Annotated in this window: 61 protein-coding genes (2 of these 61 cut by a window edge); 33 read left to right on the top strand and 28 right to left on the bottom strand. The window is 41.1% G+C overall.

The window, feature by feature from the left end:
* The 3 genes in view from porD to IQ13_RS19145 are tightly spaced (each overlapping or abutting the next) and all read left to right on the top strand, a layout consistent with a single transcriptional unit that may run on beyond the window.
* Positions 1-153, top strand: partial view of a type IX secretion system protein PorD gene (gene porD, locus IQ13_RS19155; protein ID WP_144888280.1) — the final stretch only. 771 nt of this gene lie to the left of the window's left edge; 153 of the gene's 924 nt are visible here — the last part of the coding sequence; the start codon falls outside the window, past its left edge; its stop codon occupies positions 151-153.
* Entirely contained in the window at positions 150-566 is a 417-nt protein-coding gene (locus IQ13_RS19150; protein ID WP_144888278.1) for a DUF4296 domain-containing protein, read from the top strand. The genes porD and IQ13_RS19150 overlap by 4 nt, the downstream gene beginning before the upstream one ends.
* Positions 520-1,269, top strand: coding sequence for a hypothetical protein (locus tag IQ13_RS19145; RefSeq protein WP_144888276.1), 750 nt, complete (start codon positions 520-522; stop codon positions 1,267-1,269). Before IQ13_RS19150 ends, IQ13_RS19145 begins: the two co-directional genes overlap by 47 nt.
* Here IQ13_RS19145 and IQ13_RS19140 read toward each other — a convergent pair.
* The 4 genes from IQ13_RS19140 to IQ13_RS19125 all read right to left on the bottom strand — a co-directional run bounded on the left by IQ13_RS19140 (position 1,266) and on the right by IQ13_RS19125 (position 3,895).
* A complete protein-coding gene (locus tag IQ13_RS19140) occupies positions 1,266-1,916 on the bottom strand; it encodes a response regulator transcription factor (protein WP_144888274.1) in 651 nt (216 codons plus the stop codon). The two genes, IQ13_RS19145 and IQ13_RS19140, sit on opposite strands and share 4 nt — an antisense overlap.
* Before the next feature lie 34 nt (positions 1,917-1,950).
* Positions 1,951-2,775, bottom strand: a complete 825-nt coding sequence (locus IQ13_RS19135; RefSeq protein ID WP_144888272.1) for a sensor histidine kinase — start codon at positions 2,773-2,775, stop codon at positions 1,951-1,953.
* A gap of 13 nt (positions 2,776-2,788) precedes the next feature.
* Positions 2,789-3,238, bottom strand: coding sequence for a hypothetical protein (locus IQ13_RS19130; RefSeq protein WP_144888270.1), 450 nt, complete (start codon positions 3,236-3,238; stop codon positions 2,789-2,791).
* Positions 3,239-3,529: 291 nt separating this feature from the next.
* Positions 3,530-3,895: a hypothetical protein gene (locus IQ13_RS19125; protein ID WP_144888267.1), complete on the bottom strand. Its 366-nt coding sequence runs from the start codon at positions 3,893-3,895 to the stop codon at positions 3,530-3,532.
* A gap of 523 nt (positions 3,896-4,418) precedes the next feature.
* Here IQ13_RS19125 and IQ13_RS19120 point away from each other — a divergent pair.
* The 4 genes from IQ13_RS19120 to IQ13_RS19105 all read left to right on the top strand — a co-directional run bounded on the left by IQ13_RS19120 (position 4,419) and on the right by IQ13_RS19105 (position 8,140).
* On the top strand, positions 4,419-5,078 hold the full coding sequence (locus tag IQ13_RS19120; protein ID WP_144888265.1) for a response regulator transcription factor: 660 nt from the start codon (positions 4,419-4,421) through the stop codon (positions 5,076-5,078).
* A 107-nt stretch (positions 5,079-5,185) separates the two neighbouring features.
* Positions 5,186-5,878 (top strand): response regulator transcription factor, encoded by a 693-nt coding sequence (locus IQ13_RS19115; protein ID WP_242009589.1) that lies wholly within the window; start codon positions 5,186-5,188, stop codon positions 5,876-5,878.
* 81 nt (positions 5,879-5,959) lie between these two features.
* On the top strand, positions 5,960-6,796 hold the full coding sequence (locus tag IQ13_RS19110; protein WP_158637443.1) for an aminotransferase class IV: 837 nt from the start codon (positions 5,960-5,962) through the stop codon (positions 6,794-6,796).
* Positions 6,797-6,826: 30 nt separating this feature from the next.
* The gene (locus IQ13_RS19105; RefSeq protein WP_144888261.1) at positions 6,827-8,140 is read left to right on the top strand and encodes a cryptochrome/photolyase family protein; all 1,314 of its coding nucleotides are present in this window, start codon (positions 6,827-6,829) and stop codon (positions 8,138-8,140) included.
* On the opposite strand, the gene IQ13_RS19100 is transcribed toward IQ13_RS19105, so the two are convergent.
* Both IQ13_RS19100 and mqnB read right to left on the bottom strand, forming a co-directional pair.
* Positions 8,137-8,946 carry a 1,4-dihydroxy-6-naphtoate synthase gene (locus IQ13_RS19100; protein WP_144888259.1) on the bottom strand — a complete coding sequence of 270 codons (810 nt, stop codon included), beginning with the start codon at positions 8,944-8,946 and terminating at the stop codon, positions 8,137-8,139. The two genes, IQ13_RS19105 and IQ13_RS19100, sit on opposite strands and share 4 nt — an antisense overlap.
* A 13-nt stretch (positions 8,947-8,959) precedes the next feature.
* Positions 8,960-9,616, bottom strand: a complete 657-nt coding sequence (mqnB, locus tag IQ13_RS19095) for a futalosine hydrolase (RefSeq protein WP_144888257.1) — start codon at positions 9,614-9,616, stop codon at positions 8,960-8,962.
* A gap of 94 nt (positions 9,617-9,710) precedes the next feature.
* On the opposite strand from mqnB, the gene IQ13_RS19090 reads away from it, so the two are divergent.
* The 4 genes from IQ13_RS19090 (at position 9,711) to fabD (ending at position 12,345) form a co-directional block, all read left to right on the top strand.
* Positions 9,711-10,121: a 6-pyruvoyl trahydropterin synthase family protein gene (locus IQ13_RS19090; protein ID WP_144888255.1), complete on the top strand. Its 411-nt coding sequence runs from the start codon at positions 9,711-9,713 to the stop codon at positions 10,119-10,121.
* Positions 10,122-10,214: 93 nt separating this feature from the next.
* Positions 10,215-10,628 carry a 6-pyruvoyl trahydropterin synthase family protein gene (locus tag IQ13_RS19085; RefSeq protein ID WP_144888253.1) on the top strand — a complete coding sequence of 138 codons (414 nt, stop codon included), beginning with the start codon at positions 10,215-10,217 and terminating at the stop codon, positions 10,626-10,628.
* Between the two features lie 46 nt (positions 10,629-10,674).
* On the top strand, positions 10,675-11,271 hold the full coding sequence (folE, locus tag IQ13_RS19080) for a GTP cyclohydrolase I FolE (protein WP_144888251.1): 597 nt from the start codon (positions 10,675-10,677) through the stop codon (positions 11,269-11,271).
* Positions 11,272-11,454: 183 nt separating this feature from the next.
* Positions 11,455-12,345, top strand: coding sequence for an ACP S-malonyltransferase (gene fabD / locus IQ13_RS19075; RefSeq protein ID WP_144888249.1), 891 nt, complete (start codon positions 11,455-11,457; stop codon positions 12,343-12,345).
* Between the two features lie 67 nt (positions 12,346-12,412).
* Here the strand turns inward: fabD and IQ13_RS19070 are convergent, their stop codons facing one another.
* The 4 genes from IQ13_RS19070 to IQ13_RS19055 all read right to left on the bottom strand — a co-directional run bounded on the left by IQ13_RS19070 (position 12,413) and on the right by IQ13_RS19055 (position 17,009).
* Entirely contained in the window at positions 12,413-12,862 is a 450-nt protein-coding gene (locus IQ13_RS19070) for a GNAT family N-acetyltransferase (RefSeq protein WP_144888246.1), read from the bottom strand.
* 44 nt (positions 12,863-12,906) lie between these two features.
* Positions 12,907-13,875 carry a YitT family protein gene (locus tag IQ13_RS19065; protein WP_144888244.1) on the bottom strand — a complete coding sequence of 323 codons (969 nt, stop codon included), beginning with the start codon at positions 13,873-13,875 and terminating at the stop codon, positions 12,907-12,909.
* Positions 13,876-14,007: 132 nt separating this feature from the next.
* The gene (locus IQ13_RS19060) at positions 14,008-15,807 is read right to left on the bottom strand and encodes a serine hydrolase (RefSeq protein WP_144888242.1); all 1,800 of its coding nucleotides are present in this window, start codon (positions 15,805-15,807) and stop codon (positions 14,008-14,010) included.
* Between the two features lie 74 nt (positions 15,808-15,881).
* Positions 15,882-17,009 (bottom strand): trans-sulfuration enzyme family protein, encoded by a 1,128-nt coding sequence (locus IQ13_RS19055; RefSeq protein WP_144888240.1) that lies wholly within the window; start codon positions 17,007-17,009, stop codon positions 15,882-15,884.
* A gap of 158 nt (positions 17,010-17,167) precedes the next feature.
* On the opposite strand from IQ13_RS19055, the gene IQ13_RS19050 reads away from it, so the two are divergent.
* Positions 17,168-17,662 (top strand): DinB family protein, encoded by a 495-nt coding sequence (locus IQ13_RS19050; protein WP_144888238.1) that lies wholly within the window; start codon positions 17,168-17,170, stop codon positions 17,660-17,662.
* 23 nt (positions 17,663-17,685) lie between these two features.
* Here IQ13_RS19050 and IQ13_RS19045 read toward each other — a convergent pair whose 3' ends face one another.
* The 3 genes from IQ13_RS19045 to IQ13_RS21655 form a co-directional block, all read right to left on the bottom strand.
* Positions 17,686-18,207, bottom strand: coding sequence for a GrpB family protein (locus IQ13_RS19045; RefSeq protein WP_144888236.1), 522 nt, complete (start codon positions 18,205-18,207; stop codon positions 17,686-17,688).
* A gap of 27 nt (positions 18,208-18,234) precedes the next feature.
* Complete coding sequence (locus IQ13_RS21425; RefSeq protein WP_158637442.1) at positions 18,235-18,402, bottom strand: hypothetical protein; 168 nt, start codon at positions 18,400-18,402, stop codon at positions 18,235-18,237.
* A gap of 174 nt (positions 18,403-18,576) precedes the next feature.
* Positions 18,577-18,702, bottom strand: a complete 126-nt coding sequence (locus tag IQ13_RS21655; protein ID WP_262711297.1) for a hypothetical protein — start codon at positions 18,700-18,702, stop codon at positions 18,577-18,579.
* A 97-nt stretch (positions 18,703-18,799) separates the two neighbouring features.
* Here IQ13_RS21655 and IQ13_RS19040 point away from each other — a divergent pair, with 97 nt between their 5' ends.
* On the top strand, positions 18,800-20,788 hold the full coding sequence (locus tag IQ13_RS19040) for a Kelch repeat-containing protein (RefSeq protein WP_144888234.1): 1,989 nt from the start codon (positions 18,800-18,802) through the stop codon (positions 20,786-20,788).
* An 88-nt stretch (positions 20,789-20,876) separates the two neighbouring features.
* Here IQ13_RS19040 and IQ13_RS19035 read toward each other — a convergent pair whose 3' ends face one another.
* Entirely contained in the window at positions 20,877-21,878 is a 1,002-nt protein-coding gene (locus tag IQ13_RS19035) for a beta-ketoacyl-ACP synthase III (RefSeq protein WP_144888232.1), read from the bottom strand.
* 179 nt (positions 21,879-22,057) lie between these two features.
* Between IQ13_RS19035 and ruvA the strand changes: the two genes are divergently transcribed.
* Both ruvA and sov read left to right on the top strand, forming a co-directional pair.
* Positions 22,058-22,642, top strand: coding sequence for a Holliday junction branch migration protein RuvA (gene ruvA / locus IQ13_RS19030; RefSeq protein ID WP_144888230.1), 585 nt, complete (start codon positions 22,058-22,060; stop codon positions 22,640-22,642).
* Between the two features lie 36 nt (positions 22,643-22,678).
* Positions 22,679-29,965: a T9SS outer membrane translocon Sov/SprA gene (gene sov / locus IQ13_RS19025; RefSeq protein ID WP_144888228.1), complete on the top strand. Its 7,287-nt coding sequence runs from the start codon at positions 22,679-22,681 to the stop codon at positions 29,963-29,965.
* 104 nt (positions 29,966-30,069) lie between these two features.
* Here sov and IQ13_RS19020 read toward each other — a convergent pair whose 3' ends face one another.
* On the bottom strand, positions 30,070-30,351 hold the full coding sequence (locus tag IQ13_RS19020) for a GNAT family N-acetyltransferase (RefSeq protein WP_242009588.1): 282 nt from the start codon (positions 30,349-30,351) through the stop codon (positions 30,070-30,072).
* 148 nt (positions 30,352-30,499) lie between these two features.
* Here IQ13_RS19020 and IQ13_RS19015 point away from each other — a divergent pair, with 148 nt between their 5' ends.
* From IQ13_RS19015 to IQ13_RS19005, 3 genes are all read left to right on the top strand, one after another.
* The gene (locus tag IQ13_RS19015; RefSeq protein ID WP_144888226.1) at positions 30,500-31,318 is read left to right on the top strand and encodes an enoyl-ACP reductase FabI; all 819 of its coding nucleotides are present in this window, start codon (positions 30,500-30,502) and stop codon (positions 31,316-31,318) included.
* Between the two features lie 96 nt (positions 31,319-31,414).
* Entirely contained in the window at positions 31,415-31,678 is a 264-nt protein-coding gene (locus IQ13_RS19010) for an SWEET family sugar transporter (RefSeq protein WP_144888224.1), read from the top strand.
* Positions 31,679-31,680: 2 nt separating this feature from the next.
* The gene (locus IQ13_RS19005; protein ID WP_144888222.1) at positions 31,681-32,070 is read left to right on the top strand and encodes a VOC family protein; all 390 of its coding nucleotides are present in this window, start codon (positions 31,681-31,683) and stop codon (positions 32,068-32,070) included.
* A gap of 164 nt (positions 32,071-32,234) precedes the next feature.
* On the opposite strand, the gene IQ13_RS19000 is transcribed toward IQ13_RS19005, so the two are convergent.
* On the bottom strand, positions 32,235-32,456 hold the full coding sequence (locus IQ13_RS19000; RefSeq protein ID WP_129130154.1) for a DUF2795 domain-containing protein: 222 nt from the start codon (positions 32,454-32,456) through the stop codon (positions 32,235-32,237).
* Positions 32,457-32,611: 155 nt separating this feature from the next.
* Here IQ13_RS19000 and IQ13_RS18995 point away from each other — a divergent pair, with 155 nt between their 5' ends.
* Positions 32,612-33,277 carry an ABC transporter ATP-binding protein gene (locus IQ13_RS18995; protein ID WP_144888220.1) on the top strand — a complete coding sequence of 222 codons (666 nt, stop codon included), beginning with the start codon at positions 32,612-32,614 and terminating at the stop codon, positions 33,275-33,277.
* Positions 33,278-33,379: 102 nt separating this feature from the next.
* On the opposite strand, the gene IQ13_RS18990 is transcribed toward IQ13_RS18995, so the two are convergent.
* From IQ13_RS18990 to mgtE, 4 genes are all read right to left on the bottom strand, one after another.
* The gene (locus IQ13_RS18990) at positions 33,380-33,940 is read right to left on the bottom strand and encodes a cob(I)yrinic acid a,c-diamide adenosyltransferase (RefSeq protein WP_144888218.1); all 561 of its coding nucleotides are present in this window, start codon (positions 33,938-33,940) and stop codon (positions 33,380-33,382) included.
* Positions 33,941-34,040: 100 nt separating this feature from the next.
* A complete protein-coding gene (locus tag IQ13_RS18985) occupies positions 34,041-34,742 on the bottom strand; it encodes an ABC transporter ATP-binding protein (protein WP_144888216.1) in 702 nt (233 codons plus the stop codon).
* Between the two features lie 13 nt (positions 34,743-34,755).
* Positions 34,756-35,046 (bottom strand): Asp-tRNA(Asn)/Glu-tRNA(Gln) amidotransferase subunit GatC, encoded by a 291-nt coding sequence (gatC, locus tag IQ13_RS18980; RefSeq protein WP_144888214.1) that lies wholly within the window; start codon positions 35,044-35,046, stop codon positions 34,756-34,758.
* 67 nt (positions 35,047-35,113) lie between these two features.
* Positions 35,114-36,508, bottom strand: a complete 1,395-nt coding sequence (mgtE, locus tag IQ13_RS18975) for a magnesium transporter (RefSeq protein ID WP_144888212.1) — start codon at positions 36,506-36,508, stop codon at positions 35,114-35,116.
* Between the two features lie 128 nt (positions 36,509-36,636).
* Between mgtE and IQ13_RS18970 the strand changes: the two genes are divergently transcribed.
* A complete protein-coding gene (locus IQ13_RS18970) occupies positions 36,637-37,020 on the top strand; it encodes an SET domain-containing protein (protein WP_144888210.1) in 384 nt (127 codons plus the stop codon).
* A gap of 164 nt (positions 37,021-37,184) precedes the next feature.
* Positions 37,185-38,474 carry a T9SS type A sorting domain-containing protein gene (locus tag IQ13_RS18965; protein WP_144888207.1) on the top strand — a complete coding sequence of 430 codons (1,290 nt, stop codon included), beginning with the start codon at positions 37,185-37,187 and terminating at the stop codon, positions 38,472-38,474.
* Positions 38,475-38,549: 75 nt separating this feature from the next.
* Here IQ13_RS18965 and IQ13_RS18960 read toward each other — a convergent pair whose 3' ends face one another.
* On the bottom strand, positions 38,550-40,448 hold the full coding sequence (locus IQ13_RS18960) for a gamma-glutamyltransferase family protein (RefSeq protein ID WP_144888205.1): 1,899 nt from the start codon (positions 40,446-40,448) through the stop codon (positions 38,550-38,552).
* 164 nt (positions 40,449-40,612) lie between these two features.
* Here IQ13_RS18960 and IQ13_RS18955 point away from each other — a divergent pair, with 164 nt between their 5' ends.
* Positions 40,613-41,260, top strand: coding sequence for an MCP four helix bundle domain-containing protein (locus tag IQ13_RS18955; protein ID WP_144888203.1), 648 nt, complete (start codon positions 40,613-40,615; stop codon positions 41,258-41,260).
* On the opposite strand, the gene IQ13_RS18950 is transcribed toward IQ13_RS18955, so the two are convergent.
* A complete protein-coding gene (locus IQ13_RS18950; protein ID WP_199758313.1) occupies positions 41,261-41,740 on the bottom strand; it encodes a nucleoside deaminase in 480 nt (159 codons plus the stop codon).
* 99 nt (positions 41,741-41,839) lie between these two features.
* Complete coding sequence (locus IQ13_RS18945) at positions 41,840-44,110, bottom strand: aconitate hydratase (RefSeq protein ID WP_144888201.1); 2,271 nt, start codon at positions 44,108-44,110, stop codon at positions 41,840-41,842.
* Positions 44,111-44,330: 220 nt separating this feature from the next.
* On the opposite strand from IQ13_RS18945, the gene IQ13_RS18940 reads away from it, so the two are divergent.
* From IQ13_RS18940 to IQ13_RS18930, 3 genes are all read left to right on the top strand, one after another.
* Positions 44,331-44,549: a PspC family transcriptional regulator gene (locus tag IQ13_RS18940; protein WP_144888199.1), complete on the top strand. Its 219-nt coding sequence runs from the start codon at positions 44,331-44,333 to the stop codon at positions 44,547-44,549.
* Positions 44,550-44,616: 67 nt separating this feature from the next.
* On the top strand, positions 44,617-45,606 hold the full coding sequence (locus IQ13_RS18935) for a helix-turn-helix domain-containing protein (RefSeq protein WP_144888197.1): 990 nt from the start codon (positions 44,617-44,619) through the stop codon (positions 45,604-45,606).
* A 15-nt stretch (positions 45,607-45,621) separates the two neighbouring features.
* Complete coding sequence (locus tag IQ13_RS18930; RefSeq protein WP_144888196.1) at positions 45,622-46,608, top strand: AraC family transcriptional regulator; 987 nt, start codon at positions 45,622-45,624, stop codon at positions 46,606-46,608.
* Between the two features lie 266 nt (positions 46,609-46,874).
* Here the strand turns inward: IQ13_RS18930 and kdsA are convergent, their stop codons facing one another.
* Positions 46,875-47,696, bottom strand: a complete 822-nt coding sequence (gene kdsA, locus IQ13_RS18925) for a 3-deoxy-8-phosphooctulonate synthase (protein ID WP_144888195.1) — start codon at positions 47,694-47,696, stop codon at positions 46,875-46,877.
* A 222-nt stretch (positions 47,697-47,918) separates the two neighbouring features.
* Between kdsA and IQ13_RS18920 the strand changes: the two genes are divergently transcribed.
* The 6 genes from IQ13_RS18920 (at position 47,919) to IQ13_RS18895 (ending at position 53,227) form a co-directional block, all read left to right on the top strand.
* Entirely contained in the window at positions 47,919-48,857 is a 939-nt protein-coding gene (locus IQ13_RS18920; RefSeq protein ID WP_144888194.1) for an NAD-dependent epimerase/dehydratase family protein, read from the top strand.
* A gap of 143 nt (positions 48,858-49,000) precedes the next feature.
* A complete protein-coding gene (locus IQ13_RS18915) occupies positions 49,001-49,375 on the top strand; it encodes a hypothetical protein (protein ID WP_144888193.1) in 375 nt (124 codons plus the stop codon).
* 1 nt (position 49,376) lies between these two features.
* The gene (locus IQ13_RS18910) at positions 49,377-50,630 is read left to right on the top strand and encodes a TlpA disulfide reductase family protein (RefSeq protein ID WP_242009587.1); all 1,254 of its coding nucleotides are present in this window, start codon (positions 49,377-49,379) and stop codon (positions 50,628-50,630) included.
* 86 nt (positions 50,631-50,716) lie between these two features.
* The gene (locus IQ13_RS18905; RefSeq protein ID WP_144888192.1) at positions 50,717-51,949 is read left to right on the top strand and encodes an isocitrate dehydrogenase (NADP(+)); all 1,233 of its coding nucleotides are present in this window, start codon (positions 50,717-50,719) and stop codon (positions 51,947-51,949) included.
* A 124-nt stretch (positions 51,950-52,073) separates the two neighbouring features.
* A complete protein-coding gene (locus tag IQ13_RS18900; RefSeq protein WP_144888191.1) occupies positions 52,074-52,529 on the top strand; it encodes a hypothetical protein in 456 nt (151 codons plus the stop codon).
* Positions 52,530-52,705: 176 nt separating this feature from the next.
* Entirely contained in the window at positions 52,706-53,227 is a 522-nt protein-coding gene (locus IQ13_RS18895) for a transposase (protein ID WP_144888190.1), read from the top strand.
* Between the two features lie 66 nt (positions 53,228-53,293).
* On the opposite strand, the gene IQ13_RS18890 is transcribed toward IQ13_RS18895, so the two are convergent.
* The 3 genes from IQ13_RS18890 to IQ13_RS18880 form a co-directional block, all read right to left on the bottom strand.
* Entirely contained in the window at positions 53,294-53,821 is a 528-nt protein-coding gene (locus IQ13_RS18890; protein WP_144888189.1) for a hypothetical protein, read from the bottom strand.
* Between the two features lie 224 nt (positions 53,822-54,045).
* Entirely contained in the window at positions 54,046-54,318 is a 273-nt protein-coding gene (locus IQ13_RS18885) for an acylphosphatase (protein WP_144888188.1), read from the bottom strand.
* Positions 54,318-54,722 (bottom strand): RrF2 family transcriptional regulator, encoded by a 405-nt coding sequence (locus IQ13_RS18880; RefSeq protein ID WP_144888187.1) that lies wholly within the window; start codon positions 54,720-54,722, stop codon positions 54,318-54,320. Before IQ13_RS18880 ends, IQ13_RS18885 begins: the two co-directional genes overlap by 1 nt.
* A gap of 81 nt (positions 54,723-54,803) precedes the next feature.
* Between IQ13_RS18880 and IQ13_RS18875 the strand changes: the two genes are divergently transcribed.
* The gene (locus IQ13_RS18875) at positions 54,804-55,310 is read left to right on the top strand and encodes an outer membrane beta-barrel protein (RefSeq protein WP_144888186.1); all 507 of its coding nucleotides are present in this window, start codon (positions 54,804-54,806) and stop codon (positions 55,308-55,310) included.
* Between the two features lie 108 nt (positions 55,311-55,418).
* Positions 55,419-55,940: a hypothetical protein gene (locus IQ13_RS18870; protein ID WP_144888185.1), complete on the top strand. Its 522-nt coding sequence runs from the start codon at positions 55,419-55,421 to the stop codon at positions 55,938-55,940.
* Here IQ13_RS18870 and IQ13_RS18865 read toward each other — a convergent pair.
* Positions 55,937-56,183, bottom strand: partial view of a response regulator gene (locus IQ13_RS18865; protein WP_144888184.1) — the 3' end only. The gene runs 398 nt beyond the window's last position; 247 of the gene's 645 nt are visible here — the last part of the coding sequence; the start codon falls outside the window, past its right edge; its stop codon occupies positions 55,937-55,939. The two genes, IQ13_RS18870 and IQ13_RS18865, sit on opposite strands and share 4 nt — an antisense overlap.

Raw genomic sequence — 56,183 nt, 5'->3', positions numbered from 1 at the left:
CTGATGGTTGTTCAGTTTTTTATGTTGGGTAAAGCAGACGAGTTAATAAATCTTTTTCGTAAGGCATCACAACAAGACAAAACAAGAGTAGTTGAAATTCTAAGCCGGCTTGATATTGCAAATTCAAACAAGTATAAACAGGAGTTGAAATGAAAATGAAGTATGGCATTGTTTTTACATTCTTCGTTCTCTTGTATGCTTGTTCGGGCAAGGGAAAAGTTCCTGAAAATGTTATTGCGCAAGAAAAGTTTCAGGCAGTATTGAAAGATGTAATAATTGCCGATGCCTTAAGTACCGAACGCTCTTTTAAAGACACTGCTTTGAAAATTCCGGATGCCAACGCAGCTTACTTCTTAAAGGTTTTTGAGATGCATGGGATAACTAAAAATCAGTTCATGGTTAGTTACAATTATTACTTAACCCGGCCCGATGTGTTGAAAATTATCACCGATTCCGTATCTGCACAGCTTTCACGAAAAAGTGAGCGTCTTTCAGCCGACACAACTAAACCCAAACCTAATGGTTATAACATCAAGAAAACTGGAGCTGGAGCTGGGAATAAATAGTACAATTGCTAACTATTTCGCAAATGAAAGGAAGGTTCCTGAGAACAATCTTTTTTGGAATAATAAACGCATTTATATTTCTTCTGGTTTTGGATTCCTTACTATTCCCATGATCTTCGACTTGGTTCATAAATGTGGAGTACCATTGGATATCTTGCTTAACGATGGACATGTTTCTTTAATGGAACAAGGTTTTCATCAATTGAAGTTGTATGAAAACGAGGAGATTTCTTTTGAAGAATTTCTTAACGGGTGTAAAAACTTATTGCAGGATAAAATAAAACAGCCTAAGCTGGCCGCAGACCTGTTTGCTTTGTTTTCTGGTAAACCATCTTCTTACTTTACTTTCGAAACAACGCACAAAGCTTTAGCCCGATCGGATAGTTTTTTATTTACCTTGGTTGATCTTGATCTATCTGATGAATGGATAACTCAATTCCTTCCTTATTGGTATTCGCTTGCCCGGCCAATTTTGTTGCTGGATGATTTTAAAGATCTCGTAGAAGATCGTTCCTCTGGCGAGGAAAATACAATCATTGAGTTAGGTGATAACGTCGCTGCTATTGAAGCTGCCTATAATATGGGTATCGCTGATCTTGAATTGCTTGCAACAATTAATCCACAACTGGCAGCGTTTATGCGCCGCTTTCTTAATGACGCACTGCGGTATGATTATATCAGAGCGGAGTTAATGAAGTCTTAATCGATCAGGGAATTTTTCATTGCAAAAAATACAAGTCCTACAGAGTTCTTTACGCCAAATCTTTCCATTAGACGATCTTTGATTGCTTCAACAGTGCGGGCACTTATTTCCATTTCTTTTGCAATTTCCTGTGCAGTATACTCCATACATAAAAGACGAATAACCTGTTTCTCTTTGTCAGAAATTTGAATTTCGCTGTTCAGCGTAGGTATTGATTTAACCTTGTTGTGTGATTTTTTTAGCAGGATACGATTTACAAAGTTATTGAGATAATATCCCTTTGTATAAACCTCGAGGATAGCTTTTTTTATCTCAGATGGGTCAGAGCTTTTTAAAAGATAACCGTTTGCTCCATTCTCCATCAAGTGCGTTACAAAACGCTCATCTTCGTACATGGTTAATACTAAAACATGTATGTTGGGATATAGCTTGTTTACTGCTTTAGTAGTTTCAATACCATCCTTGCCAGGCATCCGTAAATCCATGAGAATTACATCTGGTTCAGCTTCAGCTAAGCCAGCAAGTAACTCGTCGCCATTTTCGGCTTCAAGTACAAATTTTAAGTTAGTATAAGAACGAAGTGAAAGGATTACACCTTTCCTGAAAATTTGGTGATCGTCGGCAATAGCTACTTTTATCTGGCTCATATTATCAATGATTGTAAAGTTACTATTTTACTAATTACAACATTGCTTCAATTGGAATCTCTATAGTAACCTTATAGTATGTATTTGAAGGATCTTTTTCGAAGAGGATTTTTGAGTTAAGAATTTTTACCCTGCTGAAAATGTTTTTTAAGCCCATTCCCTGCGGCGTATCTCTCAACTTTTCGTATTCTGTTTGCGTAAGCCCCTCTCCATCGTGATGAATACGAATATAAATATACTGATCCGTTTTGTTTTGAGTTAAATGGATAAAACTGCAATGGCTATGCTTTATGGTATTGTTGACCAGTTCTTGTAATACACGGAAAATCGAAAGCTCATAATCAAGCTTTAAACGACGTTTGTAATCGTGAAAGCGTGCACTGGCGCTGATAGAACCACTGCCATTAATTTTCTGAAACATATCGTTTACTGCACTTTCCAGTCCAAAGTTTTTCAATGTTGGGGGAATAAGGCTATGCGACATGTTACGGATCAGCTGAATAGTATCGTCAATAATCTGCTTGGCATTGTAGATACTTTGCAATTGTGTTGCCTGATCCTGATGAATAAGATTTTCGTTCAAGTAGAGGCGAACTGTGGCTAGTAAAGGTCCTGCATCATCATGAAGATCAGCTGCAATACGTTGGCGTTCCTCTTCCTGGCTTTCAATGGAAGCCTGAAGCATCATCTGTTGTTGTTCTTCCTGCATCTTTTTCATTCGCAGCTGAAAGTAAATAACCTTCCGCTGATGAATAACAATGAAAACAATAAGACCAACAGCCAACAAAAGCATGCCGAATGTACCGAAGTACACAACATAGGTTACGTTAGTGGAATTTGTGGCTTGTAAAAAAAACATGGGTTATAAGCAGTTATGCGGTAATGGGTTTTGAGGTTGAAGTTTTGTAAAATGGATCTTTGTATTGCTTCCAAACAGCAAAGCCAATGATCACATTATACAGTATTGTAAGAATGCCATGTATATTATTATAATCAGCTTCATTCGTTACATCCTGTAGCCAAAATTTTGCGAATATATATATGAAGAATGTACCAGCTGAGTGCAAGAATACTCCGGTAACGTACCAAAACTCAGGTAAATCATAAATAAAGAAAGCTTCAGGCTTTTTTATTTGTTCATAAAAGAAGATGATAGAAAGCGCAATCAAAAGTACATTCTGAAATGAGGATGGTATTTTATCGTAATAATCTCCATCAGCATAGAATACTAGATAAATGGTCAATGCAATGAGATAAGTAGAAAGTCCAAAAATTGATGCCTTTCGTAGCAGTGATGTAGATGCGATACTGCGATAAATCATGCAAATAAGTACAATCTTCAGATATGAAAACACTATCCCGTTTAGAACGTACACATTGTAATATCTATAGTAGAAGTAATTATTAATGATTTCATTGGTTAATTTTAGAACAAAGAACAGTAGAATGAATTTCTTAAAAGAAGTGGTTTTATTTCTTTTATTTAGGAAGAAAGCCAAGATTGGGATAAGCAGTGTTAATCCCCGTAAATCGGTTATAGATAAAAAAGTTCCTATATCTGATGGTTTAAATCAAATATAGGAACTTCCTATAAGTAGTCAAAAAATTACTTACTACTTGCCTGAACCCCAGCCACTATTGTCGATAGCACCATCATCACCAACCAGTGCTTCTTCCATAGTCATCTCTCCAGTTGCAGAAACTACAGCATATTGGTAAATTGGTTGCTTGTTCGCATCAACGGCTACAATAATAGCTTGACGAACGCCCGCTGCATTATAACCGGGTACAATTGCGATACCTTCGCAGCCTGGTTGTGATAAAGCTTTCAGGAATAAATCCTTTCCGAGGATGTTCACAAATGCTTGTTCTGGATGCTTGTCAAAAAAACGTTTTGCCATTTCTTCGCCAGCCTCTAAGCCAATGTGTCTTCCAATTTTAGACACTTCTTGGGTTTTTTGAAGTAATTCTTGTTGCATAGTTGTAGGTTTAGAAGTTAAGTTTGAACTACTAATTTTTAGAAAATCTTGGCTATGCGCAACAGTTGGGCAATGTGAATAACTTTTGGATTTATTTTATTCTGTTGAAAAACAAACGTTTATGCCTTAGTTTTACTAAAATAAGTAATTTAGCTAAGGCAAATCTACGTATTAAAATGCGTAATTTTACTATTGGTAAAATCGGAAATCAACGAATTGTTTTCGGGAAAAAGTCGCAAGTAGGACTACGTTGTGTAAAAAATGTGAATAAGCGAAAACACTTAGTGGCTGTGTCTGAGTGATTGGAGAACGTTTGATTGTATTTAGTCTGTTGAAGAACTCTGCACTAGATAAAAGTAACAAATAAACCCAGTTTAAACAAGCAGTGAGACTCGTTTCCTCAGTTAATGTATCGTGTCTGGCAACGTAACACGCAAGTAATTAATGCATTTTGATGGTTAAATACTTTGAAGTGTGCGTTAAGTAGTTTATTTTGCATTAACCTCTAAAACCCAAATATCCCATGTCTGTAGATACTAGCATTAAATTCGCTATTGCCGATGATCACAAAATCTTTCGTGATGGTATTAAAATGGCACTCGGCGGCAGACCTCACCTTAAGTTAATATGGGAAGCAGAAGATGGAAAAGATCTGATGCATAAACTCACAATCAAAAAGCCCGATATTCTTTTAATGGACATTCGTATGCCCGAGTTGGATGGCATAAATGCCTTACCTATGATCCGTAAAGAATATGAAGGTGTAAAGATTGTGGTGCTGAGTATGTACGACGACCAGCAGATGGTGAGCAAGATGATGGAAATGGGGGCCAATGCTTACCTTACCAAAACCACCGACCCCAACGAGATTTACGATGCCATCCTTACTTGCATGAACGAGGATTTTTACTTCAATGAACTGGTTAACCAGGCAGTGTTGCTGAAGCTCAATTACAAGAAAACTGTCAAACAGTTTTACCCCAATACAACCAAATTCTCCGAAAAAGAGCTGCAGATCCTAAAACTTCTGGCAGAAGATAAAACAACAGAAGAAATTTCTAAAACTGTGTTTTTAAGCCCCCGGACTATTGAAACGATCAGGCAGAACATGAAGAATAAGGTTGGGGCAAAGACAATTGCAGGGTTAATTGTGTTTGGAATGCGTAACAGGCTCATCGAATAAGACCGTAAAATCCACAAGTTTAAAGTCAGGTACTACTACCAGTAAAAATGACGCAAAAAAGCGCCATCTTGCATACTGAATAAGTACTACGACAAACAACATATCCTATGTACACAATGAAAACCGTAAAACCAACTGACTCCACTACCGACATTATCAAAGTAGCTATTACTGATGACCATGTTTTGTACCGTGCAGGTGTAAAAACCGCTCTTGGTATGAAAAAGGATATCCAGGTAGTATTTGAAGCAGATAACGGTATGCATTTGCTGAATATGCTCAAATCCATCCAGCCGGATGTTATCCTGCTTGATGTGCAGATGCCCATCATGGATGGTATAGCCACTCTTCCCGAAGTTAAAAAGCTTTATCCCGATATTAAGATCATTATGCTCACCATGCATGATGAACATACAATGATCACCCGTTTGATGGAGTTGGGAGCTAATTCCTATCTTACCAAAAATTCAGACAGCGAAGTGATTTATGAAGCAATTAAAACCTGTCACGAACAGGAATATTTCTTCAATACGCTTACTAATAAGGCTTTGATCGACGGTTTGAAGATGAAGCGCCAGGGTGATTCGGTGATGGGCCACGATGTGAAGCTGAACGAAAAAGAAATCACCATTCTCCGTTTAATGTGCGAAGAAAAGAGCACCAAGGAAATTGCTGATATTGTTGATTTAAGTCCACGTACCGTAGAGGCAATTCGTGATAAACTCAAATCGAAAATAGGCGCAAGATCTACAGCTGGTCTTATCTTATACGCTGTAAAGCATAATATTATCGAAGGATAAAAACGAATAAACCAAAACCAACCGCATAGGCGATACTGCAAAGTGTCGCCTCTTTTTTTATATTCGCCTGTAATGGTTACAATGTACAATTTAGATGGGAAGCTGCATGCAGCGGATGAACGAACGATTCATCCGGATAACAGAGCATTTCGCTACGGAGAGGGTTTGTTTGAAACCATCAGATTGCACAAAGGAATTATGCCTTTGTTCGATTTACATTGGGAAAGGCTTACACGTTCGTTACCTGCATTATATTTTGAGTTACCCGTTCATTTTACAAAGGAGTATCTCAAAAATGAGTTATTGCAATTGGCAAAGCGAAACCAGGCACTTGATGCAGCAAGAATGCGGGTGATGATTTTTAAAGGGGAAGGCGGCATTTGGGAAAAACCAACTGCAAACTTTCGTTACCTGTTGCAATGCTGGCCGCTTGAACAAAATGAGTTCAGCATGAATGAAAACGGGCTGGATATTGGCCTGTTCCCAGACGGACGAAAAGCCTGCGATGCATTTTCAAACTTCAAAACCAATAATTATTTTTTGTATGCCCTGGCAGCCCAATACGCCAAAACAAAAAAATGGAATGAATGCATTGTGCTGAACCAATTCAACCGTATCTGTGATACAACTATTGCTAACATTTTCTTTGTAAAAAATAAAACGATTTACACGCCTGCACTTGCCGAAGGTTGTGTGGCCGGAGTTATGCGGACGTATTTGCTGCATGCTTTGACCGTAAACGGATTAACGGTTGAGGAAACCGCCTGTACTCCTGAACAACTGCTCGATGCCGACGAACTGTTTTTAACCAATGCCATGAGCGGATTACGCTGGGTGAAGCGTTTCAATGAAAAGCAGTACTTGCCTGAGCTGGCACCGCAAGTTTTTCAACAGATTATTAAGCCGCTTTTTCCCTGAACTTTCTGAACGCCTCTGCGTTATACAGGCATGGCCAAACAAACTGTACATATCTGCTGGTTCCGTAGAGATCTGCGCTTGCATGATAATGCCGCATTGTATCATGCTTTAAAAGAAGGCATTCCGGTTGTGCCGGTATTTATTTTTGATCGATCGATCTTAGATAAACTGGAAGATAAGCAGGACAGACGGGTAGAGTTTATTCATCTTGCGATTACAGCTATGCAACAACAGCTGCAGCAGTTGGGCGGCAGCATGGAAGTTTATTATGGTTTTCCTGTTGAAGTATTTCAGCAGCTTGCCAACAAGTACACTATCAAAAAGGTATTTACCAATCACGATTACGAACCCTATGCAAAAGAGCGTGATGCGGTTATACAGCAACAATTAAACGAAGCCGGTATTTCATTTCATACGTATAAAGACCAGGTGATTTTTGAAAAGGATGAAGTGGAGAAAGATGATGGTAAGCCTTACACCGTTTTTACTCCTTACAGCAGAAAGTGGAAAGCAAAGCTGAATGATTTTTATTTGAAGAGTTACCCGGTAGAGAAGTATAATCAAAATTTTTATCAGCAATCAGCACAACCCATTCCATCGTTAAATGAAATGGGCTTTACCGCAACAGGTTTACCTTTTTCTTCTTCTGCAACAAGAAAAGAAATTATTAAACAATATAAAGAACAACGGGATTTTCCTGCCATCGAAGGTACCAGTCGTTTAAGTGTACATCTTCGATTTGGCACCATCAGTATTCGTGAGCTGGCAAAGAAGGCACTTGGTTTAAGCGAAGGTTATTTGAACGAACTCATCTGGCGTGATTTCTACCATATGATTCTTTGGCATTTTCCGCATGTAGGAGAGGGAAAGTCTTTCAAGAAAGAATATGATTTTATTGAATGGCGGCATGATGAAAACGATTTTCAAAAATGGTGCGATGGACAAACCGGTTATCCGATTGTTGATGCAGGCATGCGTGAGCTAAATGCAACAGGCTTTATGCATAACCGTGTGCGGATGATTGTTGCTTCTTTTCTCACTAAACATTTACTCATCGATTGGCGTTGGGGCGAAGCTTATTTTGCAAAGAAGTTATTGGATTTTGATTTGGCTGCCAATAACGGCGGCTGGCAATGGGCGGCAGGAAGCGGTTGTGATGCCGCACCTTATTTCCGCATTTTCAATCCTTATCTGCAAACACAAAAATTCGATCCGAAACTGGAATATGTGCGCAAGTGGGTACCGGAGTTTGAAGGCTTTAACTATGTACAACCCATCGTACAGCATGAGTTTGCACGCAAGCGTTGTTTGGAAGTGTATGCAAAGACTTTGAAAAAAGATTAAGCTGATGCAATGCGGATGAACTGCTCAACAGCTTTCAATCCATCAGCACCTAAATCAACTGAATAATTGTTTACATACAAGTCGATGTGTTGGCGCATCACCTCTTCACTCATCTCCTGCGAATGTTGCTTTACATACTCTGTTACTAATGGATAATTTGCAAATGCATACTCCACACTTTTGCGAATGAGTGCATCTACTTTTTGTGCAACTGCAGTATCTACTCGTTGGTGTGCAACAATACCGCCCAGCGGAATTGGAAAGCCGGTTGTTTGTTCCCAGTATTCACCCAAATCAATCAGCTTTGTTAAACCTCTTTGCTGATAGGTAAAACGGTTTTCGTGAATGATTACACCCGCATCAACTTTGCCACATAATACTGCATCTTCAATTTCGTGAAACACCATAAACTGTTTTTGCTTTGCAGTGGGGAAAGCCTGCGAAAATAAAAAGTGAGCAGTGGTGTTTATGCCTGGTATGGCAATGCTAGAAGTATTTACAAATTCCTGAAGATCTTCATACTTCGTATTTCGTACTTCCTGCTTCGTAATTAATAATGGTCCAACACCTTTACCTAACGCACCGCCACTGCGAAGCAATGTATAATTGTTTAATAGTTTTGGATAAACCCCGTAACTGATCTTCGATACATCGAGCTTGCCCTGCAAAGCCCATTCGTTGAGTGTTTGTACATCTTCCAGATGTACATCAAAGGAGAGTCCTTCGGTATCAATTTTATGATTCACCAACGCATCAAAAATAAACGTGTCGTTGGGGCAGGGCGAAAATCCAAGTGTAAGTTTCATCGCTAAAATTTCTTTACAGGCTTTCAACAAAACGGATTAGTTCTTTATTCAATGCTTCTACCGATTCTTTCAGCATCCATTTCTTTTTATTGCGTTCGCCTACGTAATTTGATAAACTTCTGATCTGCACAAACGGAATATTTTCTTTCATGCAAACCAGGTGCAGTGCAGCACCCTCCATGTTTTCAATGCCGGCTTTGTATTTTGTTTGATAGAGCTCGGCTGTCTTTTTTGTGGCCGTAATCTGGTTAACCGTAATACTGTTTACCAACGGCAAACGTGTCCGCTCCATGAGTACTGTAAACGGGTTAATCAGTTTCTTTTGCTTAAATGGAAATTGATTGGCCGGCAGCAACTTCAGATCAAACACATCTTTATACCCGTCTTTTTCCATCACGCCCAAATCGGCCATGATTTCCTGTTTTACGGCAACAACCAACCCTAATTTCAATTTGGGTGAAAATGCTCCGGCAATACCGGCCATTATCACCACATCGGGCTTTTTTACCTGCAAATGCTTCATGAGGCTGTAGGTAGTGTTAACCGAACCAACCCCTGTAACGAGGAAATCGATCTGTAAATCAATGTAATCGAGCTTACTTGTATTGTGCAGATGCTGGATAAACGGCTTTATTTCCAGTACGGTAGCCGAAACAACTAAACAGTTCATACTGTAAAGTTCGGGGAAGTTTCTTTAAAACCTAAGGAGTAGAAAAATGCCGCATTCTTGTTACCTTTGCGGCCCAACATTTTGAGGTATAGACATGGTGTATTTAACCAGACTTGAACATTTTAACGCAGCTCACAAGCTTTATAACCCAAACTGGACCCCCGAAAAGAACGAGGCCATGTTTGGCAAATGTGCTAATGAAAACTGGCATGGACATAACTACGACCTGTTTGTTACCATTAAAGGACATGTAAATGAAGACACCGGTTTTTTATTTGATGTAAAAAAGCTGAGTGAAATAATTAAGGAACATATTCTTGAAAAGCTCGATCACAAAAACCTCAATATTGATGTAGATTTTATGCGGGGCAAAATGTGTTCTACTGAAAACCTGGCCAAAGCAATCTGGCAACAACTGGCTCCGCATTTACCCGAAGAAGTAAAGCTGCACTGCATTAAGCTGTACGAAACACCACGCATTTACGTAGAATATTTCGGCGAATAAACTTTTTACTGCGTACCTTGTTATAGTTCTTATACACCTGCGAGGTACTTTTCTGTAAAGCACATGGCAGGATAAAATCGGCTTTCTTCCGTCATGCAAAAAAAAGTATCCGTTTTCCGGCACGAACATTTTAATGCTGCTCATCGTTTATACAACCCGGCCTGGACCGACGATCAAAACGATGCTGTATTTGGTAAGTGTAACAATCCTTCTTTTCATGGTCATAATTACGAACTTGTTGTAAAAGTTACGGGTGTACCCGATCCGGCAACGGGCTATGTAATGGATTTGAAAAAGCTGAGCGATCTTATTCATCGTGAAGTGCACGATCGTTTCGATCATAAAAATCTGAATCTGGATACAGAAGAGTTTAAAACGGTAAACCCAACTGCAGAAAACATTGCGGTGGTAATTTATGATTTACTCCGTCCGCATATTGATGCAGATAAAGAGATTCAGATTCGCTTGTACGAAACTCCACGCAATTTTGTTGAGTACCCGGCATAGGCAACCGGGCATTGAACACCACTTATAAGAATAATAAAACTAAGACATGGCTTATAAAAAAACAGAGCAGTACGAAGAAAAAATCACCTCCGGACTAATTGAAAATTACAGAAGTGCAATTGACTTGCTAGGCGAAGATTCCAGCAGGGAAGGCTTATTAAAAACGCCAGAGCGTGTAGCAAAAGCCATGCAGTATCTTACACAGGGATACCATATGGATGCTAAAGCTATATTGGAGAGTGCGAAGTTTCATGAGGAGGTGAGTGAAATGGTGATTGTAAAGGATATTGAGTTGTACAGTATGTGCGAGCATCATATGTTACCGTTTTTTGGTAAAGCACATATTGCCTACATACCCAATGGATGGATTACCGGTTTAAGTAAACTTGCCCGTGTGGTAGATGTGTACAGCCGCAGAATGCAGGTGCAGGAGCGCTTAACTACGCAAATACTGGAGGCCATTAAAGAATCGTTGAACCCGATGGGTGTGGCGGTAGTAGTTGAAGCCCAGCATTTGTGTATGATGATGCGTGGGGTACAAAAACAAAACTCGGTAACTACTACATCTGCCTTTTCAGGCGAATTTCAAAAAGAAGCAACCCGCAGTGAGTTTTTGAAACTTATTTCCGGGAAATTCAATTAATAGCCCGCTATTGATTATGACTGAAGTCTGTTGCCGTAATTGCAACAGACTTCTTTATTTTTGCCCACTAAATTTTCATTACATGAAATGAGCCATGATAAAATATTCATTTTCTTACCAAGCAGGAATGAAAATTTTATTGTGGCGAATAACATGTGGCCAAAATCAAATAAAAATTTACACATGAAACATGCGTTTGTATTTCCGGGTCAGGGTTCACAGTTCAGCGGAATGGGAAAGAATTTGTACGATTCAAATGCTTCGGCCCAACGTTTATTTGAACAGGCGAACGAAATTCTGGGCTTCCGTATTTCAGATATTATGTTCACCGGTTCAGATGAAGATCTGAAACAAACCAACGTAACACAGCCTGCAGTCTTCTTACATTCTGTGGTAGCGTATAAAACCATCGAAAATGCAAAGCCCGATATGGTGGCCGGTCATTCACTCGGTGAGTTTAGTGCATTGGTGGCAAACGGTGTATTGAGTTTTGAAGATGCATTGCAACTGGTAAGTGTGCGTGCAAAGGCAATGCAAAAGGCCTGCGAAATGAATCCTTCAACTATGGCGGCAGTATTGGCTTTAGCCGATGAAAAAGTGGAAGAAGTATGTAAGCAGGTGTATGAAGAGACGGGTGAGGTTGTTGTTGCTGCAAACTATAACTGTCCCGGTCAGTTGGTGATCAGTGGTTCGTTGAAAGGAATTGATATTGCTTGCGAGCGCATGAAAGCTGCCGGTGCAAAACGTGCCTTGGTATTGCCGGTTGGTGGTGCTTTTCACAGCCCGTTGATGGAGCCTGCAAAAGAAGAATTGAAAGCAAAGATTGAAAGCACCAATTTTTATGCACCACAATGTGCGGTGTACCAGAACGTGGCTGCAAAAGCGGTATTGGATAAAGATGAGATTAAACAAAATTTAATCGATCAGTTAACCGGTGCTGTACGCTGGACACAAAGTGTGCAGGCGATGATTGCAGATGGCGCAAGCAAGTTTACAGAAGTTGGTCCGGGTAAAGTGTTGCAGGGGCTTGTGCAAAAGATCAACAAAGAAATGCAGGTGGAAGGAGTGAACTAAGTACGAATGACGAAGTCAGCAGTACGATAAAAAACAGCCGCAAATTATTGCGGCTGTTTTTTTATCGCTATACGCTGATGCTGCAGTTAACCCACTCCGGATCAAACGAAGCATTATATTTTTTATAGAAATTGATAGCCGGTTCATTCCATTCCAATACCTGCCATACTATGCCATTGAAGTTTCTTTCTTTCGCCTCAACAATCAATTGATCGAATAATAATTTGCCAATGCCTCTTCCTCTTGCCTGTTCAGTTACAAGAATATCTTCTAAATACATGCGTTGCCCTTTCCATGTAGAATAGCGAACGTAATACAACGCAAAACCCTGTACGAGTCCATTTTCTTCTGCCACAAATGCCCACCAGACAGGATTTGCACCAAAGCCACTTTCAATAAAATGATCGAGTGTAACGGTTACTTCCTGCGGTGCTTTTTCGTACAAAGCCAATTCTTTTACCAGTTCAAGTAATCGTTCACAATCTTCTTTCAAAGCTCTACGTATAGTAATTGCCATCTTGTAATAATTATATTGGGAAAACTAAGTTTAAATAATTTGATTTAGTGCTTCAACGGTCGTTTTTTGATCATACCGCCCTTGGTATCACGCACACTGCTCATTACTACAAACGAATGCGGATCTATTTTTTCAATTTCAGTCTTCAGTTTATTCAGCTCAAGTCTTGTAACTACTGTATAGATAATATCCACATCTTTCGACTCGCCTGTTTTACCAAATCCACGCTTCCCATTGTATACAGTAAATCCACGACCAATACTGTTGATGAGCATTTGTCGTATTTCCTCGCTGTGCGATGAAATGATCGTAACACCAATATACTCTTCCAAACCTTCTACAATAAAGTCGAGTGTTTTTGATGCAGCCAGGTAAGTGATCAACGAATACATTGCAATTTCAATTGACAGAAAATAGGCTGCAGTACTAAAAATACAGATGTTGATGAGGATGATAATATCGCCCATTGTTGTGCCGAGCTTGCGGCTTAAATAAATCGCCAATACTTCTGTACCATCAATTACAGCACCACCTCTTACCGAAAGACCAATACCTGCACCCAGGAAAAAACCACCAAACAGTGCGACCAGCAAATTATCATTGGTAATATTCGGAAACTCTACAGTTGCAACTACCAAAGCAAGACCACAGATCGCCAAGGCCGTTTTAATGGCAAAAGTCCGGTTTACAACTTTTAACGCTAGAAGAATAAACGGAATATTTACCAAGGGCAACAATATATATAATGGCACTTTTGTAAGTGCAGAAATTAACAGCGAAATGCCGGTAGCGCCACCGTCAATAAAATGATTGGTTAACAGAAAGCCTTTAAAACCAAATGCAGCAGAAAAGATGCCGGTAATAATCAGCGCCACATCTTTTAGCTGACTGAAAAAAGTAATCTTCAGTTCACGCCAGCCAATTGCCAGTTGATAGTTGGTAACTTCTTTATTGTGCTTAACCCGGTGACGTAAAACTGTATTGATGATTATTTTTTTCAGCATCGACTGCATAGGCAAAAATATTTAAATCAGAAATGTCGCTAAAATAAATCATCTGCACGGGTTCAGCAAACCATAAATGTTGTAAGTATGTAAATAAAAAAGCCGCTTGTACTCAAGCGGCTTTTTTATGACTGCATTGGTTTATTGTTTTCGCTTGGCTTTAAATGTTCCGTTGGGTTGTACAAAGTTCAATGCGGAGATGTTTCCATTTTCATCTTTATCGAACTTTACACTAAAGCCGGGTAGTATTTTAAAATTAAACAGATCTGGTTTTACAGCAAGCAATTCATAGTCCGGTTGACCTGGAACTAAAACCATCAGTGTGTTATCGTCTTTGATATAAACTTTTACAATTGTAGGTCCGGGTAATTCGTATTCGCCAACATATTTTTCAAGATCAGCTTTTGATACGTCAATTGTTACCGCCTGTTTTTTAAACACAATATCTTTTACACTTGCTTCTAACGGTAAAGAGAGTGATTCAATTTCGCCTTTAATGTTGATTGCAAACTGTCCTTTCAGTGCATCATTTTCATCAGCATCCATTCCTTCTTCAACAGGAACAAAACTGAAATAATTGAAATGATAATGTTTCGCTTTAAATGTGAGCGCATTGTACTGTGCCGACAGTCCATCTTTGGTTTGTTCAATAACAATACTGCCATAGCCATCTGCAGTATAGGTGCCGGTATAATCAGTTAATGCATGCGATGGTTTAGTCCCCAACTTACGCATGGAGCTGTCTGCTTTTTGTTTTTCTTTGGCAGCAGCCATGTTTTTTTCATAAGCAGAGCGTTGTATACGTTGCCAGTCTTTTGCTTTTAAGTTCAGTAACCGATCGGCAATCGTATTGCGGATTATGGAAGGAATAGCTGAGCCGTTTTGATTAACTGAAACAAAAATGCCGATACTGTCTGTTGGAAAAAAAGAAGTGCTTGTACTAAACCCATCAATATTACCACCATGTTCAACACGGTAATGGCCACGATAATTTGCAAGAAACCAACCTAAACCATAGTTGCTGAAGAATACATCGGGTTGTTCTTTTGTAGGTAGGCCACCGCTAATGATCATTTGCGAACTGATGGCCTGGTTAAAATACAAAGCAGGAATAACTTCTTTGCCGTTGAACTTACCGCCGTTGATCCACATCATCACCCAGTTTGCCATATCCTTTGCATTGGAGTTGATGGAACCTGCAGGGCCTATTGCATCAATATTGGCAAATTTCATCTTTACTACTTTGCCATCTTTTTCGTTATAGCCAAATGAATAATCAGGCGCTTTTACATGATCATTCATCGAAGTGTTGGAAGTGGTCATTCCTAATGGAGTAAAGAACTGTTCCTTCACCAACGTTTCCCATGGTTTACCACTTAGTTTTTCAGCCAGCACACCTTGTGCTAAAAACATAAAGTTGTTGTATTGCCAAAGGCGTCGGAGCGGTGCAGTTTTTTCGAAGAAGCGGATGTTGTAAAGTAAACTGTCTCTTCTTGTTGGTGCGCCATACCACGCAAGGTCGTGACGGGGTAAGCCGGTGCGGTGGCTCATCATATCTCTTGCAGTAACATTGTTGGTTAACTCATCATCAATAAAACGCAATTCAGGTAAGTATTGATTAACCGGTTTATCCAGATCGAGTTTGCCTTCTTTCATTGGAAAGGAGAGAAGTGCCGCCGTAAATGCTTTGGTACAACTGCCAATGGCAAACAAGGTGTTTTCTGTTGCAGGCACTTTGTTTTCGTAGTCTTTATAGCCAAACCCTTTTGCAAGTATCACTTTATTTTTTTCAACAATGGCAACAGATACACCGGCAGCTTTCCATTCGTTTAAAACACGGGTAATAAAGGTATCAAGCCCGTCTAAACGCTTATCTGTTTTTTGGGTAAAGCCCGCCTCTATGCTGATGGATGCAGCAACCAGCAGTAAAAATTTTCTCATGATGATGTTGTTTATGGTATTCTGAATGATAACGTACCTATCTGTCGCAAGAACATTACTCCTGTTACAAAGCGTTATATTTTTTCCAACGCTTGTGCAAAATCTGCAATCAAATCTTTGATGTCTTCAATACCAACTGAAATACGCAACAGGTTGTCTGCCGTTGGAGAAGCATCTCCTTCAATTGATTTACGGTGTTCAATTAAACTTTCTACTCCACCTAAACTTGTTGCATGTGTAAACAGTTTTAATTCGCCTGCAAGTTGTAATGCAGCAGCACGATCGCCTTTTACTAAAATGGAAAGCATACCGCCATAACCATTCTGCATTTGTTTAGCGGCAACGCTATGTTGCGGATGTGATGGAAGCCCAGGATATAAGACACGTTCAATTTTTGGATGCGTTTCAAGATAGCTTGCGAGTTGCATTGCATTGTTTGAATGAATGGGCATGCGTGCAACAAAGGTTGTAAGACTTCGGCACAACAACCAGCAATCGTAAGGCGATGGAACGGCGCCACCTAATTTCTGAAAGGCACGGATGCGTTCGTAGCGTTCATTGGTTTCTTTAAAAATCAAGGCGCCTCCCAGAATATCGCTGTGGCCGCCTAAATATTTTGTAGTTGAGTGGAGTGTAATATCAACGCCAAGATCGGTTGGCTTTGTATAAAACGGCGTAGCCCATGTATTATCTGCAACGGTAAAGCAGTTGTGTTTTTTTGCAATGCGGACAATGGCTTCAATGTCGGTTATTTTCAATGATGGGTTGGATGGTGTTTCCATCCAGATGAGTACAGTATTGGGTTGAATGGCGTTTTCAACTCCTGCATGATCCGTCATATCAACCAAAGTATAGCTGATGCCGAAAGCACCAAACATCTGATCAAGGATAGAGCGGATGGAAAAATAAGTATCATCGGGAATAATAATGTGGTCGCCGCTTTTCAAACTTTGAAACACATTGGTTGCTGCTGCAAGGCCCGATGCAAAACTTACACAGGCTGCACCGTTTTCCATCTTTGCTAGTTTGTTTTCGAGTGCGTGACGGTTAGGGTTATCGTAACGTGAGTAAAAATATCCGCCGGGATAGCTGATGCCATCTTCGCCACGTTCGAAAGTGGTTGATAAAATAATCGGCGACATTACTGCTCCGCTGCCATCTTCAATATTGTCTTCGTGTATAATGCGTGTAGAAAATTCCATTGCTTGCTTTTTGCTATGAGTGTTTAAAAGTACGCATTAATAAAACTTGCAGCCGACCGTTCTTAAAGATTTGACAGGGTTGCTAACCTTTTAACGGTTGGTAACCTTTGTTGCAATTTTGTTTTGAATAATTCATTAATTTCAAATCAAACATTTTTATGAAAGAACTGCTGCAGGCATATGCCACTTATAATCGCTGGGCATACGAACAAATTACCAATACTATTCTCGAAATGGATGAACATCTGCATCAGCAGATTGTAAAAAGCAGCTTTCCGAATTTGTATGCGACAGTTTTGCATTTGTGGGATGCCGAAAGCATCTGGTGGCAACGCATGGAAGGTCATCAGCAGTTGGTGATACCAAGCAAGCAGTTTAATCCTGCAATGAAAGAAGCAATCAACGGATTACTGCAGCAGGCAGGAGAGTGGGAGCGTTTTCTGCAACGTAGTACCGATGAAGACCTGCATCGTGAATTTGCTTACACCAACTTAAAAGGCGAGCCGTTTACTTCTGCCGTATGGACAGTTGTGCATCATCTGTTCAATCACGGCACCTACCATCGTGGACAATTGGTAACGATGATGCGGGAGTTAGGCGTCGAAACAATTCCTGCAACAGATTTTGTACATTGGTACCGGACACGTGTCTGACGCTTGATGGCGGATCTTACAAATTACTCGTTTGCTTTCGCAAGAATGCTTTCGATAAATGCTTTTTCTTCTTTCAGTTGCGCATAAAGCTTGCGATCATGGTTTGCTTCTTCTGCTAATTGTTGTTTCAATTGTTGGTACTCGTTGCTTGCCTGTTTATTGGAGCGCAAATAGTTTCTGAACAGCAGATGCCGTTTCAGTTCTTCACTTTCTGCAGGACAAACATAGAGGTGATGAGCAATTCGATCCAGTACATTGTGCAGAGTAAGTGTTCCTGTTCGTTTAAATACTTCCCTGTCTGCGATGCCTTGATCGCCGTTATGATAATAACCGATTTGTGCTAACTTTTCTTTGATGCTTTCAAAATCTTTTCTGTTTGCCAGTATAATATCAATGTCGATAATTGGCTTTGCTGCAAGACCCGGAACTGCCGTACTGCCTACATGTTCAAATGAAACAGCAATACCTGTTAACGCATCAGCAAGTATTGTTTTGATGCATTGAAAATTAAGAGTCCAGCTTGTAGTGTATTCTTGAATGAGCATAGAGTAGTTTGTATGATGTCATGGTTCTTATACTTCAAAATGCCGTAATTGATGATTGGCATGCTTATAAGTAAACATACCTATCTGCTCTTTGGTCAGTGGTCCGAAAAAAGAGTGTACAAAATTGTTGTTGTTGAAGCCTTCGAGTTGCTCAATTTTACGTGTCCATTCATTTTTTGTGTAGCAAAATCTCATTTTTTACCAGAGTTTTAATAGCGGCCTGATAGGTAGTTTTTTTCCAAAGCCACTATCGTTTTTAAATGCTTTTTTCAGCAAGATCAGCCTGATAAGCCGGACAATAAACTCAGGCTTAACCTTTATTTTGCCGAAAATATAACATTGCACAGTGTCTCAGTATTTTGGAAACAATCAAATTGCCCATTGTGGATTGTTTTCAGAAGTTGAAGAATTGATATGGCTGATCAATTCTTCTCTCATTGTGGCATCAAAAACTGTTTTAATTTTGCTTTTATTCGTTTGTTTCAGTTTTTCCATGTGAAACTAAACTAAAAATTAATCTTTAAGTGTCGATTTTGTTTGGTTGAAAGAATGTGCACTTGTTCTCCTGCACTTAAAATTGTATGTTTATCCGATGAAGGGGTGGTTCAGTTTCTCAAGTATTTTTGTTGGATTGAATTTGTTTTTGCAGCTTGGCTGTAAACAGGAATATTCCTGCGAAAACTGCAAAGGAGAAAATCGACCTCCGATTGCTAAAGCTGGTGCTGATAAAACAATCAAATTGCCAATGGATAGTACTTTACTAGATGGCAGCGCTTCAACTGACCCTGATGGAAGAATAACAGAATGGTTATGGAGAAAAATAACAGGACCATCTTCTTACATGATAAAAGATACAGTTAAAAATATAACTTCCATCAATAAATTAGTACCCGGCGTATACAGTTTTGAATTGAAAGTAACGGATAATGAAGGTCTTTTTGCAAAAGACACAATTAAGATTGTTGTAGACAGTGCAACAGTGCCGAACAGGCCTCCTGTTGCAAGAGCAGGGCAAGATCAAACTATAACATTGCCGGTGAACAAGGCAATGCTTGATGGAAGCGCTTCAACTGACCCTGACAATAATATTATTGGATTCGCCTGGAGAAAAATTGCAGGGCCCTCTAATTCAGTTTTTTCAGATCCGGTTGCGGTAAAAGCTGAAGCATTAGATCTTACAAATGGCGTTTACATTTTTGAGTTAACAGTTACAGATGCAGGTGGATTGTCTTCAACCGATACAATGCAGCTAACAGTGAATATCTCACCCAATAAATCGCCCGTAGCTGAGGCAGGAAATGATTTATCCATTACTTATGATCTGCAAAACTGCAGAATGGAACCATCAAGCATTACATTAGATGGGAGGTTGTCAAGGGATAAGGATGGTACAATAGTTTCTTATCAGTGGTCGTTGGTTTTCGCAGAAAGTTTTTCAGCTGTAATAGCTAACCCTACAGCATCTGTTACAACAGTTACTGGACTTGTGCCGGGTTCGTATAGGTTTCGGCTTAGAGTTACAGATAATGATGGTGCTATTGCTGATGATACGATTGTTGTAAATACCGTGTACAGCAACAGACCATTGATTAATGCACGACTTACTTCAATAGGAACGTTGAGCGATCCAAGAAAAATAAGTGTGGTTGCTGCCGTTGAAAATAAAATTCTTTTTGCTGGGGGAACTCCGGTTCCGACAGGGCCAGGCCCCAATAAATTTTCATCGACAGTTAATATTTATGATATAACAACAAATGTATGGAGCACAGCAAATCTAAGTCAGGCAAGATCGGGAATGGCAGTTGCTGTAATGGGAACGAAAGTGTTTTTTGCAGGAGGCACTGGTATTCTTGCTTCAGGTAGTGTGGGGTTAACATCACGCATTGATATTTATGATGCTGCTACGGATGGTTGGTCGGTACTTGAAATGCCCCATGCCGATGGTTTATTAACCGCCTTAGCTTCTGGAAATAAGCTGGTAATTCTTGGTGGTTATTACGCTGATATATATGACACCGCAAATAAAAGGTGGACAACAATTAACTTCGGCCAGCCACGGTATTTGGCTACAGCAACCAATGTAAAAGGTAAATTATATTTCTCAGGAGGCGTTACCAATAAATCAACCTTAAGCCCGACAGCACGTATTGATATTTACGATCCTGCAACAGATTCGTGGTCGGTTTCTCAATTGAGTAAGCCTAAATATGGTATGTCGGGGTTAGTTGCTGGAAGTTTAATCTTGGCTGGTGGAGTAGTTTCAGGATCCGCATCAAATGAAGTTGAAATGTTTGAACCACTTTCAAATACAACTTCGTTTTCCTGTTTGTTTCAACCTAATTCTTTTTCTTCATTTGGTTCAGGTCTGCTGAATGGTAAAGCTGTATTCTTTGTATCTGAAGGGCAAACAAAAAATAAATTCGACATCTACGATCCGCTAGCGAAAATATGGTCAATCGGTGTTTTAAATCAATCGATACATACTCCCATTATTATCACTGCAAAAGGAAACATGTATGTGGCAGGTACAACAGTAAGTGGTGATATTTATCAAAGGCAAGTATGGAAACTTGAGTTTTAATTGTCCTGTTTTTGCAATTTGTAGTGCCAATAAAAAAGCGGCTGTTTTCACAACCGCTTCTCTTAATAATGTTTATCATTGTGTCTAATTACTTCGGATCGTATGCCCATTTAATCCAGGTAGCACCCCAGGTAAAACCACCACCAAAAGCAGCCAATACAACATTGTCGCCTTTTTTTAATTGGTTTTCCCACTCCCACAAACAAAGCGGAATAGTACCGGCAGTGGTGTTGCCATATCGCTGAATGTTGATCATTACTTTTTCTTTTGGTAAACCAATACGGTTGGCAGTGGCATCAATAATGCGCAGGTTCGCCTGGTGAGGCACCAGCCATGCAATATCTTCTCCTGTTAAATTGTTACGTTCTAATAATTCGGCACTCACATCGGCCATGCCTTTTACAGCAAATTTGAAAACGGTTTGTCCTTCCTGGTAAGCATAGTGTTCACGGTTGGCAACTGTTTCCATGCTGGCCGGACGTAAACTTCCGCCAGCTTTCATGTTCAAGTAGTTTCTGCCAGCACCATCACTTTTTAAAATGCTGTCCTGCACACCATAACCTTCTTCGTTTGGCTCCAGTAATACGCATCCGGCACCATCGCCAAAAATTACACAGGTGTTCCTGTCGGTATAATCAATAATAGCGCTCATTTTATCGGCGCCAACAACAACAACTTTTTTATAACGACCGCTTTCAATGTAAGATGCTCCTGTTGTAAGCGAAAAAAGAAATCCGCTGCACGCTGCACTCACATCAAAACCAAATGCATTCGTTGCACCAATTTTATCGCACACCACATTGGCTGTAGAAGGAAAAACCATGTCAGGAGTAACAGTGCCCACAATCATACAATCAATTTCTTTGGGGTCGATGCCACGCTTTTTGCAAAGCTCCAGCACCGCAGGCGCAATCATATCGGAGGTAGCAAGTCCTTCGCCTTTTAAAATTCTTCTTTCAGAAATACCGGTACGTGTACGGATCCATTCATCGTTTGTATCTACCATTTTCTCCAGGTCGAAGTTGGTTAACCTGTCTTCAGGAACCCATCCTGCAACAGCCGTAATAGCTGCACTAATTTTATTGCTCATGTGGTTTAATGTATTTACAACAGGGGCGTCCTGTTTTTCAGGCGCAAATATACGTTTTGAAAAGCAAGGAGTTGTTAGCAGCTAACAATCGGGCTGCCAGTGGTTTAACTTTCATTGAAAAAAATGGCAGAACCGTGGGCAAGGTTGGTTACGCTTTCTAAAACCGCTATTTTCGTTCCATGTTTGCATACCTGAAAGGAATCTTTACGCTTAAAACCCCAACTGTTGTACATGTAGATGTGCACGGCGTAGGCTACGAAGTGCAGGTGAGCCTGCATACCTATTCTAAAATCCAAAATCTTGATGAGGGCACTTTGTTTACCCATTTATTGGTACGGGAAGATGCACATATCCTGTTTGGCTTTTACGATAAAGCCGAAAAAGATGTGTTTCTGCACCTTTTGAGCGTAAGTGGAGTAGGCGCAACTACGGCCCGTATGATGCTTTCGTCGTTACAGCCCGAGGAGGTGGTAAAGGCTATTTTGAACGGAAATGTGGTACTGCTGGAAAGTGTAAAAGGCATTGGAAAGAAAACCGCACAGCGAATTGTTTTGGAGTTAAGGGATAAACTGGCGAAAAGTCCGGTGGAGGTGAATATTTCTCCGCTGAACCACAATAGTTTAGACCTTGATGCGTTAACAGCTATGACTGCTTTAGGCATTGCCCGCAATGCAGCCGAATCAGCTATAAAAAAGGCAAGGCAAATTAATACGGAGTTTGCCGAAGTTCAGGAGCTGATAAAGGCGGCCCTAAAGTGCCTGTAACCGACAAAACTTATTTGCTTAGAGACCTTGACCCTGATGCAACGCACCATAACTGGCATCTATGCCCTTCTGACCATTGTAACTACCTGCCTGTCATTGGCAAGTTACGGTGGTGCTCATTCGTTCGATATTCCTGTAAGAGATACTGTTCCCGGAAAAGATAGTCTGCGTTTCCCGCTTACCGACCGTCGTGGCGATGCCTTTACCGAGCCCAATAGAAATACGTTCGATCTGCAACGACCTTCGAATATCAAAGATTCTATTGCGTACGATCCGGCAACCAAGCGCTATTACATTTACGAAAAGATCGGCCGTAGCTGGTTTCGCAAGCCAAGCTATCTCACCTTCGAAGAAATGCTGGCTTACAAAAGCCGACAGGACGAACGGGAGTATTTCCAGCGTCGCTTAAACACAACGCTTAACCTTAACCGTAAAATACAAGACCCCAAGCTGCAGGTACGCCCCAGCTTTTTTAACCGTTTATTCAGCACAACCGGTATTCCTAAAGTTGAAATCCGTCCGCAGGGAGATGTTACGTTAACAGCCGGTTATCTCGGGCAGAATATTAAAAACCCAACCTTACCCGAACGTGCCCGTAAAAACGGAACCTTCGATTTTGATATGAACGCCAACTTTGGTTTAAACGCCAAGATTGGTGACAAGCTGAATTTCCCCGTTACGTATAATACACTTGCCAACTTCCAGTTCGAAAACCAGCTGAAGCTGGACTATTCCGGTAATAACGATGCCATCATTAAACGTATTGAAGCAGGTAATATCCAGTTTCCTGCAAAGGGTACTTTAATGCCGGGTGCTTCCGCTTTGTTTGGGTTAAAAACAGAGTTGCAGTTTGGTAAGTTGTACATTACTGCAGTACTGGCCAATCAAAACTCTAACCGGCAGCAAATGCAGCTTGCAGGTGGTACAGGTTTGCAACAGTTCCAGGTAAAAGCCGATGAGTACGAAGAGAACCGCCACTTCTTAATGGCGCAGTACTTCCGTAAAAATTATAACAAGAACATGAAGAATGTGCCGGCGGTAACAACGCCTGTACAAATTCTTCGTATGGAAGTGTGGGTTACCAACCGCACAGGATCAACAACCGAAAACAGAAATGTTGTAGCGTTGATGGATTTGGGCGAATCGCAACCTTACAACAGCAATGTATTTCCATTAACTTCTTCCGAACTGCCATCGAACGATGCGAACGATCTGTATCAGCGGATGGTGAACGATCCGGCAACACGTGATGCTTCGCTTGTAACCAACCGCTTAACCAGTTTTGGTTTAACAGCAGTACAGGATTTCGAACGCACCTTTGCACGTAAGCTCCGCCCCGAAGAATTTTATTTCAATCCGCAAATCGGTTTTCTTTCACTCAACACAGTTCTGCAACCCGATGAAGTATTGGGTATTGCTTTCCAATACACTGTCAATGGTAAAGTTTACCAGGTGGGCGAATTTTCGAACGATGTTACGCCCGATACAACGGCAAATAACAGCGGCACACAAAAAGTATTGTTCCTGAAAATGCTGAAAGCAACATCGCAACGTTCGTTGTTGCCCATTTGGGATTTGATGATGAAGAACGTGTATTCGGTTGGTTATGGTCAGCTGGAACGTAAAGATTTTAAACTGAATATTCTTTATCAGGAACCCGGTGGTGGCGAAAAAAGATATATCCCCGAGGGCGAAGAAAAGGGCCGTCCTATTCTTGAGCTGGTGAATCTTGATCGTTTAAATAATCAAAACGATCCGCAGCCCGATGGTGTATTTGATTATGTGGAAGGCTTTACGGTTAACTCGCAATTAAGCCGTGTTATTTTCCCAACACTCGAACCGTTTGGTAAAGACCTTGAATATATTTTCCGTGGTGTGGACTCTATTGAACTGCGACAGAAATATTTATTCTATCCTCTTTACGACTCGATTAAATGGGTGGCACAGCAATCGCCGCAATTGAACCGTTATGTGTTCCGTGGTGCATCTCGCAGTGCAGGTGGTGGCGGCGATATTTCGCTTGGTGCATTCAATGTGCCACAAGGTTCGGTAACCGTTTCTGCCGGCGGACAAATGTTGCGTGAAAATGTTGACTACACCGTCGATTATAATTTAGGTACTGTCCGCATCATTAACCAGGCAATTGTTAATTCGGGAGTGCCTATTAATGCAAGTTTTGAAAACAATGCTACGTTCGGTATGCAAAACCGCAACTTCATGGCATTGCGGTTAGATTATAAAGCCATCGAAAAACAAAACAAACAGTTGAACCTTGGTGCAGCTGTAATGCGTTTAGGTGAGCGGCCTTTCTTTACCAAAATGAATTATGGTGATGATCCCATCCGGAATACCATGATTGGTGGAGATGTGAATTACCGCAGCGATTGGAAGCGCCTCAGCAAGTGGCTCGATGCATTACCATTCTACTCAACAAAAACACCATCGTCCATTACAATGTATGGAGAGGGTGCACAACTTATTCCTAGTACTGCTAAACAGATTCGCCCCGAAAAAGGTGGTGGCGGTTTAGTGTATATAGATGATTTTGAAGGAACACGTAACGGTATTGATCTGCGCTTTCCGTTCATTGCGTGGTCGCTTGCGTCAACGCCTTTTAAAGCGCAAGATCGTTTTGGTGTGGAATTATTTCCTGAAGCCGGTTTAAGCGATGATCTGCAATACGGTTACAACCGTGCAAAACTCGCCTGGTATAATATTGAACCGGTGCTGCAGCAACGTCGTGATCCGAATAATCCGTTGGGCGATAATTTAGCTGCATTGTCCGATCCACGTGTACGTTTTGTAAACAGACAGGAAATATTTCCGCAGGTAACACCCGACCTCGGGCAAAACCAGTTGGTTACTTTTGATATGGCGTTCTATCCAACAGAACGTGGTCCGTATAATTTTGATGCACGCAATGGCAGCATCAATCCTTCCAACGGTCGCCTGTTGAATCCAACAAGAAGATGGGGTGGTATTATGCGTGCCATCGACCAGATTGATTTTGAAACAAACAATATCGAGTTTATAGAAATGTGGGTGCAGGATCCGTTCATTCTTAATCCCACAAGTACGGGCGGACAGATGTACTTCAACCTCGGTAATATTTCGGAAGACATTTTAAAAGATGGTCGTCGTTTTTACGAGAACGGATTAAGCACAACACAAACACCTGCCCGTGAAGATTTCAGTAACTGGGCTCGTGTTCCCCGCAATCCAATCCAGATTGCACAAGCCTTCAGTAATATACCTGAAGAACGTCCGCAACAGGATGTTGGTTTTGATGGACGTAGCGACAGTGCAGAGGTGAGAGTGTTCAATTCATTCCTTACACAGTTCAGTAACAATTTTGGTACAGGCGCTGCTTATCAACGTTTGCTGGCCGATCCTTCAAGTGATAACTATAAACACTTCCGTGTCGATCAGCCCGATAATGCAAGCATTCTTAGCCGCTATAAAAATTTCAACAATCCGCAAGGCAACAGTCCTATTGCAAACAACAATGTTGAGTACACATCTGCATCAACACTTTATCCGGATAATGAAGATCTGAACCGGGATAATACGTTGAATGAAGTAGAAGAATACTTCCAGTATCATTTAGAATTGCGTCCGAAAACTGATCCGCTGATGCAGGTAGGGCAAAACTATATTGCAGACAGAAGAGAAGTAGATGTAAAGCTTGCAGATGGAAACACACGTAAAGAAACCTGGTTCCTTTTCCGTATTCCAATTAAAGATTACGAACAGAAAGTGGGCAATATCCCCGACTTTAAATCGATCCGTTTTATGCGGATGTTTATGACGGGCTTTGAAGATTCGTTGGTGATGCGTTTTGGTAAACTGGAACTGGTGCGTAATATGTGGCGTTCACATCCATACACACTCGATACAACAGGGCAGTATCTGCCATTGCAAAACCAGGGTATTACTTCGTTTAACGTAACAGCAGTAAATATTGAAGAGAACGATAACCGTGTGCCTGTAAATTATGTAACACCACAGGGCGTAGAGCGTGTACAGCAGTTAAGTAACAATGGTGTAAACCTGTTGCAAAACGAAGCTTCGTTAAGTATGCAGGTATGCGATTTACAGGATGGTGATGCCCGTGCAGTATTTAAAACACTCAATCACGATTTACGCCAGTACAAACGTGTACGCATGTTTATGCATGCAGAGTCGAGAGGTAAAACCGATAATTTGAAAGACGGAGAAGCCATTGCAGTAATTCGCTTTGGTACCGACTTTGTAAATAACTTTTATGAAGTACGGATGCCGTTGAAGGTTACACCTTGGGGAACTTATCCCAGACCTAAAGTAGACGATAGCACAAGTGCACAATGGCCCAATGCCAACCAGTTTGATGTGAATCTGGAAGAATTGGTGCGGTTTAAATTGCGCCGTACCGGTTCGGTAAGTATGATGTACAGCGAAGACAGGGGCAATGGTATCCGTTGGGCAGTAAAGGGTAATCCGAATCTTGGAGAGGTAAAGGGTTTCCTTGTTGGTATTGAAAATAACAAGAACGATAACACCGCTTCTATTTGTACAGAAGTTTGGATAAACGAATTGCGTTTAAGCGGACTCGATGAAAAAGGCGGTTGGGCTGCTACCGGTCGTGTAGATATTCAGTTGGCAGATCTTGGCACCATTTCCGTTTCAGCATCTGCACGCAGCGCAGGCTTTGGTACTATTGAACAACGAGTAAACGAACGCAGCCGTGAATTTTTTACACAGTTTGATGCTGCTACTAATTTACAGTTAGGTAAACTGTTACCAAAGAAAGCAGGATTGGAAATTCCGTTCTACGCAAGCTATTCGCAAACGGTAATGAATCCTGAATACGATCCATACGACCAGGATGTGAAGTTTAAAGACAAACTTCAAACTGTAAACAACAAAGACTCGGTTAAAAATCTTGCACAGGATTTTTCTGCTATTACAACGGTGAACGTAACCAACATGCGGAAAAATAAAACCAATGGTAAGCCCGCACAGATTTATGATGTTTCCAACTTTGATGTGAGTTATTCGTACACCAAAACCGAAAAACGTAATCCGCTTATTGAAAACGATGTAGTGGAAAAACATTATGCCGGTCTTGGTTACAACTATGCACCACAACCGAAGTTTATTGAGCCGTTTAAGAAAATGATCAAGTACAGAAGCCCCTGGTGGAATATTGTAAAAGATTTCAATTTCAACTACCGCCCGAGCTTATTGAGTTTCCGTGCCGATATCAACCGCCAGTTTGGTGCTGTGCGTGCAAGAGAAGTAACCATACCGGGTGTAGCGCCAAGTCCGTTTAAAATTCCGGAAACCTACGATAAGTATTTTGTGTTCGACCGTGTGTACAACATGCGTTGGGATCTTACACGTTCCATCAATATCGATTTCAGTGCCACAAATAATTCACGTGTGGATGAGCCGTTTGGACGCATCAATACAAAACAGAAAAAAGACAGTGTGCGTACAAACCTGCTGAAAGGCGGTAGGAATACCATCTATCGTCAAACAGCAAACGCATCGTACAATTTGCCGCTGGCGAAAATTCCGGCACTTGATTGGACTACTGCACGATTCAATTATTCAACAACGTACAACTGGATCGGTGCATCACGTCTTGCAGTAAGTCTTGGTAACACAATTGAAAATTCTCAAACAAGAGTGTTTACAGGCCAGCTCGATTTTAACAGACTGTACCAGAAATCGAAGTTCCTGCGTGCGCTCGAAACCGAAAAAGATCCGAATGCACCTGCTGCACTCGCATCGCCTAATATTAAGTTCAATCCAAAAGATACTGTTGGTAAAAGCAAAAAATATGTAGCAAAATTATTCCGCAGGTTAAACCGTTTAGAAGCCAAGAAAGATAAGAGCCTGCAATACGAACCATCGGGTGCAGCACGTTTCTTTGGCCAGTTGCTTACTTCTGTAAAGAGCATTAACCTCAATTATAACGAGTCGTTTAATTCAAGACTGCCGGGCTATCTCGACAGTACACAATATCTTGGTCAGAACTGGCGAAGTGGTGCGCCAAGCCTCGGCTATGTTTTCGGTAAACAACCGGATAATGCATGGCTGAACAGTGCTGCACAAAAAGGATGGATTACAAGAGACACCAACTTTAACTACCTGTTTACGCAGAGTTACAGACAAGAGCTGAAAGCAGAAGCTACTGTAGAGCCGTTTAGAGATTTTACAATTGACTTAAACCTTACACGTTCGTTCAGTAAAAACTACTCGCAACTGTTTAAGGATACAACGGGTAACGGAACTTTCGGTCATTTGAGTCCGTTAGCAAGTGGTGGTTTCGACATCAGCTTTATTTCTTACCAAACCATGTTTAGGAAATTTTCGGCAACCACACCCGGCGAAACGTTCCTGCAGTTTGAAGCCAACCGTTTGATTCTGTCGAAGCGATTGGGTGAAGCGAATCCTTACAGTCAAACTCCTAATGCTGACAACTACTACAAAGGTTATGGACGTTATGCACAGGATGTATTGATTCCTGCATTTATAGCAGCGTATACCGATCAGGATCCGTTGAAGGTGGGATTGATAGATCAGTCGAATAAACGTATTAACGATAATCCGTTCAAGCGTTATTTTCCAAAGCCCAACTGGCGTTTAACGTATAATGGTTTAACACGTTTGCCGGGCATGGATCGGTTGTTTACCAACTTCAGCATTACGCATGGTTACAGCAGCAACCTCAGCATGAACAACTTTACAAGTGCATTGCTGTATGCCGATCAGTTTGGTTATGGTTTCCCATCGTTTGTTGATCCGGTGTCGAACAATTTTGTACCGTTCTTCATTGTACCCAACTTAACCATCAGCGAACGTTTCTCACCATTGATTGGTATTGATGTGCAAACAACCAGCCAGGTAAACTTTAAGCTTGATTATGGCCGTAGTCGTACCATCAGTTTAAGTTTGATCGATTTCCAGGTGAGTGAAGTGCGCAGTGTAGAAATAACTGTTGGAGCAGGTTACCGCAAGCGTGGATTGAAACTGCCGTTTAAAGTGCCGTTCAGCAAAAATGACAGTAAAACATTATCGAACGATCTTACATTCCGTTTCGATCTTACGTATCGGGATAATGCAACATCCAACAACATTCTCGATCAGCGCAACACTATTCCAACAGGCGGGCAGAAAATTCTGTCCATCAATCCATCGATCGATTATGTATTGAACAACCGTATCCGTTTACGTTTGTTCTTCGAACAAAACAGGGTTACCGGTTATATTGCAACACCGCCGCCGGTAGTAAACACAAGAGCCGGTGTGCAGATCAATATCAGTTTAGCACAGTAAGCAATGATGATAAACAAAAACGCCCCGATTTTTCCGAGGCGTTTTTGTTTATTGCAGAAACGGGTAACGTTTTAATACATGTCTGCTGGTTGTTCGCAGAAACATCATAATACATCATGGTAGTCCGGTGTTTTATCAAACACCGATTTAGCAAACGGGCAAAGTGGTTTAATTTTTACTTTCTGCTCCCTTGCAAAATCTACAGCCTTTGCTACTAACTGTTTGCCTGCACCTTTACCTGCAAGCTTATCACTAACCTCTGTATGGTCAATGATAAACATGCCTGAAACAGCCCATACATAGGTCATCTCTGCAAGGCGTTCGCCGTTTTCTTCCATGTAAAACGCACCTTTTTTACCATTGTCGGTTTGTTGAATCGTCATCATACATTAAAAGTAAGTAAACTATGGCTGTAAAGCTTTCCGCTTGTGTTTTGGCTCTTGTACCTTGTCACTTGTGCCTTTCGCTCTGGCCTTACTTCCCGTGTCTTGTTTCTGCTCCATCTTCCTTACTTTTGACCCCAAATCAAAGTTTATGAGTCATCAATTATTGAAAGGAAAAAAGGGCATCATCTTCGGTGCATTGGATGAGAAATCAATTGCATGGAAAACAGCGTTGAAGTGCTACGAAGAAGGTGCACAGATTGTGTTAACCAATGCGCCTGTGGCTTTGCGTATGGGCGAAATCAATAAACTGGCTGAAGCTTGTGGTAATGCTCCTGTAATTGGTGCCGATGTTACCAATATGGACGATTTGAAAAATCTGTTCGAAAAGTCGATGGAACATTTTGGCGGTAAAGTTGATTTTGTACTGCATTCAATTGGTATGAGCTTAAACGTTCGTAAAGGCAAACATTATACAGAACTGAATTATGAGTGGAATGCAAAAACACTCGATATCTCTGCAATGAGCCTGCACCGTGTGTTACGTACAGCGTGGGATATGGATGCCATTAACGATTGGGGAAGCGTAGTGGCGCTTACTTATATTGCTGCACAACGTGTGTTCCCCGACTATAACGAAATGGCTGATGCAAAATCGCTGCTGGAAAGTGTAACACGCAGCTTCGGTTACCACTATGCTGTTAAGAAGAAAGTACGTGTTAATACCATTTCACAATCGCCAACCAAAACAACCGCAGGCAGTGGGGTAAAAGGATTTGATGGGTTTATTAACTATGCAGAAAAAATGAGTCCGCTGGGTAATGCAAGTGCAGAAGATTGCGCAAATTATATTGCCGTAATGTTCAGCGATCTTACACGTATGGTAACCATGCAAAATCTTTTCCACGATGGTGGTTTCAGCTTTACCGGTGTGACAGCTGAAGTAATTGAGCAGATGGAAAAAGAATAAAACAGTGTACACAACATGTTTTATTGTTGTAGATAAACAATTAAAAAAGTTGACAGGTTCTATGCCTGTCAACTTTTTAATTTTAAAGTAAAGCTTATGAATTGGGTAGAAGCCGTTGGTCTTTTTGGTTCGTTCCTCAGCAGTATTACGTTTGTGCCGCAGGTGTATAAAGCCTGGCAAAGTAAAAGTGTGGGTGATCTGAGCTTGTACACCATCCTCATTGTAACAACCAGTACACTGGTTTGGTTGGTGTATGGTTTTTTCAATAACCCGGTACTGTTGCCGGTTGTATTGTGTAATGGATTCATTTTCCTTCTGTCGTTGGTATTGCTTTATTTCAAATACACGTTTAAGAAATAATCATGCATATTGAACATCTTGCTATTTGGGTAAAAGACCTGGAGTTGATGAAAGATTTTTATTGTAATTATTTTGCTGCAACAGCTAACAGTAAATACATCAACCCTGTAAAACAATTTCAATCGTATTTTCTTTCGTTTGCCGAAGGGCCAAGGTTAGAGTTGATGCAGATGCCAACCGTGCCTGATACAAATGATGATATTTACAAACAGTTCACCGGGCTTATTCATTTCGCCATTTCATTAGGCAGTAAAGAAAAGGTGGATGAGATGACTGCAAAATTTAAAGCCGATGGTTTTGAAGTGCTGGATGGGCCAAGAACTACCGGTGATGGGTACTATGAAAGTGTTATACTCGATCCCGAGAAAAACAGAATTGAGCTGACGGTTTAATGTATGGTCGCCTGAAAGTTGCTGGCATCGTCTAAAATAGCGTTACTTGTACAGTCACCTTTCGGGTGATCAGACAAGCTCAGAAGAAAAACAAACCCTGCCATTTGGGGCAGGGTTGAATAATGTTTTAGCTACTAGCTAAAAGCTGTAAACTTACAGCTTGCTTAATATTCATCTTCATTAAAGAAGAAGTCTTCCTGGCTTGGATAATCAGGCCAGATGTCGTCAATGCTTTCGTAAATTTCGCCCTCGTCGTCTAACTCCTGCAGGTTCTCTACTACCTCAATGGGTGCACCACTGCGGATCGAATAATCAATCAATTCATCCTTTGTAGCAGGCCAGGGAGCGTCTTCGAGGTACGAGGCTAATTCAAGTGTCCAGAACATAAGGTAACCCTTTAATTTTCCGCAAATGTAACTCTCCTGCTGAAATAACCAAATCTGCTTTGTTAAGTATGTGCATAACAGCATAAAAGGAATTTTTATTGCCTGTTTGGTGCTACGGTTCAATAGCTTAGGTTTGTATAACGGAGATAAGATGCATGTTAAGTTGTAAACAGATAACAAAACAATACGGAAGTCTGCAGGTGCTGAAGGGAGTAGACCTTGAAATTGCAAAAGGCGAAATTGTGAGCCTGGTAGGAAGCAGCGGGGCAGGAAAAAGCACTTTGCTGCATATTTTAGGCACGCTGGATGAGGCTGATGGGGGACAGGTGCTGTTGAATAATGTGCAGGTAGATAAGCTAAAGGGCAACGCACTGGCTGCATTCCGCAACAAGCACATTGGCTTTGTTTTCCAGTTTCATCATCTATTGCCGGAGTTTACCGCTTTGGAAAATGTGTGCATTCCGGGATGGCTGGGTAATAAGAGGAAAAAAGAAGTTGAAACGAGAGGCATTGAATTATTGAAGATGCTTGGCTTGGCTGAACGGATGAACAACAAACCTGCTGAATTAAGTGGGGGTGAGCAACAACGTGTAGCTGTTGCAAGAGCACTCATCAATAACCCGGATATTATTATGGCCGATGAGCCTACCGGTAATTTAGATAGTACGCATGCCCGTGAGTTACACCAATTGTTTTTCGATCTGCGCAAACAATTCAACCAAACTTTTTTAATTGTTACGCATAATGAAGAGTTAGCAGCTCAATGCGACAGAACTGTGCACATGAAAGACGGCAAAATTGTGAATGGAAGTGCCAATTAATGGACACGATGTATTAACATCACCAGATTGCTTCAAGTATACGGAAGGTATTTATTGCGGCAATTAGTTCGTACTTCTAACTTCGTTCCTCGTACTTTCTTCTCACACTCTTGGCTTCCATGGAATTTCTTCTACACCCAATTGATGCCCCGTATAACGGGCCAGCACAAATAGATAATCGCTTAAGCGATTGATGTATTTGATCACGAGCGGTTCAACAAACATTTCTTCCTGCTGCATGTGCACACATAAACGTTCGCAGCGGCGGCATACACAACGGGCCACATGCAAGGTACTTACAGAAACATGACCGCCGGGCAGTACAAAAAACTTCATGGGTGGAATCGCTTCATTCATCTTGTCCATTTCTTTTTCCAGCAGCTCCACATCACTTTCTTTCAGGTCTGGAATTTTCATCCTGGGTTCTTTCTCGGGATCGCAGGCAAGTGAAGATCCAATGGTGAACAATCGGTCCTGAATTTCTTTTAATACAGCTTTTGTATGCACATCGGCTACATGATCGGTAACAAGACCAATGTAGGAATTGAGTTCATCAACTGTGCCATAGGTTTCAATACGAATATGGCTTTTCGGAACTTTAGTTCCGCCAATTAAACTTGTCTTACCGAGGTCGCCTGTTTTTGTGTAAATCTTGTGTGCCATATTTCGTCAATTCTAGTGTTAACAAAAGTAGACTTCAAAAGGTTGTAAATAAAAATGGAGAGCTGTAAACTCTCCACATTTATAAAGTTAAAGCAGGTAATTAACCTGTTATCAGTTCTTCTTTCTTTTTGTCGCTTTCAATCAATCCATCACGTAAGCGAACAACACGTTTGGCATAGCCGGCAATATCTTCTTCGTGTGTAACCAGTACAACTGTATTGCCCAGTTGATGAATATCGGTAAGCAGGTGCATAATTTCAACCGATGTTTTCGAATCGAGGTTACCGGTAGGTTCATCTGCCAAAATAATGGAAGGACGGTTTACCAGTGCACGGGCAATGGCTACACGCTGAATTTGACCCCCACTTAATTCGTTTGGTTTATGATGATAACGATCGGCAAGCTTTACTTTCTCCAGCATTTCCATTGCTCGCTCGTTGCGTTCTTTTTTTGAAACGCCCGCATAAATTAATGGCAGTGCTACGTTTTCCAAAGCCGACAAACGTGGAAGCAGGTTAAACTGCTGAAACACGAAACCGATTTCCTGATTACGGATATCCGCAAGATCATTATCGCTCATGCGGCTAACATCTTTTCCATTAAGCACATATTTGCCATCGCTCAACGTATCGAGGCAGCCGAGAATATTCATGAGAGTACTCTTGCCCGAACCCGACGGACCCATCAGCGCTACAAACTCGTTTTTAAAAATATCGAGGTTAATGCCTTTTAGTACAGGTAATTCCTGTTTGCCGAGGTAATAGCTTTTGCGGAGATTTTCAAGATGGATAACTGACTGCATAAAGATGATAAGTTTATTTTTTGATCACTTTGGGCACCATAAAGAAACGATCTTTTTTTAAACGGGCATTTTGCAAAGCCGCATCAATTGCAACAGATCCTTTTACTTCATCGGCACGAAGCACATTTATTTCTTCGGTTAAATGCATCAGGGGTTCAATACCCGTGGTATCAAGCTCCTGCAATTTTTCAATAAAGCCAATCATTTGCTCCAGGTCGGTCCGCAGCTTTTCTTTTTCGGCAGGTTTAATATCCAGTCTTGCCAGCAGGCTTAGTTTGTCAATTAAAGCATGATTTACTTCCATCTTTCAAAAATAAGCAAATTGAATGGTGAACCTTGGGTTTTCGATAAACGGAAAGTCGATTACATTACTACAGCAAGATTCCTTTTAAGAAGAGGAAAGCTGTTGAGAAGTAAATGATCAATCCTGTAACATCAACCAAGGTGGCTACAAATGGTGCGGAAGAAACAGCAGGATCGGCGCCGAGTTTTTTCAAAAACAAAGGCAGCATCGAGCCGCTAAGCGTTCCCCAAAGCACTACTCCTACCAATGAAAGGCCAACCACATAACCAATTTCATCCCAATTGTTGCCATATATTTCCGGCGAAATGGAGTGCCAGATAAAAATGCGCACAAAACCGATAAGGCCGAGTGCTGTACCCAACATCAAACCCTGAATAATTTCCCGACGCATTACTTTCCACCAATCGGAGAGTGTTACTTCGCCCACAGCCATTGCTTGTATAACCAGTGTAGAAGCCTGTGAGCCGCTGTTACCACCGCTGGAAATAATCAAGGGAATAAACAAAGCAAGTACCACAGCTTTGGCAATTTCATCTTCAAAAAACGCCATTGCTGATGCGGTTAATAATTCGCCCAGGAAAAGTACAATGAGCCAAACAACTCTTTTTTTGAAGAGTTTTATTAAGGGCGTTTCAAGGTAAGGTTCATCGAGAGCTTCGGTACCACCCATTTTCTGCATGTCTTCACTAAATTCTTCGTTGGCAACCCAAAGAACGTCATCGATGGTAACAATGCCCAGCAGTTTGTTGGTGTTGCTAACTACCGGCAACGCCACACGGTTGTTCATTTTAAACGCCTCATTAGCTGTTTCCTGGTCGTCGTAAGCCTTCAGTGCAATAAAGCGTCCGTCAATCAACTCTTCCACACGTTTATCTGGTGCGGCGAGAATAATGTCCCTGATGCGGATATCATCTATTAACTCTCCTTTCTCATCAATTACATAGAGTACGTTAATCGTTTCACTGTCTTTACCATACTTGCGGATGGTGTCAAAAACCTCCGACACGGTATTGTAAGGGTAGATGTATACATAGTCGGGTGTCATCAATCGGCCAATACTGTTTTCGGGGTAGCCAAGCAACGAAAGTGTAATCTTTCGTTCCTCGGGGTTCAGGAGTTTAATCAGCTCACGCACTACGTTGCTGGGTAATTCCTCCAGAAAAGAAGTACGGTCATCGGCAGGCAGTTCGTTTAGTAATTCGGCCGTTTTAAATGGAGGGAGCTCTTTAATAACGTGTTTTTGTGTGGGCAGGTCCAGAATTTTAAACACGCTTACAGCCCTATGCACGCTCATATTGGCCAGAATCTGTCCTTCATAATCAGGAAATTCGTCAACAAGTTCGGCGACATCGCTGATGTTCTGGTTATTTAAAAAATCCTGAATATCCAACTTGTCTTCCCTGATCATCAGGGCTTCAAATTGCTCTTTTAATGAAACTTCGGGTTCCAGTTCCAAACTCATACTGCTGCTGTTTTAAAATTAAATTCCACACCTGCAATTTAAGTTAAAGCGAGGGAAGGAAGGCTAAACTTACTCTTCGACAATGTAGCAGAAAGTTAGTTTCTTTGAAATTGCTAAAACAAAACCGAATGCGTTTACCCGATCTTTTTATTACGAATACTGCTGATAAAGGCCGGGGTGTTTTTACTGAACAGGGAATTGAGGCTGGGGAGATAATTGAAATGGCGCCCGTAATTGTAATGAGTGCCGCAGAACGGGTATTACTGGATCAGACACTATTACATGACTATATTTTTGAGTGGGGCGAAGATAAGACGCAATGCGCTATGGCTTTAGGCTGGATTGCGGTGTACAATCATTCTTACACCAGTAATGCAGAGTACTTTATGGATTTTGAAGAGGGATGGATGTTTATCAAATCAGTCCGGCAAATTGAGCCCGGCGAAGAGATTACAATCAACTATAACGGTAATTGGGACGATATGAAGCCTCTTTGGTTCGAAGCCAAATAGATCATCCTTGTCGTAGATTTACGACAACTTTCTTTAAAAATATCTACAGTTCTGCTTGCTATACTCGGTTATGGATATTACTTTTGCTTTACGATCTCCCTGAAAAAGCCCTACTTTAATCTCCCACACCTACGGAAACCAGTTAACAATTAAAACTTTTCTATATGATTAGAAAGTTACTCTTGTTGCTGGTTGTAATAACATACCTGCAAAACACTTCTTATTCTCAAAGTGCCGAAGTTTACGGCAATGCATTTTGGCAAAGTGCAAGTAATAGAGTTGTTATACGTTTAGCTTTACGTAACCCTACCGGTTCAAGTTCAGGACAAACACGATTGATGGGTTGGCGTTTTGGTATTCAGTATAATGAAGCAAACGTATCTTTTGCTGGTTACAATAGCTATATGACTGGTTTAAATGATGCGGCCTACCTTACTTTCATCGGCCCTGATAATGCTGCAAATGTTGCAAATATTGATCCTATCGTTGGAACACAACGAACAGCAACAATAAATACTGGTGGTACAAAAGTCATGCAACAACGATATATCAATCGTTCAACTACAAGTTGCACCAATGGGTTAACTCTTGCCGCCGGACAGATGGCGATTTTAATTGACATTTATTTTACGTTAGACAATAACAATCCGGCTTATTATCACCTCACGGATCCTGACTATGGGTTTGGAGATCCCGAGTTTATAGCTCAGTTCCTTGAAAAAAGTAATGGAGGCCATAACGGAAATCTTACGGATGCTTATAAGGATATCGCAGTTGTAATTCTTAGAGAAGGTAATGAAGGTAATCCTTATCAACCATTTGATGCTAGTAGTTGCGGATCTAACGTAAATACAAATCCGATAACTATTGGAAAAGAAGATGTGAATTTCATTACACCCATCAACGGTGTATTAGCAGGTAAAGCTGTTGATGCAAATGTTACAGATAAATTGAATCATGTACAGGTGCAATGGAATTCGGAAAACAATCAATTGATTGATTATTTTGAAGTACAGCGGAAGGATAATAATGGCGAGTTTAAAACAATCGGCCTGGTAATGGGAACAGATAATGTGACGGAAGAAAAATATGAATTTAAAGATAAAATAACCGTACGGGATGTTGAGTCTGCTTACAGAATTAAGGTTATTGGAAAAGATAAAATAACAACGTACAGTAATGTGCAGAAGATCAGGTTAAGCAGCGGACAATCTTTAACAGTAAAAGTATTTCCAAACCCCAGCAGTGATGCTGTACGGATCAGTCTTCCAGATCAGAATGGTATTTATGTTTGCCGTATGTATAGTGCTGAAGGACGAATGGTATTAACCAGTAATGTATCTGCTTCCAATCCGTCGGTTACCATTAAATCGTTGCAAACAGGATCTTATTTTATGGAACTTTATCAACCCAAAACGGGCATGCGTTATTATACGCAGTTTACGAAACAGTAAAGAATAAGTAAAGGTTATAAATCAGCAAGCCCTCTCAAACTTGAGAGGGCTTGCTGATTTAATAAAGTAATGTCGTTACCAGCCTATCCCATAATCTTCACCATGGTTGCTGCTGCCACCCCAGAATGTTTTGTGTTTCCAGTCGAAATAGATAGCATTGATAGGGCCGCTTGTTCTATCGTCGAATGTTAGTGTGTAACCCATCTGTCTTAATTCTTTCCGCACCCATTCCGGTGTGTTATCGTGTAATAACAAACTGCCTGGTCTTGGTTTGCGATCATCTACTTTACTTCCTCCCAACGATAGCCAGAGTTGATTGGTGTTAATGTTTGCTGCTTCGCAGGCTTCCTGCACATTCATACCAAACTCAACAATATTCAAAAAGAACTGCAGTAAATTCTGATCCTGCGTATCGCCACCCTGCACTGCAAACGATAAAAATGGTTTGCCATCTTTCAATGCAAGAGTGGGTGTTAATGTAACACGTGGTCGTTTGCCCGGCTCAATAACATTGAACGGATTCAATGACGGATCGAGCACAAAACTTTGTCCACGTTGACTCATCCCAACACCTGTGTTACCTGCAATGCAGGCAGGTAGCCAACCACCTGATGGTGTAATGGAAACAACCCAGCCTTCTGCATCAGCTGCTTCAACAGATGTAGTTCCTCTCCATAACCGATCCATATAATCAGCATCAATTGCTGCAACAGCTTCGTTACGCACATCATGCGCTGGAGCAAAATTTCTTCGTTGTGTAGAGGTCGTATCCATATTGAAACCTCTTTTCTTCAGTACATCAATGTATGGATTTGTTTTTCCTTCGTACGGATATGGATCGCCTGGTCCCGCTAACGGATCATTCCGTTCCATTGCAATTTGTTTGGCTCTGAACTTTGCATAGTCTTTACTCAACAAACCTTGTATAGGTTCGGCTGGTGGGAAGTAAGGGTCGCCATAATAAAAATCCCGGTCAGCGAACGTCATGTTCATGGTTTGATATAATGTATGGATATACCGTGTGCTGTTATAACCCATACTCTTCAAATCAAAATTCTCCAATATGTTAAGGCTCTGTAACAGCATGGGGCCTTGTGTCCACTGGCTGAGTTTGTACACTTCTATGCCCTTGTAATTAACATGCATGGCTTCTTCTTCAATCGGTTTCCAATTGGCGAGATCTTGCATAGTAATTAAACCACCCTGTTCTTGGCAGCCACGTACAAATTCCTGTGCAATATCGCCTTTATAAAAGCGATCGTATGCAGCCATGATCGCTTCTTTACGGCTTTTACCTTTTTTCAATGCCAGCTGTTCAGCCTCTACCATTTTGGTGAGTGTTTCCAGCAATTCTTTTTGTACAAAAATTTCTCCTCCTTCCGGCGCTTCTCTTTTTTCGCCAAGATGTGGCAGAAAAACTTTTTTGCTGTAAGGCCACTGTTTAATCATTTGCTTTCCACGCTCCATGCTGTTGGCTGTTTGTGCATCAATAGCATAACCTGCAGCCAATTGCATACTCGGTGCCAGCACATCTTTTAAACTCATAGTGCCATAGTTGGCCAGCATTAAACAAAGACCACCAACGGTACCCGGAGTTACTGCTGCCAACGGACCATATTCCGGCGGAAAATTATATCCTTTGCTTTTGTAATATTCCGCTGTTGCTCCTGTTGGTGCAACACCCAACGCATTAATGCCAATTACTTTTCCTGTTTTCGGATTATAAATAAGTGCTTGCGTTTCGCCGCCCCAGCTTAACACATCCCACATGGTGCAGGTAGCACCGAGCATGGCACAGGCAGCATCAACAGCGTTGCCTCCTTTCTGAAAAATCATACTGCCTGCTGTTGCCGCCAATGGTTTACCGGTAATAGCCATCCAGTTTTTTCCATGCAGTACAGGCTTTTGTGTTTGCTGAGCAACACCCAGCAGTGAAGAAGTTGTGATGAGTGATAAAAGAAAAAATTTTCTCATGCGTTGAAGTTTAGTGTTTTAAAGTTAGGAAGAGATCATTTATAACACAGCTTCTGTGATAAGTGGTTAATGTATTGTTTAAGTAACAGATATTCTCAATGTGTTTTTTGAACACAGCAGATTTAATTGTAATTTGATACTTGCGAACGATTAAATCTTGCTGTATGAAACAATTTATTTCTATCAGAGAAAAACGGGTAGCGGCTGCAGTTTTATTTGTGGTGTTGATTGCTGTAGGGCTGAATCAGCTGTTATATGAGAAGGATTACCGGGAGTTAGATAAAAATATGTCGTCGATGTACAAAGACAGGTTGATGCCGGCGGGTTATTTGTTTGAGATCAACGATCATCTTTATCAAAAGAAAATATTACACATGAATGAAACCGTAGCTGCTGTACAGCTGAACGCTGAACTACAGAAACATGATGAAGCAATAGCCCGGCTTATTGATGCTTACGAAAAGACCTATTTAACAAAAGATGAGCAACAGCACTGGAAACAACTGCTCGCAAGTCTTGCTGCTTATAAAACAGCAGCAACAAATTATTCCGCTAACAGTAGTACAACATCTGCAGATTTGCTGGATAAACATTTTTTGGCGGCACAAACTTCTTTAACTGAGCTAAATAATTTGCAAGCAAAAGAAGGCGACTTACTTCAAAACAGTTCGAAATCAATAATAGGCGTAACCGTTATTCAGTCGTATTTACAAATTGCTATGTTGCTTGTAATAGCAGTAATTGCAGCGATTCTTTTATTGGCACGTGACAACCCATTCTTTCCTGCAGAAAAGAAAGTACTACTCAATTAATCAGTACATTTTTTTGAGCGGACTTTTTTCCCATTGTTCAAATGCCTGCAATGCTTCTTCACGAAGCAGCTGTTCTGTTTGCAGTTGGCGATTTTTAAACGGCAGTGCAATCTCATGGTAAATGAAATTGTCGTCGAAATCGATAGCCGCTGCATCTTCCTTTGTATTGGCAAAATAGATTTTTGATGCGTTTGCCCAGTAGATAGCGCCCAAGCACATTGGGCAAGGCTCGCAACTGCAATAAATTTCGCAACCGTCAAGCTGGTAACTGTTTAAGGAGTTGCATGCATTTCTTATGGCAACTACCTCGGCGTGCGCAGTAGGATCGTTTGTTGATGTTACTTCATTTACACCGGTTGCAATAATCTTTCCGTCCTTCACAATAACAGCTGCAAATGGTCCGCCTTTCCCGTTTTCAACATTTTCAATGGAAAGGCGAATCGCTTCACGCATGAAATCTTCTTTTGTTAATTGACTCATGAATATTTTTTCAATGCAGATAAAAAATCCCGCCTATTACAGCGGGATTGAAGTTTATGAAGTAAAAACATGCAGGCCTTGTTAGCGGCCCGATTGTTTTTATCCTTTTGCAAATTCAGCACGGATCACATTCAACGCACCACCAGCTTTGAACCACTCAATTTGCTGAGCGTTGTAGCTGTGGTTAACGGTAATGGTTTCGCTGCTGCCATCTTTGTGATTCAACACCAGTTGTAACGGTTGGCCAGGCGTAAAGCTGGTTAAGCCAATAACATCAATGCTGTCATCTTCAAGGATCTTATCGTAATCTTCTTTGTTGGCAAACGTTAATGCCAGCATACCTTGCTTCTTCAGGTTAGTTTCGTGAATACGTGCAAATGATTTCACCAATACCACACGCACACCAAGGTGACGTGGTTCCATCGCCGCATGTTCACGGCTTGAACCTTCACCATAGTTTTCATCACCAACAACAATTGAACCAACACCCGCTGCTTTGTAAGCACGCTGCGTTGCAGGAACAGGACCGTATTCGCCAGTTAACTGGTTCTTTACGTTATCTGTTTTTTCGTTGAAGAAGTTTACTGCACCAATCAACATGTTGTTACTGATATTATCGAGGTGACCACGGAATTTCAACCATGGACCAGCCATTGAGATATGATCAGTTGTACATTTTCCTTTAGCCTTGATGAGCAGTTTCAATCCTTTAAGATCTGTGCCTTCCCAAGGAGCAAACGAATACAGCAGTTGTAAACGCTTGCTGTCTGCTTTTACATCAATCACCACGCCACTGCCGTCTTCAGCAGGAGCCTGGTAGCCGGCATCTTCAACCGCAAAACCTTTTACAGGTAATTCATCACCACTTGGCGGATCGAGTTTTACCTGCTCGCCTTTTTCATTAGTTAATGTATCAGTTACTGGATTGAAGGTAAGATCACCAGCGATTGCCAATGCAGTAACCAATTCCGGACTTGCAACAAACGCCAATGTATTCGGGTTGCCATCAGCACGCTTGGCAAAGTTTCTGTTGAATGAGTGAACGATGGTGTTGCGTTCTTGCTTTTCTGCACCCATACGATCCCACATGCCAATACAAGGTCCGCATGCGTTTGCAAATACAGTGGCACCAATTTTTTCAAATGTGCTCAGGTAACCATCTCTTTCAATTGTATAACGCACCAGTTCACTGCCGGGGGTAATGGTGAACTCCGCTTTTGTTTTTAAACCTTTTTCAGCAACCTGTTTTGCAAGACTTACTGCACGGCTGATGTCTTCGTAAGAAGAGTTGGTACAGCTACCGATCAAACCTACTTCGACTTTTGTAGGCCATCCGTTTTTAGCTGCCATTTCTTTCATTTGCGAAATAGGGGTAGCTAAATCCGGAGTGAAAGGTCCGTTTAAGTGTGGCTCCAGTTCGCTAAGGTTAATTTCAATTACTTTATCGAAATACTTTTCAGGGTTTGCATATACTTCAGCATCGCCGGTTAAGTATTCTTTAATAGCATCTGCAGCATCTGCAACTTCTGCACGGCCGGTAGCTTTCAGGTAGCGAGCCATGCTCTCATCGTAACCGAATGTAGAAGTGGTTGCCCCAATTTCAGCACCCATGTTACAGATAGTGCCTTTACCGGTACAGCTCATGCTTGTTGCACCTTCGCCGAAATATTCAACAATAGCGTTGGTACCACCTTTTACAGTAAGAATACCCGCCACTTTTAAGATCACATCTTTTGGAGCTGTCCAGCCATTGAGTTTACCGGTAAGCTTCACACCAATCAGCTTCGGCATCAACAATTCCCAGCTTAAACCTGCCATTACATCGCAGGCATCAGCACCACCCACACCAATCGCAATCATACCTAAGCCACCAGCATTTACGGTGTGGCTGTCGGTACCAATCATCATACCACCGGGGAAAGCATAGTTTTCCAGCACCACCTGGTGAATGATACCAGCGCCGGGTTTCCAGAAACCGATGCCGTATTTATTAGAAATCGAAGACAGGAAGTTGTACACTTCTTCATTATCAGTAACGGCTTTCACCAGATCCTGCTTACCTTCTGTTTTAGCAACAATCAGGTGATCGCAATGTACGGTTGAAGGAACTGCTACTTTCTTACGACCTGTTGTGTCGAACTGCAGAAGAGCCATCTGTGCAGTTGCATCCTGCATTGCCACACGGTCGGGAGCAAAATCAACGTACGCTTTACCTCTTTCGAAATCTTTGGGTTCAACTCCTTTCCAGAGGTGAGAGTATAATATTTTCTCTGCCAGTGTTAAAGGACGTCCCAATGCTTTTCGGGCTGCATCCACTTTGGCAGGCATTTCGCTGTACGTCTTTTTAATGAGGTCGAGATCGAATACCATGAAGAAGAATTTGATAATGATGAATAGTAGCTATCCGGAAATAAGAGCGGTTTTCAGGCAGAAAAGATTGAGAAACAATGAAAATTGCCCGAACAGCGCCTTCTCCTGTTCCCGGTTGGCTGTTAGAGGCTGCGAATTTACCGATAAATCGTATACATTTTAAACCAACTGCACTAAAGAATTGTTGATACTATTAATTTTGTAACAGAAATAAATACTTATGAACCGCATTAGACGAATGATTGAGTGGAATGTGTTTGGTGTTTGTACCTGGCTTGGCGAACGAATGGGTATTGCAACCAGCACCATCCGTAAATATTTTATCTATTTGTCTTTCCTTACAATGGGCTCACCTGTGATTATTTATATGTTTATCGGGTTCTGGGTGAACATTCGTCAGTACATCTGGTTCAGCAAAAGAAACCCGTTGCGTTACTAAGCCTTTTGCAATCATTGTTTTTTGAGTGCTGATTGTTTAATTTCAACAAACAATCAATCCTAAATCCATGTTTTCTTTTGAGTACATACATACCAGTTACAGCGATATGATCAACGATCTGGCTGTACAGCTGGGGGTAAAAACAAAAGATAACTGGTTGTTTTTTCCAGAAGATGTGGCCAGCGGTTATTACCGGGTGTTGCAACTTTCCAACGGGCTCGATGTAAATATTATCAATTGCCGTATTAATAAAGATTGGTTGTTGCGCCGTAAAAGCGACGATACCGAATACTACACCCTTCGTTTTGATGAGCTGACGCTGGAGAAGAATATCAAAATTGGTATTGATGCCGATGTTGTGGAGAAACAAAAAGAAACAGTTGCTGTGGCATACCTTACCAGTTCCTTGTTTGATTGGTTTTATCACGGAACAAAAGGAACGACGTTTAAAGCGGTAAATATTCTTATCCCCAAAGCATGGCTGGGAAAACTGATGGGTATTGAAGTATTTGATGATATTCTGCCTGCCTATATTGCATTGAAGAGCCGCAGTTTTAATATGGAGCCGCTCGACACGGTGTACTATCAGCTGATGAAAGAAATCATGCAGGAAGATCCGGATATGCCGTTTCCGCATCTGTATATCGAAAACAGGGTGCAGCTTTTACTTGAACGTTTTTTTACACGGATCCATTCACGGGTGTCGCTTGCCGATGTAGAAACAAATATTAAACAGGACGATATTTATACGGTATTTAAAATTGAAAAGTTATTGGTTGAAAATTTTTCAGAAAAACCAAAATCTATCGAAGAACTTTCACGCAGGGCAACTATGAGTTCCACCAAGCTGAAAAAGATTTTTAAATCGGTATATGGAGTTCCTATTTATGAATATTACCAACAGAAGCGTATGCAGCGGGCAGGAGAGTTGTTGAGTACCGGTAAGTATTCGGTAAAGCAAGTTGCAGGTATTATAGGCTACAGCAACATGAGCAATTTTACCATTGCCTTTAAGAAATACATGAACCAAGAGCCATCGGAGTTTACAAACGCATAATACAGAATTGTAAAGGTGATTACACTTGAACTGCAACATACCGATTACCATGCTTTGCTGCAAAGTTTTGCTGCGCAGTTAAATTGCTCATTGGAGAATAATGTGTTGCAGATACCACCGCATTTTGGAAAAGGGTTTTATAAGGTGGTTGATTTGCCCAACGGATTACAGGCCCTGCTTTCCGATATTGAGTATAACACAGATGTTACTTATAAGCGCTTAAAAACAGAAGAATATTACTGCGTGCTGTACTTTAATGATTCTGCATTGAGTGAACCTTTACAGTTTGAACGCAACGGTAAAAAGCATGTTGATAAAAGCATCCGCCGTTCCGGTATATCGCTTGTAAACAGTACACACGATATGAGCTTTACTGTAAAAGCAAAAACTAAAGCCCGTACCATTAACTTGCTGTTGCCCGAACAATGGATCAACAGTCATCTTAACAGGTTTAATGAGTTGCATTTGCTCATGCGGTTTAACCAGCAGCAGAACAGTATCTCTTATCCCGAACCTTTTGATGCGCAAAACAGAATTTTGTTTGACGAGGTGTTTGAAACAGAAGAAGCAAACCCCATGCAGCAGATGATTGTGAAGAACAGGATTATGTTGCTGCTGGAAAATTTTCTGTCGAAAGTGCATCGTAAGATGGAAGAAAATCCGGATGCCGGTCAGCGGAAAGTGAAGCCTGCCGATTTGAGTAAGCTGATGGAGATTGAAGCCATCCTGGTGCGTGATTTCGGCCAGCCGCCACCAACCATTGTAACACTTGCCGGGCTGAGTAATATGAGTGTATCGAAATTGAAAAGTACATTCAAAAAAGTATACGGAACTGGTATTTACGAGTACTATCAAAAAAACCGGATGCTTAAGGCCAAGGCTATGCTGCTTACCGGTAAGTACAATGTAAAAGAAGTAGGTACGCAATTGGGTTATACCAACCTCAGTAATTTTTCGCTGGCGTTTAAAAAGGAATTTGGCTTGTTACCAAGCGAAGTATAAAAAATTTTTCTGCTGCGTTTCAAAATGGCTAACTTTAAACATCTTCTTTCTTATTGAAGCATACACCTGTTTATTTTAGTTCCGCTTTCCCTTAGCCACTCCACATTTTTATTATTGATCGTTAACAGCGATGCCATTATACTTCAACCCGTTTACCCGTTGGGTAAATTTTGTGTCGTTGCATCCTTTTGAAAACGTTTGGTATCCAAACCCAAAACAAAGAGGCTCTTTATTAAGAGCCTCAACTTTTATAGCGAAATCAATTTTTATAAAACAGCCTTCCGCAACTTTACCAGTTGTTCCAACAGGGGCTCCAGTTTATCTAACTGCAGCATGTTGGCACCATCACTTTTTGCAACGGCAGGGTTGGGATGCGTTTCAATAAACAAACCATCCACACCGGTTGCAATGGCTGCTTTTGCAATAGTGCCGATCAGTTGCGGATTACCTCCCGTAACACCGCTTGTTTGGTTGGGCTGTTGCAGCGAGTGTGTACAATCCATAATTACCGGTACATGCAATTCTTTCATCCAGGTAATGTTGCGGTAGTCAACTACAAGGTCCGTGTAGCCAAACGTATTACCACGTTCTGTAAGCATAACCTTGTTGTTGCCTGCTTTCTTAATTTTTTCTACTGCAAACTTCATCGATGGTCCACTGAGGAACTGTCCCTTTTTCACGTTTACAATTTTGCCTGTTTCAGCAGCAGCTTCCAGCAAATCTGTTTGGCGACAAAGGAATGCAGGTATCTGTAAAATATCTAAATAGGGAGCGGCCATTGCTGCTTCTTCATGCGCATGAATATCGGAGGTGGCAGGAAGATTGTATGTTTTCCGCACTTTATCAATTAAACTCAAACCGGTATCATCTCCTAAGCCTGTAAAAGAAGATGCACTTGTACGGTTGGCTTTCCTGTACGATGCTTTGAACACGTACGGTATGCCGAGGTTTTTGCAAATGGTTGAAACTTTATCGGCCACTTCCATTACTAATTCTTCACTCTCAACCACACAGGGGCCGGCAATTAAAAAGAAATTCTTTTCGTCGTACGACTGATTGGCAAACAGCTCTTTTACATATTGTTCCATGCGGCAAAGATAACAGTAAGTACGAAGTAAGAAGTACGAGGTACGAATTGGGTTTCTGATGGAGGATGTATGATGGCTGATTTAGAAGTTAGATGCACCCCGGCTTCTATCTTATCCTGTAAATCGGTTAATCTGCCCAAATCATGGTGCAGACTCTTGCGCAAACGAATGAATGTTTGCTCAGTTGTTTTTCCACCTATTTTTGCCGCACAAATTGCCGTTATGATTCGAGAAAAAATATTGGTGATCGGCGCTTCCGGTCAGATTGGAGTGGAGCTTACCCTTGCACTGCGTAAAATTTATGGTAACCAGAACGTGATAGCATCTGACTTGCGTGAACAGAATCCTTTGCTGGAAGGAACCGGTCCGTATGTTAGCCTCGATGTAATGAACAAAGAAATGCTGCATGTGCAGGTTATCCGCCAAAACATCACACAGATTTATCTGCTGGCGGCTATTCTTTCTGCTACGGGCGAAAAAAATCCCAACCTTGCCTGGAACCTCAACATGACGGGTTTGCTGAACGTTCTGGATATTGCACGGGAAGAGAAGATTTACAAAGTGTACTGGCCTTCTTCTATTGCTGTGTTCGGACCAACTAGTCCCAAACAAAATTGTCCGCAACAAACCATTATTGAACCAACAACGGTGTATGGCATCAGTAAATATGCAGGCGAGTTTTGGTGCAATTATTATCATCAGCGTTTTGGTGTAGATGTAAGAAGTTTGCGTTATCCGGGTTTGATCTCTTACAAATCAGCACCGGGCGGAGGTACTACCGATTATGCAGTAGAAATTTTTCACGAAGCGTTGGAAGAAAACAAGTACGAGTGTTTCCTGAAGGAAGATACTTATCTGCCGATGATGTACATGCCCGATGCTATCCGTGCTACCATTGAACTGATGGAAGCACCTGCATCTAAAATATCTATTCGCCATTCGTATAATATTTCATCGATGAGTTTTTCTCCGAAGGAAATTGCAGCCGAAGTGGCGAAACACCGTGCTGGGTTTGAAATGAGTTACAAGCCCGATTACCGTCAGCAAATTGCCGATAGCTGGCCGCAAAGCATTGATGATAGTGTGGCAAGAGCCGATTGGGGCTGGAAACACGAATACGATCTTGCTGCCATGACAAAAGACATGTTCGAAAACTTATAAACCAAACACAACTTTAACTTATGAACAAGCTCCTTACCGTTTTATCGGCATTATTATTTCTTGCAATTCAAACTGCTTCTGCATAATGCGATCCGAAAATTGTAAAACTGCAGAGTAGTAAGGCAAGAGGATTGAAAACTAATATGCAGGCAGAGGAGCTTGCAATGGAAACGGTTATTACGATCGATTCGGCAAAATTGGTTTTAACAGGATCGTTCAAAGGCGAAACAGAAACACTGGAAGGCGATATTGTTGAAATTGTATCCTGTGAGTGGAGTGAATATTTGAAAAACGGCAAAACAGAATACAGAATTGTTGTAGATAAAGATGGACAGTCAATGAAATCCATCATGATACTTGAAAGTGAAAATGGTAATACAACAATCACTTTTTTTGAAGAGGATAAAGATGATTCAAAACTGCAGTTTGTCATTCATGAGTACACTGTAACCGAAATAATAAAGCCCGCAACGAACAAGCCCGAACAAAAAACAAAAAAGCAAAAACGTAAATCATAGTTTGAAAGCAGCTGTATTTTTTCCGAAGTCCTTAGTTGGTTTTATTGTAACCGTATTCCTGTTTGTTGTAAATGTGCATGCACAAACAAAGCAACTCCGTACAGGTTGGTATCGTGCAGCCATTGCCAGGGAAGATGGTGCTGTTATTATTTTTAATGCGGAGTTGCAACAAAAAAATGGAAAACAGTTACTGTACATCCGCAATGCAACAGAACGTTTACTGGTAGATGATATAAAAGTAAAAGGCGATTCGGTGCATATCGAAATGCCATTCTTTGAATCGTATTTCCGTTTGCAGTTGCAACCGGATGGATCGTTAAAAGGCAAATGGTTTAAAGCAGGTAGTTTAAAGTTGCTGGAGTTTCCGGTAACATTTGTGTATGGACAAAAAGAACGGTTTACTGTTAGCGAAGCCACCACACAAAACGCCACCGGTCGTTGGCAGGTAAGTTTTACAAGACCCAATGGAACTGATCGTCCAGCCATTGCTGAGTTTAAACAAAATGGATCAGCATTAACCGGCACTTTCTTAACGCCCAGCGGCGATTATCGTTTTCTCGAAGGTGTGGTTAACGGTAACGAAATGCAATTGAGTTGTTTCGATGGAAGCCATGCGTATTACTTCACTGCAACCATCAACGGTAACGAAATCAGTAACGGAAAATTTTTCAGCAGTGCATCGCCTGTTGAACCATGGCGTGCAACAAAAAACAATACTGCTGCATTGCCCGATACTACTCCTGTAACACAATTAAAACCCGGCGAAAGCAAACTCAACTTTTCGTTTAAAGATGTAAACGGCAAAACTGTTTCCATCAACGATGCCCGTTTCAAAAACAAAGTAGTGGTCATCCAGATCATGGGCAGTTGGTGCCCCAACTGTATGGACGAAAGCAAATTCCTCAGCAGCTTCTATAAAGAATATAAAAGCAAGCGTGTTGAAGTGCTTGCACTGGCGTACGAATACAGCACTGACTTCAATCGCTCTAAAGCAAGCATTCAAAAATTTATCAAACGTTTCGGTATTCAATACCCTGTGCTTATTCCTCCTGTAACCGTAAGCGATGAGCAGCGAACCGAAAAAACATTACCACAGCTAACGCCTATTCGTTCGTTTCCTACAACCATCTTCCTTACAAAGTCCGGGAACGTTTCCGTAATTCACCAAGGCTTCTTTGGTCCGGGTACCGGTCACTTCTACGATGAATTTAAAGTTGAGTTTTACCGTACAATCCGCTCCCTGCTTGCAGATTAGGCGTGTTTTATTCAACAGAGCAGTTTATATTTGCTCTCCCTTTAACAAGGTAGACTTCTGCATTATTCATATTTAAAAGCAAACTGATGGCTGAAAAGATTAAAGTAGCCAATCCGGTGGTAGAACTGGATGGCGATGAGATGACACGTATCATCTGGAAATTCATTAAAGAGAAATTGATTCTTCCTTATCTCGAACTGGATATTAAATACTACGACCTTGGTGTTGAGTACAGAGATGAAACCAACGACCAGGTAACGATTGATGCAGCAAACGCCATTAAACAATATGGTGTTGGTATCAAGTGTGCAACCATTACTCCCGATGAACAACGTGTAAAAGAATTTAATCTGAAGCAGATGTGGAAGAGCCCGAACGGCACTATCCGCAACATCCTCGATGGTACCGTGTTTCGTGAGCCAATCGTAATCAACAACATTCCCCGTTTGGTTACTAACTGGACAGCGCCCATCATTGTTGGTCGTCATGCCTTCGGCGATCAATACCGTGCAACCGATACGGTGATCAAAGGAAAAGGAAAATTAACGATGACCTTTACACCTGAAGATGGTGGCGAACCACAGGTGTTTGAAGTATACAACTACAAAGGCGATGGTGTTGCAATGACGATGTATAACACCGATGAAAGTATCAAAGGGTTTGCACGCAGTTGTTTCAATATGGCCTTGAGCAAAAAATGGCCTTTGTACCTCTCTACAAAAAATACCATCCTTAAAAAATACGATGGCCGCTTCAAAGATATTTTTGAAGAGATCTATCAAAACGAATTCAAAGCACAGTTTGATGCTGCAGGTATTGTGTACGAACATCGTTTAATCGATGACATGGTGGCGAGTGCATTGAAGTGGAACGGTAATTTCGTTTGGGCTTGTAAGAACTACGATGGCGATGTACAGAGCGATACGGTTGCACAAGGTTTCGGTTCGCTTGGTTTAATGACTTCTGTATTAATTACACCTGATGGTAAAACAATGGAAGCAGAAGCAGCACATGGTACAGTAACACGTCACTACCGTGAGCATCAGAAAGGTAAACCAACATCTACCAATCCCATCGCATCTATTTTTGCATGGACACGTGGTTTGGCTTTCCGTGGTAAGTTAGATGGTAACCAGCCATTGATCGATTTCGCTAACGCACTGGAAGCTGTTTGTATTGAAACAGTAGAAAGCGGTAAGATGACGAAAGACTTAGCTGTTTGTATCCATGGCAACAAAGTAAATCATGGTGAGCATTATTTGTATACAGAAGAATTCCTGGATGCAATTGATAGTAACCTGAAAGCAAAGCTTGGATAATGAAATAAGTTAAGCTTACAATAAAAAATCCCCCGGCATTTGCCGGGGGATTTTTTGTTACAGTTTAGTTTTTTGCTAACAATCGCTGGTGTTGTATTTGCTGCATTTCAGCAAACCATCATCTATGCAAGCAAAACTCTACTCACTTTCTTTCATCGTTCTCCTTGTTGTTACATTTAGCTCCTGTAAAAAATGGTTGCCCGAAAACCGGATTGAAGGAAGCTGGCAGTTAACCGAAATTCAGAAACGCAGGCCGTTTGCCAATGAAAATGTACAATCGCAGTACAAAAGTGGCACCTTTACTTTCTTCGAAGACCGCACAGCTCGTTATGCCGATGCCAACGGAACCATGCAGGGCAGTTGGGAAATACGCAGTATTGATAACGGTTATAGAGACAACGATGGCAACTGGCATTCCGAAACAAAAAATGTGTTGTGGCTGAAGCTGTACGATTTTTCCAGTAACCGAGTGATCGATTGGTATTTCGATCGGTTTGATTTTCGAAATTCGGGCAGAAGCCTGTTTGCATTTATGAATGGCAGTGGTTACGATTACCGGTATTGTTTTAATAAACGGTAGGTTATTGTTGCCGTTAGTGATTCTGTAGCCTTTGTTGGTCAGGTGACCAACAAAGGCTACAGATATATAATCGGATGATTTGAAAACGACGCCCTTGTTGGTCGCCTGACCAACAAGGGATTTAAAAATCTGTCCATAACTCTTGCGATGGAAGTAGCTGTTTTATAGTTTAGAGGATGATTCGCTACGAACACCTTCCGCAGTTTATTACCATTACCAATTTAAATTGGCAGCCAGTTTTACAGAACGATTATCACAAACAAATAATTCTTGAAGCGATTGCAAGAAGAGTTGTGTTAGACCAGGTAACAATCTATGGATTTGTATTAATGCCGAACCATCTTCACTTAATCTGGCAATTACATGATGGTATCAATCGTGCAGAATTTCAACGGGATTTTTTAAAGTTTACAGCACGGAGTATTTTAAACTTCATGCGTATGCACGATGATCCGTTGCTGAAAATGTTAGAAGTAAAAGCGGCAGACAGGAAATTTCAGGTGTGGGAGCGTAATTCGTTAAGCATTGATTTGTTTACTGAGAAAGTATTTTCACAGAAACTGGATTATGTCCACAATAATCCTGTTCAGCCAAAATGGAATCTTGCAATATTGCCGGAAGAATATGAATGGAGCAGCGCTGCATTTTATGAAACGGGAATAAATAGGTTTCCGTTTCTAACGCACTACCGTTCTTGAGGTTCTTTGTTGGTCAGGCGACCAACAAAGGCGAGAAAGAATAATTCCTTGTTGACTAGTATCTTTCTACGCTTCTCCATTAACCATAAATTTGGAAAATGTTTTCGTCGTCAGGTTGATGGTTAGATTAAAAAAGCAGTTACCTCCGTCATTTACTTCTAATATTTCATTTCTCCAATCGGGGAACTCGTAACAAAAGCAATTCACCCAAACTTCTTTTTGTCCAGCAGAGTTGATGAAGGGTACATACTGTCTTTTGTATTTTGATAAGTCTATTACAAAGTATTCAATCTTTAAATTGTATTCGGGATGCTTTTTTGAAATTGTGTCAAAGCGAAGTTTTTGATCAGGATTGTATTTTTCTAAACACTGCTTAAGGATGATTTCAATTTCTTCGATCTCACTTTTTGTCAAACTGGTGGGCTTAATGTTTTTTGAAAGCCATGTATTAGCTTTATCAAACTGCAGGATTGTATAATTAGACGAGTCAATACTATGTGTATTTGCTGTAGTCGTTTTTGCCTGATTGTTTGTTGTTTGCTCACAAGCGAATAAGACGAAAAGCAAAAAAGCAGAAAGTGGAAATGATTTCAAAGTTATATTCATTTTGACTAAGATGCAAGAGTAAACCGTCTCCATAAAACTCGCCAAAAGATGTTTTCAAAAAAATACGTGTAGCAGCGCTGCATATTACGAGACAGGAATAAATTGGTTTTCGTTTCTAACGCATTACCATTCTTGAAGTTCATTGTTGGTCAGGCGACCAACAATGGCGAAGGTTAAAAAAATAGCTAACTGGTTTTGTTGGGCGAAAGCATTCATCTCACCACCTCAAACCGATCAAACTCCTGCAGCTCCACATCACTTGTAATTACAGCAGTAACCTTACTCTTGGGCGAGCCCATCCAGCACCATTCAATAAAATCGGTTAACTGATCGCTGGTGCCGGTGGCAACAATGGCTACATCACCTTCGTCGGTATTACGTACCGAACCGGTAAGCTGCAACTCTATGGCTTTATCCTGTGTGTACTTGCGAAACCATACACCCTGTACCTTGCCTCTAACGGTTATGGCTATCGTTTTCCGCATCAGGTAATATCGGCAACAGTTTTGTTTTCGAGGATCTTGAGGTTGGCATCCCGCACTTTAATCATCATGTCGTGCAGGCCGCAATGTTTCTCATCACAGTTTTTGCAGCGTTCGTAAAAATGCAGGCTTACGCAGGAGAGGGGAGCAATTGGTCCGTCGAGTAAACGGATAACACGGGCAAGCGTAATCTGCGAAGGTTTTGCTTTAAAATAATAACCACCACCTTTCCCTTTCTTGCTTTCAAGAATGCCGTCTTTACGCATTACCAGCAGAATGTTTTCTAAAAACTTCAGGGGTATTTTTTTCTTCTTGGCAATTTCGGCAATAAGGATCGGCTCATTGTTTTTTTGCTGGGCCATATAGCTCAGTGCCTGAAATGCGTATTGCGTTTTTTTTGAAAGCATCGTTTACAAAACGTTTAAAGTAAGTGGTAGCGGGTATTTGCTCCGCAAACAAAGGTGCTACATTTATCGCAAAAAAAGTATATGCACAAAATCATGTTTCTGCTGTGTTGCTGCAGCCTTGGGTTTGTTCAAAAGGCAGCTGCACAAAATAAGGTCCAATCGTTTATCGGGGGTAATATTATCATCGGTTACCCGCAAGACGATTTCAAGAACGGTTATAAAATAGGTACCGGTGTAGATGCCTCGCTGGGTTTTGGCAGTAAACATGTATATGCGATCGGTACGGTAGGCTATTTGTCGTACAAACCACAATCGGGCAACATCTATGGAAAAATTTCGGTTATACCTGTTAAAGCGGGTGTACGTATTTACCCGGGCAACTTTTTCTTTCTGTCAGGAAATGCCGGTGTTGGTTTTTTAAAAGATGAAGTAACCACTAATCGCAGCAGCCGGTTTATGTACGATGCCGGATTGGGCTTTCATTTTATTTTAGGCCAGGTAAGTTTACATTACGATGCATGGCAACGTAAAAACACAAGCGGGGCATCGGGCGCAATTCAATTAAAATTAGGGTTAGCATTGAAATAGCGACGATACTGGCGAGCTGCTGCGCTTGCTTGTTAAAAAAAAGAAAAGAGCCGCCGTTTTTTAAGTTATTGGTACAGTATTGGAAAAGGGTAGTATAAAATCTATCGTATGAACAGTAAGATCATCTTTTCCATGCTTGTAGCAACTATTGGATTTACAAGTGGGGTGTTTGCTCAAAAGGGCAAAGCTATTTTTGGTGGTAACGTTATCATTGGTATACCAACCGGCGATTTCAGAACCGATTATAAAGGTGTAACAGGTATTGAAGGACTTGCCGGATTCGGAGTAGCACAGAATGTGTACGTAACAGGCACACTGGGCTTTCAATCGTATGCTCCCGATCCGAATAGTTTTGATGGTGTGTATTATGGCAAAATCACTTCTATTCCATTAAAGGCAGGTTTGCGTATCTATCCAACCAATAATTTCTTTTTAACCGGTAATGCAGGTATTGCTTTGCTGAAGGATCAAACCATTGATGCAAGAGAAAGCAGGTTTGCTTACGATATCGGTGCCGGGTTCAGCTTCAATATTTTTCATGCAAGTGTGCATTACGATGGCTGGCAAACAAAAAATACCAGTGGCGGATCGAACAGTGTAGTGGCGAAATTGGGTATTGCTATCCGTTAGTGAATGAGTTTATGTTCGTAAGCATATTTAATTAAGCCAATAACCGAATTGGTTTTGGTTTTGCGGAAGATGTTTTTCCTGTGTGTTTCAACCGTACGCTCGCTCAGGAATAACTCTTCCGCAATTTTTTTATTGCTGTATTCCTTTTCAATGAGACCAATGATCTCAATTTCACGAACAGTAAGGTTTACTTCAGCATCTTCTTTTTTACGCTCACTTGCTTTCAGCATTTCCTGCAACACC

Source organism: Lacibacter cauensis (assembly GCF_007830055.1).
Taxonomy (GTDB): domain Bacteria; phylum Bacteroidota; class Bacteroidia; order Chitinophagales; family Chitinophagaceae; genus Lacibacter; species Lacibacter cauensis.
The sequence above is the reverse complement of the archived record's forward strand: the minus strand, read 5'-3'. Positions and strand labels throughout refer to the sequence as shown.

Excerpts from the sequence above, each read along its gene's own strand:
- IQ13_RS19035 (WP_144888232.1), bottom strand. The coding sequence starts at position 21,878 with ATGAGCAATAAAATTAGTGCAGCTATTACGGCTGTTGCAGGATGGGTT.
- IQ13_RS18875 (WP_144888186.1), top strand. The coding sequence starts at position 54,804 with ATGCACAAAATCATGTTTCTGCTGTGTTGCTGCAGCCTTGGGTTTGTT.
- IQ13_RS19050 (WP_144888238.1), top strand. The coding sequence starts at position 17,168 with ATGAAAGAACTGCTGCAGGCATATGCCACTTATAATCGCTGGGCATAC.
- kdsA (WP_144888195.1), bottom strand. The coding sequence starts at position 47,696 with ATGGAACAATATGTAAAAGAGCTGTTTGCCAATCAGTCGTACGACGAA.
- IQ13_RS18895 (WP_144888190.1), top strand. The coding sequence starts at position 52,706 with ATGATTCGCTACGAACACCTTCCGCAGTTTATTACCATTACCAATTTA.
- IQ13_RS19070 (WP_144888246.1), bottom strand. The coding sequence starts at position 12,862 with ATGGCAATTACTATACGTAGAGCTTTGAAAGAAGATTGTGAACGATTA.
- IQ13_RS18960 (WP_144888205.1), bottom strand. The coding sequence starts at position 40,448 with ATGAGAAAATTTTTTCTTTTATCACTCATCACAACTTCTTCACTGCTG.
- IQ13_RS18990 (WP_144888218.1), bottom strand. The coding sequence starts at position 33,940 with ATGGCACACAAGATTTACACAAAAACAGGCGACCTCGGTAAGACAAGT.
- IQ13_RS19085 (WP_144888253.1), top strand. The coding sequence starts at position 10,215 with ATGCAAAAAAAAGTATCCGTTTTCCGGCACGAACATTTTAATGCTGCT.
- IQ13_RS19005 (WP_144888222.1), top strand. The coding sequence starts at position 31,681 with ATGCATATTGAACATCTTGCTATTTGGGTAAAAGACCTGGAGTTGATG.
- IQ13_RS21425 (WP_158637442.1), bottom strand. The coding sequence starts at position 18,402 with ATGAGATTTTGCTACACAAAAAATGAATGGACACGTAAAATTGAGCAA.
- IQ13_RS19100 (WP_144888259.1), bottom strand. The coding sequence starts at position 8,946 with ATGAAACTTACACTTGGATTTTCGCCCTGCCCCAACGACACGTTTATT.
- IQ13_RS18945 (WP_144888201.1), bottom strand. The coding sequence starts at position 44,110 with ATGGTATTCGATCTCGACCTCATTAAAAAGACGTACAGCGAAATGCCT.
- IQ13_RS19145 (WP_144888276.1), top strand. The coding sequence starts at position 520 with ATGGTTATAACATCAAGAAAACTGGAGCTGGAGCTGGGAATAAATAGT.
- IQ13_RS18985 (WP_144888216.1), bottom strand. The coding sequence starts at position 34,742 with ATGCAGTCAGTTATCCATCTTGAAAATCTCCGCAAAAGCTATTACCTC.
- IQ13_RS19065 (WP_144888244.1), bottom strand. The coding sequence starts at position 13,875 with ATGCAGTCGATGCTGAAAAAAATAATCATCAATACAGTTTTACGTCAC.
- IQ13_RS19120 (WP_144888265.1), top strand. The coding sequence starts at position 4,419 with ATGTCTGTAGATACTAGCATTAAATTCGCTATTGCCGATGATCACAAA.
- IQ13_RS19020 (WP_242009588.1), bottom strand. The coding sequence starts at position 30,351 with ATGATGACGATTCAACAAACCGACAATGGTAAAAAAGGTGCGTTTTAC.
- IQ13_RS19140 (WP_144888274.1), bottom strand. The coding sequence starts at position 1,916 with ATGAGCCAGATAAAAGTAGCTATTGCCGACGATCACCAAATTTTCAGG.
- IQ13_RS18905 (WP_144888192.1), top strand. The coding sequence starts at position 50,717 with ATGGCTGAAAAGATTAAAGTAGCCAATCCGGTGGTAGAACTGGATGGC.
- IQ13_RS18935 (WP_144888197.1), top strand. The coding sequence starts at position 44,617 with ATGTTTTCTTTTGAGTACATACATACCAGTTACAGCGATATGATCAAC.
- IQ13_RS18880 (WP_144888187.1), bottom strand. The coding sequence starts at position 54,722 with ATGCTTTCAAAAAAAACGCAATACGCATTTCAGGCACTGAGCTATATG.
- IQ13_RS18970 (WP_144888210.1), top strand. The coding sequence starts at position 36,637 with ATGCGTTTACCCGATCTTTTTATTACGAATACTGCTGATAAAGGCCGG.
- IQ13_RS18955 (WP_144888203.1), top strand. The coding sequence starts at position 40,613 with ATGAAACAATTTATTTCTATCAGAGAAAAACGGGTAGCGGCTGCAGTT.
- fabD (WP_144888249.1), top strand. The coding sequence starts at position 11,455 with ATGAAACATGCGTTTGTATTTCCGGGTCAGGGTTCACAGTTCAGCGGA.
- IQ13_RS19060 (WP_144888242.1), bottom strand. The coding sequence starts at position 15,807 with ATGAGAAAATTTTTACTGCTGGTTGCTGCATCCATCAGCATAGAGGCG.
- IQ13_RS18900 (WP_144888191.1), top strand. The coding sequence starts at position 52,074 with ATGCAAGCAAAACTCTACTCACTTTCTTTCATCGTTCTCCTTGTTGTT.
- IQ13_RS18965 (WP_144888207.1), top strand. The coding sequence starts at position 37,185 with ATGATTAGAAAGTTACTCTTGTTGCTGGTTGTAATAACATACCTGCAA.
- IQ13_RS19015 (WP_144888226.1), top strand. The coding sequence starts at position 30,500 with ATGAGTCATCAATTATTGAAAGGAAAAAAGGGCATCATCTTCGGTGCA.
- IQ13_RS19055 (WP_144888240.1), bottom strand. The coding sequence starts at position 17,009 with ATGGAATTTTCTACACGCATTATACACGAAGACAATATTGAAGATGGC.
- ruvA (WP_144888230.1), top strand. The coding sequence starts at position 22,058 with ATGTTTGCATACCTGAAAGGAATCTTTACGCTTAAAACCCCAACTGTT.
- IQ13_RS19000 (WP_129130154.1), bottom strand. The coding sequence starts at position 32,456 with ATGTTCTGGACACTTGAATTAGCCTCGTACCTCGAAGACGCTCCCTGG.
- IQ13_RS18995 (WP_144888220.1), top strand. The coding sequence starts at position 32,612 with ATGTTAAGTTGTAAACAGATAACAAAACAATACGGAAGTCTGCAGGTG.
- mgtE (WP_144888212.1), bottom strand. The coding sequence starts at position 36,508 with ATGAGTTTGGAACTGGAACCCGAAGTTTCATTAAAAGAGCAATTTGAA.
- IQ13_RS19040 (WP_144888234.1), top strand. The coding sequence starts at position 18,800 with ATGAAGGGGTGGTTCAGTTTCTCAAGTATTTTTGTTGGATTGAATTTG.
- IQ13_RS18940 (WP_144888199.1), top strand. The coding sequence starts at position 44,331 with ATGAACCGCATTAGACGAATGATTGAGTGGAATGTGTTTGGTGTTTGT.
- sov (WP_144888228.1), top strand. The coding sequence starts at position 22,679 with ATGCAACGCACCATAACTGGCATCTATGCCCTTCTGACCATTGTAACT.
- IQ13_RS21655 (WP_262711297.1), bottom strand. The coding sequence starts at position 18,702 with ATGGAAAAACTGAAACAAACGAATAAAAGCAAAATTAAAACAGTTTTT.
- IQ13_RS19125 (WP_144888267.1), bottom strand. The coding sequence starts at position 3,895 with ATGCAACAAGAATTACTTCAAAAAACCCAAGAAGTGTCTAAAATTGGA.
- IQ13_RS18915 (WP_144888193.1), top strand. The coding sequence starts at position 49,001 with ATGCAGGCAGAGGAGCTTGCAATGGAAACGGTTATTACGATCGATTCG.
- IQ13_RS18920 (WP_144888194.1), top strand. The coding sequence starts at position 47,919 with ATGATTCGAGAAAAAATATTGGTGATCGGCGCTTCCGGTCAGATTGGA.
- IQ13_RS19010 (WP_144888224.1), top strand. The coding sequence starts at position 31,415 with ATGAATTGGGTAGAAGCCGTTGGTCTTTTTGGTTCGTTCCTCAGCAGT.
- IQ13_RS19045 (WP_144888236.1), bottom strand. The coding sequence starts at position 18,207 with ATGCTCATTCAAGAATACACTACAAGCTGGACTCTTAATTTTCAATGC.
- gatC (WP_144888214.1), bottom strand. The coding sequence starts at position 35,046 with ATGGAAGTAAATCATGCTTTAATTGACAAACTAAGCCTGCTGGCAAGA.
- IQ13_RS19110 (WP_158637443.1), top strand. The coding sequence starts at position 5,960 with ATGTACAATTTAGATGGGAAGCTGCATGCAGCGGATGAACGAACGATT.
- IQ13_RS19135 (WP_144888272.1), bottom strand. The coding sequence starts at position 2,775 with ATGTTTTTTTTACAAGCCACAAATTCCACTAACGTAACCTATGTTGTG.
- IQ13_RS19115 (WP_242009589.1), top strand. The coding sequence starts at position 5,186 with ATGTACACAATGAAAACCGTAAAACCAACTGACTCCACTACCGACATT.
- IQ13_RS18870 (WP_144888185.1), top strand. The coding sequence starts at position 55,419 with ATGAACAGTAAGATCATCTTTTCCATGCTTGTAGCAACTATTGGATTT.
- folE (WP_144888251.1), top strand. The coding sequence starts at position 10,675 with ATGGCTTATAAAAAAACAGAGCAGTACGAAGAAAAAATCACCTCCGGA.
- IQ13_RS19105 (WP_144888261.1), top strand. The coding sequence starts at position 6,827 with ATGGCCAAACAAACTGTACATATCTGCTGGTTCCGTAGAGATCTGCGC.
- IQ13_RS18950 (WP_199758313.1), bottom strand. The coding sequence starts at position 41,740 with ATGAGTCAATTAACAAAAGAAGATTTCATGCGTGAAGCGATTCGCCTT.
- IQ13_RS19130 (WP_144888270.1), bottom strand. The coding sequence starts at position 3,238 with ATGATTTATCGCAGTATCGCATCTACATCACTGCTACGAAAGGCATCA.
- IQ13_RS19150 (WP_144888278.1), top strand. The coding sequence starts at position 150 with ATGAAAATGAAGTATGGCATTGTTTTTACATTCTTCGTTCTCTTGTAT.
- mqnB (WP_144888257.1), bottom strand. The coding sequence starts at position 9,616 with ATGAACTGTTTAGTTGTTTCGGCTACCGTACTGGAAATAAAGCCGTTT.
- IQ13_RS18885 (WP_144888188.1), bottom strand. The coding sequence starts at position 54,318 with ATGCGGAAAACGATAGCCATAACCGTTAGAGGCAAGGTACAGGGTGTA.
- IQ13_RS19090 (WP_144888255.1), top strand. The coding sequence starts at position 9,711 with ATGGTGTATTTAACCAGACTTGAACATTTTAACGCAGCTCACAAGCTT.